The 57,671-nt window shown below is 59.5% G+C and carries 47 protein-coding genes (1 of these 47 only partly in view); 21 read left to right on the top strand and 26 right to left on the bottom strand.

The annotated features are described in order from the left end of the window. Positions 1–2: 2 nt before the first annotated feature. The 5 genes from rpmG to hisG form a co-directional block, all read right to left on the bottom strand. The gene (gene rpmG, locus QEH57_RS00440) at positions 3–170 is read right to left on the bottom strand and encodes a 50S ribosomal protein L33 (protein WP_008102793.1); all 168 of its coding nucleotides are present in this window, start codon (positions 168–170) and stop codon (positions 3–5) included. Positions 171–257: 87 nt separating this feature from the next. Continuing rightward, the gene (locus tag QEH57_RS00435) at positions 258–1,622 is read right to left on the bottom strand and encodes a PTS sugar transporter subunit IIA (protein ID WP_309004688.1); all 1,365 of its coding nucleotides are present in this window, start codon (positions 1,620–1,622) and stop codon (positions 258–260) included. Positions 1,623–1,666: 44 nt separating this feature from the next. Then, complete coding sequence (locus QEH57_RS00430; RefSeq protein WP_309004687.1) at positions 1,667–2,041, bottom strand: NADH-quinone oxidoreductase subunit A; 375 nt, start codon at positions 2,039–2,041, stop codon at positions 1,667–1,669. 207 nt (positions 2,042–2,248) lie between these two features. Then, positions 2,249–3,898 (bottom strand): 30S ribosomal protein S1, encoded by a 1,650-nt coding sequence (gene rpsA, locus QEH57_RS00425; protein WP_309004686.1) that lies wholly within the window; start codon positions 3,896–3,898, stop codon positions 2,249–2,251. Between the two features lie 252 nt (positions 3,899–4,150). Then, positions 4,151–5,011, bottom strand: coding sequence for an ATP phosphoribosyltransferase (gene hisG / locus QEH57_RS00420; protein ID WP_309004685.1), 861 nt, complete (start codon positions 5,009–5,011; stop codon positions 4,151–4,153). Positions 5,012–5,271: 260 nt separating this feature from the next. On the opposite strand from hisG, the gene QEH57_RS00415 reads away from it, so the two are divergent. Further along, entirely contained in the window at positions 5,272–6,021 is a 750-nt protein-coding gene (locus QEH57_RS00415) for a response regulator transcription factor (protein WP_309004684.1), read from the top strand. Positions 6,022–6,109: 88 nt separating this feature from the next. Here QEH57_RS00415 and QEH57_RS00410 read toward each other — a convergent pair whose 3' ends face one another. Further along, positions 6,110–6,277, bottom strand: a complete 168-nt coding sequence (locus tag QEH57_RS00410; protein WP_309004683.1) for a hypothetical protein — start codon at positions 6,275–6,277, stop codon at positions 6,110–6,112. 132 nt (positions 6,278–6,409) lie between these two features. Here QEH57_RS00410 and hemF point away from each other — a divergent pair, with 132 nt between their 5' ends. The 3 genes from hemF to hemG are packed head-to-tail and all read left to right on the top strand — an operon-like array spanning position 6,410 to position 9,785. After that, a complete protein-coding gene (hemF, locus tag QEH57_RS00405) occupies positions 6,410–7,345 on the top strand; it encodes an oxygen-dependent coproporphyrinogen oxidase (RefSeq protein ID WP_309004682.1) in 936 nt (311 codons plus the stop codon). 12 nt (positions 7,346–7,357) lie between these two features. After that, positions 7,358–8,389 carry a uroporphyrinogen decarboxylase gene (gene hemE / locus QEH57_RS00400; RefSeq protein WP_309004681.1) on the top strand — a complete coding sequence of 344 codons (1,032 nt, stop codon included), beginning with the start codon at positions 7,358–7,360 and terminating at the stop codon, positions 8,387–8,389. Between the two features lie 25 nt (positions 8,390–8,414). Then, a complete protein-coding gene (gene hemG, locus QEH57_RS00395; protein WP_309004680.1) occupies positions 8,415–9,785 on the top strand; it encodes a protoporphyrinogen oxidase in 1,371 nt (456 codons plus the stop codon). Here the strand turns inward: hemG and QEH57_RS00390 are convergent. From QEH57_RS00390 to QEH57_RS00380, 3 genes are read right to left on the bottom strand one after another with little or no spacing between them, the layout of a single operon-like run. Beyond that, positions 9,769–10,461 carry a response regulator transcription factor gene (locus QEH57_RS00390; RefSeq protein WP_309004679.1) on the bottom strand — a complete coding sequence of 231 codons (693 nt, stop codon included), beginning with the start codon at positions 10,459–10,461 and terminating at the stop codon, positions 9,769–9,771. The two genes, hemG and QEH57_RS00390, sit on opposite strands and share 17 nt — an antisense overlap. Next, positions 10,454–12,178 carry a HAMP domain-containing sensor histidine kinase gene (locus QEH57_RS00385; protein WP_309004678.1) on the bottom strand — a complete coding sequence of 575 codons (1,725 nt, stop codon included), beginning with the start codon at positions 12,176–12,178 and terminating at the stop codon, positions 10,454–10,456. The genes QEH57_RS00390 and QEH57_RS00385 overlap by 8 nt, the downstream gene beginning before the upstream one ends. 1 nt (position 12,179) lies before the next feature. Then, on the bottom strand, positions 12,180–13,640 hold the full coding sequence (locus tag QEH57_RS00380) for a DUF3108 domain-containing protein (RefSeq protein WP_309004677.1): 1,461 nt from the start codon (positions 13,638–13,640) through the stop codon (positions 12,180–12,182). Positions 13,641–13,788: 148 nt separating this feature from the next. Here QEH57_RS00380 and rsmG point away from each other — a divergent pair, with 148 nt between their 5' ends. The 4 genes from rsmG to QEH57_RS00360 all read left to right on the top strand — a co-directional run bounded on the left by rsmG (position 13,789) and on the right by QEH57_RS00360 (position 17,810). Further along, positions 13,789–14,427: a 16S rRNA (guanine(527)-N(7))-methyltransferase RsmG gene (gene rsmG / locus QEH57_RS00375; RefSeq protein ID WP_309004676.1), complete on the top strand. Its 639-nt coding sequence runs from the start codon at positions 13,789–13,791 to the stop codon at positions 14,425–14,427. 75 nt (positions 14,428–14,502) lie between these two features. Continuing rightward, complete coding sequence (locus tag QEH57_RS00370; RefSeq protein WP_309004675.1) at positions 14,503–16,977, top strand: SNF2-related protein; 2,475 nt, start codon at positions 14,503–14,505, stop codon at positions 16,975–16,977. A gap of 342 nt (positions 16,978–17,319) precedes the next feature. Next, positions 17,320–17,499, top strand: a complete 180-nt coding sequence (locus QEH57_RS00365; RefSeq protein WP_309004674.1) for an addiction module protein — start codon at positions 17,320–17,322, stop codon at positions 17,497–17,499. Further along, entirely contained in the window at positions 17,499–17,810 is a 312-nt protein-coding gene (locus QEH57_RS00360; protein ID WP_309004673.1) for a hypothetical protein, read from the top strand. The genes QEH57_RS00365 and QEH57_RS00360 overlap by 1 nt, the downstream gene beginning before the upstream one ends. Positions 17,811–17,910: 100 nt before the next feature. Here QEH57_RS00360 and QEH57_RS00355 read toward each other — a convergent pair whose 3' ends face one another. From QEH57_RS00355 to QEH57_RS00330, 6 genes are all read right to left on the bottom strand, one after another. Further along, positions 17,911–18,603 (bottom strand): class I SAM-dependent methyltransferase, encoded by a 693-nt coding sequence (locus tag QEH57_RS00355; protein WP_309004672.1) that lies wholly within the window; start codon positions 18,601–18,603, stop codon positions 17,911–17,913. A 160-nt stretch (positions 18,604–18,763) separates the two neighbouring features. Beyond that, positions 18,764–20,452 (bottom strand): acetolactate synthase large subunit, encoded by a 1,689-nt coding sequence (gene ilvB, locus QEH57_RS00350; protein ID WP_309004671.1) that lies wholly within the window; start codon positions 20,450–20,452, stop codon positions 18,764–18,766. 327 nt (positions 20,453–20,779) lie between these two features. Then, positions 20,780–22,120, bottom strand: a complete 1,341-nt coding sequence (locus QEH57_RS00345; RefSeq protein WP_309004670.1) for an AGE family epimerase/isomerase — start codon at positions 22,118–22,120, stop codon at positions 20,780–20,782. A 20-nt stretch (positions 22,121–22,140) separates the two neighbouring features. Beyond that, positions 22,141–23,055 (bottom strand): hypothetical protein, encoded by a 915-nt coding sequence (locus tag QEH57_RS00340; protein WP_309004669.1) that lies wholly within the window; start codon positions 23,053–23,055, stop codon positions 22,141–22,143. Positions 23,056–23,074: 19 nt separating this feature from the next. After that, positions 23,075–24,277: an aminopeptidase gene (locus QEH57_RS00335; RefSeq protein ID WP_309004668.1), complete on the bottom strand. Its 1,203-nt coding sequence runs from the start codon at positions 24,275–24,277 to the stop codon at positions 23,075–23,077. Between the two features lie 60 nt (positions 24,278–24,337). Next, positions 24,338–24,796 carry a RidA family protein gene (locus tag QEH57_RS00330; RefSeq protein WP_309004667.1) on the bottom strand — a complete coding sequence of 153 codons (459 nt, stop codon included), beginning with the start codon at positions 24,794–24,796 and terminating at the stop codon, positions 24,338–24,340. A gap of 87 nt (positions 24,797–24,883) precedes the next feature. Here QEH57_RS00330 and QEH57_RS00325 point away from each other — a divergent pair, with 87 nt between their 5' ends. Further along, on the top strand, positions 24,884–25,660 hold the full coding sequence (locus QEH57_RS00325; RefSeq protein ID WP_309004666.1) for an SAM-dependent chlorinase/fluorinase: 777 nt from the start codon (positions 24,884–24,886) through the stop codon (positions 25,658–25,660). Here the strand turns inward: QEH57_RS00325 and QEH57_RS00320 are convergent. Then, positions 25,657–26,181 carry an NAD(P)H-dependent oxidoreductase gene (locus QEH57_RS00320; protein ID WP_309004665.1) on the bottom strand — a complete coding sequence of 175 codons (525 nt, stop codon included), beginning with the start codon at positions 26,179–26,181 and terminating at the stop codon, positions 25,657–25,659. The genes QEH57_RS00325 and QEH57_RS00320 overlap by 4 nt on opposite strands. Positions 26,182–26,337: 156 nt before the next feature. On the opposite strand from QEH57_RS00320, the gene QEH57_RS00315 reads away from it, so the two are divergent. Beyond that, positions 26,338–27,852, top strand: coding sequence for a hypothetical protein (locus QEH57_RS00315; RefSeq protein WP_309004664.1), 1,515 nt, complete (start codon positions 26,338–26,340; stop codon positions 27,850–27,852). A gap of 147 nt (positions 27,853–27,999) precedes the next feature. Next, the gene (locus QEH57_RS00310) at positions 28,000–31,257 is read left to right on the top strand and encodes a glycosyl hydrolase (protein WP_309004663.1); all 3,258 of its coding nucleotides are present in this window, start codon (positions 28,000–28,002) and stop codon (positions 31,255–31,257) included. Between the two features lie 49 nt (positions 31,258–31,306). Here the strand turns inward: QEH57_RS00310 and QEH57_RS00305 are convergent, their stop codons facing one another. The 3 genes from QEH57_RS00305 to QEH57_RS00295 form a co-directional block, all read right to left on the bottom strand. Next, positions 31,307–34,192, bottom strand: coding sequence for an insulinase family protein (locus QEH57_RS00305; RefSeq protein WP_309004662.1), 2,886 nt, complete (start codon positions 34,190–34,192; stop codon positions 31,307–31,309). Between the two features lie 7 nt (positions 34,193–34,199). Continuing rightward, positions 34,200–35,312 (bottom strand): hypothetical protein, encoded by a 1,113-nt coding sequence (locus QEH57_RS00300; RefSeq protein ID WP_309004661.1) that lies wholly within the window; start codon positions 35,310–35,312, stop codon positions 34,200–34,202. A gap of 184 nt (positions 35,313–35,496) precedes the next feature. Further along, positions 35,497–37,992 (bottom strand): glycogen/starch/alpha-glucan phosphorylase, encoded by a 2,496-nt coding sequence (locus QEH57_RS00295; protein WP_309004660.1) that lies wholly within the window; start codon positions 37,990–37,992, stop codon positions 35,497–35,499. A gap of 295 nt (positions 37,993–38,287) precedes the next feature. On the opposite strand from QEH57_RS00295, the gene QEH57_RS00290 reads away from it, so the two are divergent. Together QEH57_RS00290 and QEH57_RS00285 are read left to right on the top strand one after the other, a co-directional pair. Then, complete coding sequence (locus QEH57_RS00290; RefSeq protein WP_309004659.1) at positions 38,288–39,781, top strand: MFS transporter; 1,494 nt, start codon at positions 38,288–38,290, stop codon at positions 39,779–39,781. A 14-nt stretch (positions 39,782–39,795) separates the two neighbouring features. After that, positions 39,796–41,940, top strand: a complete 2,145-nt coding sequence (locus QEH57_RS00285) for an alpha-glucuronidase family glycosyl hydrolase (RefSeq protein WP_309004658.1) — start codon at positions 39,796–39,798, stop codon at positions 41,938–41,940. A gap of 151 nt (positions 41,941–42,091) precedes the next feature. On the opposite strand, the gene QEH57_RS00280 is transcribed toward QEH57_RS00285, so the two are convergent. Beyond that, on the bottom strand, positions 42,092–42,682 hold the full coding sequence (locus QEH57_RS00280; protein WP_309004657.1) for a VPDSG-CTERM sorting domain-containing protein: 591 nt from the start codon (positions 42,680–42,682) through the stop codon (positions 42,092–42,094). A gap of 221 nt (positions 42,683–42,903) precedes the next feature. Here QEH57_RS00280 and QEH57_RS00275 point away from each other — a divergent pair, with 221 nt between their 5' ends. From QEH57_RS00275 to QEH57_RS00255, 5 genes are read left to right on the top strand one after another with little or no spacing between them, the layout of a single operon-like run. Then, a complete protein-coding gene (locus tag QEH57_RS00275; RefSeq protein WP_309004656.1) occupies positions 42,904–44,436 on the top strand; it encodes a TolC family protein in 1,533 nt (510 codons plus the stop codon). Between the two features lie 36 nt (positions 44,437–44,472). Continuing rightward, complete coding sequence (locus QEH57_RS00270; RefSeq protein WP_309004655.1) at positions 44,473–45,768, top strand: efflux RND transporter periplasmic adaptor subunit; 1,296 nt, start codon at positions 44,473–44,475, stop codon at positions 45,766–45,768. After that, entirely contained in the window at positions 45,765–46,460 is a 696-nt protein-coding gene (locus QEH57_RS00265; protein WP_309004654.1) for an ABC transporter ATP-binding protein, read from the top strand. Before QEH57_RS00270 ends, QEH57_RS00265 begins: the two co-directional genes overlap by 4 nt. A 15-nt stretch (positions 46,461–46,475) precedes the next feature. Beyond that, complete coding sequence (locus QEH57_RS00260) at positions 46,476–47,759, top strand: ABC transporter permease (RefSeq protein WP_309004653.1); 1,284 nt, start codon at positions 46,476–46,478, stop codon at positions 47,757–47,759. Beyond that, complete coding sequence (locus tag QEH57_RS00255) at positions 47,752–49,011, top strand: ABC transporter permease (protein WP_309004652.1); 1,260 nt, start codon at positions 47,752–47,754, stop codon at positions 49,009–49,011. The genes QEH57_RS00260 and QEH57_RS00255 overlap by 8 nt, the downstream gene beginning before the upstream one ends. A gap of 93 nt (positions 49,012–49,104) precedes the next feature. Here QEH57_RS00255 and QEH57_RS00250 read toward each other — a convergent pair whose 3' ends face one another. Both QEH57_RS00250 and rnhC read right to left on the bottom strand, forming a co-directional pair. Beyond that, entirely contained in the window at positions 49,105–49,857 is a 753-nt protein-coding gene (locus tag QEH57_RS00250; protein ID WP_309004651.1) for a ribonuclease HII, read from the bottom strand. Positions 49,858–49,909: 52 nt separating this feature from the next. Beyond that, positions 49,910–50,914: a ribonuclease HIII gene (gene rnhC, locus QEH57_RS00245; RefSeq protein WP_309004650.1), complete on the bottom strand. Its 1,005-nt coding sequence runs from the start codon at positions 50,912–50,914 to the stop codon at positions 49,910–49,912. Positions 50,915–51,025: 111 nt separating this feature from the next. On the opposite strand from rnhC, the gene QEH57_RS00240 reads away from it, so the two are divergent. From QEH57_RS00240 to malQ, 3 genes are all read left to right on the top strand, one after another. Beyond that, entirely contained in the window at positions 51,026–51,604 is a 579-nt protein-coding gene (locus tag QEH57_RS00240) for a lipocalin family protein (protein WP_309004649.1), read from the top strand. Positions 51,605–51,663: 59 nt separating this feature from the next. Next, positions 51,664–52,704, top strand: a complete 1,041-nt coding sequence (locus QEH57_RS00235) for an A/G-specific adenine glycosylase (RefSeq protein ID WP_309004648.1) — start codon at positions 51,664–51,666, stop codon at positions 52,702–52,704. Positions 52,705–53,116: 412 nt separating this feature from the next. Next, the gene (malQ, locus tag QEH57_RS00230; protein WP_309004647.1) at positions 53,117–54,667 is read left to right on the top strand and encodes a 4-alpha-glucanotransferase; all 1,551 of its coding nucleotides are present in this window, start codon (positions 53,117–53,119) and stop codon (positions 54,665–54,667) included. 12 nt (positions 54,668–54,679) lie between these two features. Here the strand turns inward: malQ and QEH57_RS00225 are convergent, their stop codons facing one another. The 4 genes from QEH57_RS00225 to QEH57_RS00210 form a co-directional block, all read right to left on the bottom strand. Continuing rightward, positions 54,680–55,069 carry a hypothetical protein gene (locus QEH57_RS00225; RefSeq protein WP_309004646.1) on the bottom strand — a complete coding sequence of 130 codons (390 nt, stop codon included), beginning with the start codon at positions 55,067–55,069 and terminating at the stop codon, positions 54,680–54,682. Positions 55,070–55,138: 69 nt separating this feature from the next. Beyond that, positions 55,139–56,023, bottom strand: coding sequence for an alpha/beta fold hydrolase (locus tag QEH57_RS00220; protein ID WP_309004645.1), 885 nt, complete (start codon positions 56,021–56,023; stop codon positions 55,139–55,141). 5 nt (positions 56,024–56,028) lie between these two features. Beyond that, positions 56,029–57,063, bottom strand: coding sequence for a 3-oxoacyl-ACP synthase III (locus QEH57_RS00215; protein ID WP_309004644.1), 1,035 nt, complete (start codon positions 57,061–57,063; stop codon positions 56,029–56,031). A gap of 5 nt (positions 57,064–57,068) precedes the next feature. Further along, on the bottom strand, positions 57,069–57,671 hold the 3' portion of the coding sequence (locus tag QEH57_RS00210) for an SDR family oxidoreductase (protein ID WP_309004643.1). It continues 219 nt past the right edge of the window; only the last 603 of its 822 coding nucleotides appear in the window; its start codon lies off the right edge, out of view; its stop codon occupies positions 57,069–57,071.

The raw sequence follows: 57,671 nt of genomic DNA, 5'->3' as shown, positions 1-57,671 counted from the left end.
GCTTACTTGATCTCCTTGTGGATCGTGTGGCGCTTCAGGTGCGGGTTGTACTTCTTCTTTTCGACGCGTTCTGTAACGGTCTTCTTGTTGCGAGAAGAAAGGTAACGTGAAACAGGCTTACCTTCGGCTTTCGCCTCGGTACATTCGAGAGTGATTACTTCGCGTGGCATGGTGTCTAAAAATTAAAGAAGGCGGAACATCTCAGCTCACAGCCAGAATGCAAGGGGAAAATGACTCCGCGTCCGCAGAAGCCCTAGCTAAAGCGACTTGCCCCCGAAAGATCGCTCCACCAACGGCAAGGCGATTCCGTTGCGAAACACCGTCACCTGGCCGGAACTCGACGAAACCACGATCGCCAGGCAGTCCGTCGCCAGCGATATCGCCGCCCCGGCCGCATGGCGAGCCCCCAAGCCGCTCGGCAGCGTCTGGTCGAACTCCGGAGTATGGATCAGGCTACCCGCCGAGGTCAGAACCCCGTCGCCTTTAATAATGAAGGCTCCGTCCAAACCGGAGAATTCCTTCACCGTCTCGTCCATAAAGGGACTGAGGATGTTCCGATCCTCCTCCTTGTAGCCGTAGAACGGATTCAAAACCAGCGGCTTGGTCATGCTCTCAACCTTCTTGGTATCGCCCAAGACGAAGAGCGTGCCCACCGGCCGCCCTTCCCGACCCTCGATCGAAAGCTCCATAGCCACGCCAATCACGCGCTCCAGAACCTCCGGCGAAACGTCGCTCGGCATGAAGTTGTCCCGCTCGGCCAGCAAAGCCTGGAACTCGTTCTTCATGTCGATAACCACCAAGGTATCGAACTGGTCGCTGCCCGGAATTCCACCAACGCAGCAGATCTTGTCCGAAGTCTTGAAGACGCCACGAGTCAGTCCGACCAAAAACGCAGAACGCATCTGGGCCAGGCGACCGTTGGAAAAGGAACGAACCTGGATAACCTCGTTGAAAACCGAATCCTCCACGTCGCCCTCTTTCGCCCGGCGGGAGATGAGCACCGTCTTGAACTCCTTGAACCCCTCCGGCGGCTCCACCGGGCTCGAGACGAGAGTATCGCCAAAGACGGCGATCGAATCGCAATGCACCCCCTTGGCCACGCGCATGGCCTGGCGCAACATCAAGCGATTGATGGAGCTCTGCCGCGTCTTCTTGGGCGACGCCAAAATCCCGCCGAAGGCCGAGGTCAGCTGCTCGTATAGATCGTCGAGGCTCGCCGAAGCCAGCAGCATTTCGACGAACGCCCGATCCTTGACCAGGCGAGCAACCGCCGCCAGCACGTTCAAGTAATCCCGTGCCCCCTCACCTGCCAAGAGAAGCACCACCAAGTGCACTTTCTCCTGATTCTTAGGCCCTTCGTAATCGAAGCCCTCCTTCGAGCGCCCGATGGCGAACACGTACTTGCGCCGCATCTTGACCCGCAAGTGAGGCAAGGCCACCCCGTTGCCGAGGTAGGTCGTCATGGTGCTCTCCCGCTGCATCAACCCTGGCAGCAGCCGCTTGCCCTCCAAGTCCTTGAATCGGGACGTGGACACCTTGAGCAGCTCTTTTAGAGCGCCCTCTAGGTTGTCGCTTTCGAGGTCGAGTGTACGCCTCCGCGAAAAATATCGGTCGAGTCTCATGTCGGGGCAAAGCAGCAGCCCCCTGCGACCTGGTTAGGACAGACTTACTTTTCCCACTCCAACGCGCCCTTCTTCAACTCGTAGAAAAGCCCGACGACGAGCACTCCGAGGAAAAAGAGGATGGGGCCAAGAATCGGAAGGCTGTTGGCCACGAAATCGCGGTACACCAGCACCCAGGGGATCAGAAAGAGAACTTCGATATCGAAGAGGATAAAAAGCATCGCCGTCACGTAAAACTTCACGGAGAAGCGGGTGCTCGTCTTACCATCGGACTTGATGCCGCACTCGTAGGCGTAGTTCTTGATCTTGTTCTTGGAACCGCGTTGGCCAAAAAGCACGCTTCCGGTCAGGATAGCGCCGGCAAGCCCCGCTGCGAGGGCGATCTGGATCAATACAGGTACGAAGTCAGTAACGGTCATGACGCAGGCTAAGATCCCCAATAAATGCCTGATTTCAAGGCAAATGGTGAAAAGACTGCCGGATCTTCCTACAAATGCAGTCGAAAGCGGCCAAATGCCCCCACGCCGCTGCAGATCGCCCCGAACGGATCCAGCTTCCGGATACACAAAAAAAAGCGGACCTCGAAAGAGGTCCGCTTCGAAAGTATCGAAAAACGTGATACAGGACTACTTGTTGGAAGCCTGGTCGAGGATGTCGCCCAAGTTCATCAAGTCGCCGCCGTCGCTCATGTTGTCGTAAGTGGCAGTTTCCTGAGCCAACTGGCTGTCGTCGTAGTTCGCAGCCTTGATGGAGAGGCCGAGACGGCGCTCTTCGCGGTCGATCTTGATAACGCGAGCCGTAACCTCGGAGCCGATGTCTACGACGTCCTTGATCTTCTCTACGCGCTCTTCGCTGATCTGGCTGATGTGAACGAGACCGTCGATGTGATCCTGCAACTCGACGAAAGCGCCGAAGGAAGTGATCTTGGAAACGGTGCCGGAAACCACGTCGCCGATGCGGAAGCGTCCGTCGATGTCTGCCCAAGGATCGTCAGCAAGCTGCTTCATGCCGAGGGAGATACGCTGGTTGCCAGTGTCCACGTCGAGTACCAAGGCATCGATCTCGTCGCCCTTCTTGAGGACTTCGGACGGATGGTTGATCTTGCGCGTCCAGGACATGTCGGACACGTGAACCATGCCGTCGATGCCTTCTTCGAGCTCCACGAACGCACCGTAAGTGGTGATGTTGCGAACCTTGCCGTGAACGTGGGCGCCAACTGGGTAGTTGTGCACGACCATGTCCCATGGGTTTGGATCGAGCTGACGAATGCCGAGGGAGATCTTCTCCTCGTCCTTCTGGATGCCGAGTACCACTGCTTCCACTTCGTCCCCAACCTTGAGGAGCTCGCTTGGCTTGGTGATGCGCTTGGTCCAGGACATTTCGGTAACGTGCACGAGACCTTCCACACCTTCTTCGATTTCGATGAAGGCGCCGTAAGGCACGAGGTTGACGACCTTGCCGGCAACCTTGGCGCCGATTGGGTACTTGGCCTCGATGTCCTGCCATGGGTTGGACTTGGTCTGCTTGAGACCGAGGGAGACACGCTCCTTCTCACGGTTGATCTCGATGATCATCACGTCGATCTCCTCACCCTGCTTGAGCATTTCGCTCGGGTGAGAGATACGGCCCCAACTCATGTCGGTGATGTGCAGGAGACCGTCCATGCCGTCGAGGTCGATGAACGCGCCGAAGTCGGTGATGTTCTTGACCACACCCTTGACGACATCGCCAGGGTTGACGCGCTCGAGGAGGTCGCGACGCTTGGAAGCGCGTTGCTCTTCGATCAGCTCGCGGCGGGAAAGTACGATGTTCTTCCGCTCCAAATTGATTTTGAGAACCTTGTAATCGTAAGTCTGGCCAATGTACTGGTCCAGGTTCTTAGGAGGCTGGATATCGATGTGGGAAGCTGGCAAGAAAGCATCGACGCCCATCGCAACGATGAGACCGCCCTTGACCTTGCCCTTAACGCGGCCCTGTACGATCGAACCTTCTTCACACTTGGTGATGATGTTCTCCCAGTTCTTCTTCTGCTCGGCCTTGTCGAAAGAAAGAAGCGGATTGCCTTCCTTGTTTTCGAGCTTTTCGAGGTAGACTTCGATTTCTTCCCCGATCTGGAGTTCGCCGAGGTCGACGAATTCTTGGCCAGGAACAAGTCCTTCGGACTTACCGCCGATGTCGACTACGACTTCGTTTTGGCGGATTTCGGTGATGGTGCCCTTTACGATAGAACCTTCCTTGAGCTGGTCGAAGGAGGTCTGGGCGAGAAGTTCAGACATTATTGAACTCATGATAAGATTGGCGGTTTCATCTCGGGAGCTTCCATCCTCCTCGACGACCTACCTGAAGGTGAGCCAGCAAGCCGGCTCGGGTTTGATTTTTGAATAGCTCAGCCGGAAGCGGCGCGACAAGGCTGAGCTTGTTTGTATGTCGCAAGCGGGCAGAAATCGCACCCTCGCCTGCCTTGAGCAAGCGAAAATGCGAGAAACTGCCACTATTATAGAGAAAAAGCGGCGTTTTTACGCCCCAGCCTAGTAGACGACCTTGTTCAAGGGGTACTCGATGATGCCCTCGGCTCCGAGCTCCTTGAGCTGCGGAATGATGTCGCGAACGACCTTTTCCTCGAGAATCACCTCCACGGCAGTCCAGTTCTCGTCGGACAAGTGGTTCACCGTCGGATTGCGAAGGGCTGGCAAGATCTCCAGGATCGCGGCCAGCTTGTCCTGCGGGGCGTTGAGCTTAAGGCCCACCTTGTCCTCCGCCGAAAGGGCCGCCTGCAACATCATGGCGATGTTCTCGATCTTGGCCCGCTTCTTCGGATCCTCCCAGCTCTTCTTGTTGGCGATGAGCTTGGTGTTGGTCTTGAGCAAGGTCTCCACGATGCGCAACTTGTTGGCGCGCAGGGAATTTCCCGTTTCCGTCAAGTCGACGATGGCGTCCACCATGTCCGGAACCTTGACCTCCGTCGCGCCCCAGGAAAATTCGATCTCCGCCTCTACGCCATGCTTGGCGAGAAACTTGCGCGTCATGCCGACGACTTCCGTCGCGATGCGCTTCCCCTGCAGATCCTTGATCTGCTTGATGGGCGACGCCTCAGGCACCGCCAGCACCCAGTAGGAAGGGCGATTCGAGGCGCGGCTGTAGACCAAATCGCACACCTCCACCACGTCGGACTCGTTTTCGACCACCCAGTCGTAACCGCAAAGACCGCAATCGAAGAATCCATGATCGACATAGCGGCTGATCTCCTGGCTGCGGACAAAGCGCCCGTCCAACTCAGAATCGTCGATGCTCGGCTTGTAGGAACGCGAGCTCTTGCGTATATTCCAACCGGCTTTTTGGAAAAGGCGGATGGTTGGTTCTTCTAGACTGCCCTTCGGCAGCCCAAACATGATCAGTGACTGTTCTTGTGACACTCGAAACTCAAAAAACAGAGTCGCCCGAAGCCTCAAGCCAAATCGAGCGCAACAAAATTCGCTGTTTTTACATTTTGTGATTTTACATTTGTTAATAATGGGTATTGTTGCCCATATCGCCTAGCACTAAACACCTTGCTTTCCGCTAAGTGGTCTACCTGAGCCGCTCCACCATCCGGGACTGGCCCTAAGTTTCCCCAGTTCGAGAATTAGCCAATACTTAAACAAGACCCGTCATGCCGACTAAACCCAAACCGCTTGTACTCATCGTCGAAGACGAAACCGAACTCGCCAACGTGATTTCGGAACACCTCGAAGCGGCCGGCATGCAAACCCAGGTTTGCAACCGCTGCGCCCTCGCGATGCGCTTCCTGAAGCACAACTTCGCAAACATCCTCCTGCTAGACCTCACCCTGCCCGACCAGAACGGCTTCGCCTTCCTCGAGGAACTCAAGCGAGAGGACATCAACATCCCCACCATCTTCCTCACCGGAAACGATTCGGAAATCTCCAAGGTCAAGGGCCTCGAGCTCGGGGCCGACGACTACGTCACCAAACCCTTCTCCGCGCCGGAACTCGTGGCTCGCATCCACGCGGTGCTGCGCCGCGCCGAAGTCGCCCACGACTTCAACGTCACCAAGAACGTCAAGCTCACCGACGCCCCCTTCGAGTTCAACACCGCCTCCGTCAACCCGACCAGCATGGAAGTCACCTTCCCCGACGGCGAAATCGTCAACATCGGCCGCAAGGAAATCGGCATCCTCTCCTACCTCCACGAAAACCCGGAGACCATCATCACCCGCAAGAACCTCATCCACTCGGTCTGGGGCATCCACGCGGACATCCGCAGCCGCTCCCTCGACCAGTACATCGTGAAGATCCGCGACCTCTTCAAACGCAAGAACGCCCCGCTGGACAACCTCAAGACCATCCACGGCATCGGCTACCAATACGAACCGCTGGTCCGCTCCAACGACGCAAGCTAAGGCGCCGCGAAACGTTCAACACGCAAAAAGCCCTGCTGAAAATTCAACCAGCAGGGCTTTTTCGTATCCGAATCATCAAACGAAGCGCTCAGCGCCCGTCCAGCGATTCGTACCTGTCTTCCTCGACCCGAGCAGGCGCGTAGTGAAACCCGTCCTCGTCCTCGTATCCGAGCGGAGCCTCAGCGACCCCGTTCAACATCAACCAGGAACCGGCGACGATCATGACGCCATAAATAAGGAAAAACGTTTCGAGCATAAAGACTCTAACGGCACTCCTCCCCTCCAACCTTAACGACTTCCTCCACATCGGGCCCGCAATCCGCGCTTTTCCAAGATTCTCAAGCCTAGGAGAACAAATTTCTAGCCCTCACGCCCTTTCCCGCTACACATGGCCCTCGTGGAACGAGACAAACTCGAACAAGCCAAAACCTTCCTCCTCGACTACCAAGAACGCCTCTGCGCTCGCCTCGAACAACTCGAAGCGTCCCCCTCGCGCTTCCTCGCCGATGACTGGAAGCGGGCCGAAGGCGGAGGCGGCGTCTCCAAAGTGCTCGAAGGCGGCCAAACCTTCGAAAAGGCAGGCGTCAACTTTTCCCACGTCATGGGCGACAAGCTCCCCCCGTCCGCCACCGCCAACCGCCCCCAACTCGCGGGCCGCCCCTTCCACGCCACCGGCGTCTCCATCGTCATCCACCCCCGCAACCCCTACGTTCCCACCTCCCACGCCAACGTGCGCGTATTCGTCGCACCCGCCCAAAACGCCGACGAAGAAGACATCTGGTGGGTCGGCGGCGGCTTCGACCTCACTCCCTACTACGGCTTCGAAGAAGACTGCGTCTCATGGCACCAGCACGCCCAGACCGCTTGCCAGCCCTTCGGCGAACACCTGTATCCAAAATTCAAGAAATGGTGCGACGAGTACTTCTTCCTCAAGCACCGCAACGAACCTCGCGGTATCGGAGGCCTCTTCTTCGACGACTTCGACGAAGGTGGATTCGAGCATTCCCTCGGCCTGATCCAAAGCGTCGCCGAACATTTCATGGAGGCCTACTCCGAAATCGTTGTTCGACGGATCGACACCCCCTACGCCGAGCGAGAGAAAAAGTTTCAGCTGTATCGACGTGGCCGATACGTCGAGTTCAACCTCGTTTGGGACCGCGGCACTCACTTCGGCCTACAAAGCAACGGTCGCACCGAATCCATCCTCATGTCCCTGCCTCCCGCGGTAGAGTGGCGCTACAACTACCAACCGGAGCCCGGCTCCCCCGAAGCCGAACTCTACGAAAAGTTCCTCAAACCCACCGACTGGCTCTCGCAAAAGTAATTTCCTATTCCCATGAATTCCAAAGAACGTTTCCTCGCCGCGCTCGACTGTAAACCGCTCGACCGCCCTCCCATCTGGGTCATGCGCCAAGCCGGCCGCTACCTCCCCGAATACCGAGCCCTCAAGGAAAAATACAGCTTCCTCGAGCTCGCCCAAACCCCGGAGCTGGCCCTCGAAGTCACAATGCAGCCCCTGCGACGCTTCCCGCTCGACGCCGCCATCCTCTTTTCCGACATCCTAGTCATCCCTGAGGCCATGGGCCAAGGCTACCATTTCCGCGAACAGGGCGGCATCGGCATGGACTACACCCTCGAAAGCCGCGCCCAGATCGAAAAGCTCACCTCCGACAGCATCGAGGAAAAGCTCAACTACGTTGCCGAAGCCCTTAAGCTCATCGACGCCGAACTCGACGGCTCCAAGATGCTCCTCGGCTTCGGCGGCTCGCCCTGGACCCTTGCCACCTACATGCTCGAAGGCGGCAGCTCCAAGGACTTCGCCAAGGTCAAAGCCCTCTTCTACGAAGATCGCCCGACCTTCGAGCTGCTGATGGAGAAAATTTCCGACTCCCTCATCGCCTACTTCCGCATGCAAAAGAAGGCAGGCGCGGACGCCATCCAGATCTTCGATTCCTGGGGAGGCATCCTCTCCGGCGAAGACTACGAAGCCGCATCCCTAAAATGGATTCGCAAAATCATCGACGCGGTGCGCGAAGAGGTCCCGATGATCATCTACGCCAAAGGCACCACTCCCCAACTCTCTCGCCAGGCCGCTTGCCAGCCGAAAGCGATCGCAGTAGATTGGACCATTCCTATCGAAGAGGCCGCCGCCCAAATTCCCGTCGACATCGCCATCCAAGGCAACCTCGACCCAGTTCTCCTCGATACGAAACCGGAAATCGTCCGATCCAGCGCCACCCGCATCCTCGAAGCCATGAAAAACCGCCCCGGACACATCTTCAACCTCGGCCACGGCATCCACCCGACCGCTCGTATCGAAAACATGGAGACGCTGGTCGACACCGTCGTAAACTGGTCAAACGACTAACCTCGCCCACGCTCGACTCGAAATAATGCAAGACGCGATCATACTCGGAGGCGGCATCAGCGGGCTCACCGCTGCCTACCTCGCCCAGCAAAAGGGCTTGGACGTCTCCGTCATCGAAAAAGCTCCGCAGCCAGGCGGCCCCATCAGCTCTTGCAAGGAAGAGGGATACCTATTCGAACGCGGCCCCAACTCCCTCCTCCTCCCGGATCCCTGGGTCGAATCCTTCATCGAGGAACTCGGCCTCAAAGGACAGCTCCAAGAAACGAACCCCGTCGCCCATAAGCGCTACATCGTCAAGAACGGCTGCCCCGTCGCCGTCCCCGCCTCTCCACTACAGGCCATTTTCACGCCGCTCTTTTCGCTCAAAGGAAAACTGGGATTCCTGCTCGAGCCCTTTCGCAAGCAAATTTCCGAACGCGCCGCCAAGACCGAAACGGTCGCCAGCTTCGTGCAGCGACGCATGGGCAGGGATTTCCTGGACTACGCCATCGATCCTTTCGTTAGCGGAGTCTACGCGGGCGATCCCCATAAGCTCATCCTCGAGCACGCCTTTCCCTTGATGCGCGGCTTCGAGCGAGACGGAGGCTCCATCATACGGGGCGCTATCCAGTACAAAAAGAAGCGAAAGCGCGAAGGCACCGCCTACAAGAAACGCTCCATCAGCTTCGAGGAAGGCCTAGGCGTCCTGCCAAAAACCATCGCTCGCAAGCTCGGAAACCGACTCTGGCTCAACTCCGAGGCCGTCGCTGTCAATCGCGTCGACGAGGCCTGGCAAGTCACTTGGAAACGAGACGGGGAGAACTTCGAAGGGTTCGCAAAAAGCCTGCTCGTCTGCATCCCCTCCCACGCCACCAAGCGCATCGCCTGGAGCAAAGGCATATCGGAGCCGCTCAAGGCATCCCCAAATCTCGAATACCCGCCGGTCCACAGCCTTGCCCTCGGATTCCGCCGCGATCAAATCGAGCACCCCCTCGACGGCTTCGGCGTCCTCGTGCCCAGCAAAGAATCCCCCACCGTCCTCGGAGTCCTCTTCAGCTCCTCGCTCTACGCAGGACGCGCCCCGGACGGACATTGCCTGCTCACCGTCATGATCGGCGGCATCCGCCATCGGGAGCTCGCCGCCCTCGACCCCGACAAGCTCCTGCAAATCGCCCTGCGCGACCTTCGATCCCTGCTCGGCCTCAAAGGCGACCCCGCTTACTACCATTGCAGCTCCTGGCCCAAGGCCATCCCGCAGTACACTCGCGACTTCGGAGCCTGGAAGGATACCCTACGCAGCCTAGAGGACGAATTCTCCGGCCTCCACTTCGGCGGCAACAGCATCGACGGGATAGCCATGGGCGCCTCTATCCTCAGCGGCAAGCGCCTCGCTGCCGCCATCAGCCCTTCGAGCTAGAACCGGACTCGAAGCGATAGCCCACATCGCGGATCGTCAGGATATGCTTCGGGCTCGACGGGTTCTCCTCCACCTTAGCCCGCAAAGTGGTCACGCACCGGTCCACGCTTCGCTGCGTCACCAAAACGCTGCTTCCCCAAACCGTATTCATAATCCCCTGACGCGATAACGCCTTTCCTTCGTTGGTCACAAGGTACTCTAGCAGCTGGTACTCCTTCCGCGTCAGCTTCACCGGATTCCCATTTCGGCTCAAGCTCACCGAATCCCGATCCATCACGAACGCCCCAAACGCGAACACTCGTTCCTCTACAGCCCGATGCCGCCTCAAAAAGGCTTTCACGCGAGCCATCAGCTCCTTCACCGAAAACGGCTTCACCACATAATCGTCCGCCCCCAACTCCAAGCCGCGCACGATATCCCGCTCCTGCCCTTTAGCGGTTAGCATGATAATCGGCATGTCGCAGCCTTCCTTGCGAGCGGCGTCGCAAATGGAAAATCCGTCCAGTCCCGGGAGCATCACATCGAGCAAAGCGATATCCGGCCCCTTCTCCAGCAACAGGTCCAACCCCCCATCTCCGTCCGCTGCATACAAAACCTCATACCCTTCGCAGGAAAAATTATCACGCAAACCTCGGGCCAAAGCCTGGTCATCTTCTACGATCAATATCTTAGGCATATGGAATCCTCACTCTAAATACGCTTCCCTTCCCCAATTCGCTCTCGAGCTCGATCTGTCCCGAGTGCTTGGATACGATAAACTCAACGATGCTTAAGCCCAAACCGACGCTCCCCGTCTGGCCGGAAGCATGGTGATCGACTTGGAAAAACTTTCGAAAGATCCGCTTCTGGTCGCGCTTGCCGATTCCCTTGCCGAAGTCGCGAACCTCAAACTCCACGCCCCCAGCAGCCGCCTTCCCGCTCAACTCGATCCGCTTCGAGCGTCCGCCGTACTTGAAAGCGTTCTCCAATAGATTCCCCAACACCGTCGCCAGCGCATCGGGATCTCCCAGTATATCAGGCAAGCATTCGCCCCCTTCAACCGACAGCTCGTAAGCCTGCCCCTTGAAGCGCTCGCGAAACGCCTGCTCCACAGCACGCAAAACAGCCGCTGGCGAGATTCGCTGAATGTCGAAGCTCCCCTTGGACCGCTCCATGCGTGAGAAGGACAAAAAATTGTCGATCAACCTTCCCAGCCTCTCGTTCTCCCGGGAAATCAACTCGATATATTCCTGCGTATTCACTTTATCCCGACGAGTCTCATCCATCAAGGTATCGATGAGCAGGCGAATCGACGAGACCGGCGTCTTCAGCTCATGGGTCACGGTTGCCACCAGATTATCCTTGAGCTGGGTCACGCTGGCTTGCCTCCGGACCGAGGCCACGATCGCGACTCCCGAGAGGATGGACAAGCCGAGCACGATCCCTCCGATCCACAGGTACAAGACCGCCTTATCGCTCGTCGCTCCTCCGTTCGCGAGTTCCTCATGGTCGAGCTCCAAGGTTAGGAAGCCCAAGGGCGCCGGCAAGGGCCTCGCCCGATTCGCCTCGACCCCACTGTCCACCAGCGAAACGCCAAACTCCCGCCATGCCTCCGAACCCACCAGCTTCTCTCGCCAATCCGCTTGCCGAAAGATCCGCACCGACTCTGCATCGGACTCCCGGTAGTACAGCAGGCCGTCAACGTGGCCCAGACCAAGCTCCGGCGGAAACATCCCCTCCGCTTCGACCGCGGCGATCCAGCGGTCGACCAAACCCTCCCGCTCTAAAATAGCAGCAACCTCCTTCGAACCGCTCAAGGGCGCGTATTGACGCAACAAATACCGATGTTGCCGACTCAGATCGCTCCCCTGCATGTTCGCCACCACGTAACGATCCGCTTCCACGCGAAACGCATCCTCCAAATCCTCCGCGACACGAACCTCCCTCAAGCCTAGCTGCAGCAGCAACGCCCCCAACCGACGCCCTTCGCTCAGGCGCAAGGAGCTCAGATCCGAGTCCCTCAAATACCCCGCGAGCATCAGCTGCCTCGCAGCCCGACCCTCGCCCTTCAAGTCCTCTCGAACGCTTTCCAGCGCGGCCCGAGCTCGCTCCGACTCCCCTTCCGCAACGACCTCTCCCGAACTCCCCCAGGAATAGGCGACAACCCCATTTCCAAGTTCCGGCACAAGCGTCTCGGCAATCTCCAAACAGTAGGCAGCCGCGTCCGCGAGTCGCCTCTCGTTCGCTTCCGACACCAGTCGGCGGACCACCGCGTTTTCGTTCTCCACCGCCGTCCGCACCAACCAAACCACGCACACCACCGGACTGACGATGCCGATCGCCAACAGCAAGTAGGTCACCCAAGCCGAAGCTTGGGTGACAGTTGACTTCGCATTACCAGTACGGCCAAACATGCTACAAATTCGTCTTCAGGCTGCGAACGATCCTCTCGAACGTAGGCAGCATCTCTTCCCTGTTTCCGTCGGATATAACCGCCTGGAACACATGGTGCTTTTCATCCCCTAAGAACACGAAGAGGTACACGGTATCGAGATCTTCACTACTGCTAGGATTCGTGAAGCGGAGAAAACGCCCCTCCATTCCGCTCACCTGCAGATTCTGCCCCCATCCTTCATCGAGCACGTAACCGTTAAAATGCCGGGCCACATTGCCGCCCATTTTTTCCACCAGAGCATCTAGGTTGAGCTCCTTCTCCGACTTCCATTCCGAGTTCAGCTCCGAGAGGGAAAGGTACTTCCCTTGAGCCAAAGGATCGGCCAACCAGATAACCTGCTCGCGCTCGCTGTTGCCTCGGCCTTGCGGGATCGCCTGCCAACTGCCCGGCAGCGATATCTCGTAGTTGTGCACTGGATTCACGTATACCGCATCCTTGCCGACATCCACCGTCTCCAGCTTGGAAAGCACTCCTTCCACTCCGCCGGCCACCATCTTGATCAGGATTCTCCGCTCATCCGCCGTGAAGAAGACGCGCTGCTGCTGCACCTTCATGTCGATCAGCACCTCGTAGCAATCGACCGCGCCCAGAGCCGTATCCATTTCCTCGATTCCAAGGATCTGAAACTCGATATCGAGCGGCATTCCCGAAAAGCTCACGAATATCTTCTTGGACATCGTGTACCCAACTTCCAACGGCAGCTGACGCAGCAGCTCCACCGCTTGCTCGTTGTCGTAGACCCGCGCCGGAAAATCGAAGCTCCGCTCCGCGCCCGACTTCTCGTATTCAACTTTCGCTGACAAGCCATCGTCCCCATACCAAGCCCGCGTGATCCCGGCCTCGCCAAGCTCCATCATGCTGTAGGCCGTGTTAAAGGTTTCCTTGTCGAACTCGACCACCGTGGCCCGATGCCCATTGAGCAAAAAGCGGGACTCCTTGCGCCACAGCGAGCGCCCCTCCCACTCGTAGCTGTAGATCGTCGAAAAGCTGTGCCCGATCACGTTGCCCGTCGGCAACACCCAGTCGTAATGCGTGCGTTCCCCATCCTCCCAGGGTGTGATCTTTGGAACGAAATCCTCCGGCAACAAAGCCTTCGCATCCGCAACCCACCTCGACTCGTTCGGGTACAGCTCGATCAACTCGTTCAGGACCTGCATGCCCAGCCCCCTCTTGCCCTGATCCAAGTACACCAAGGCCAAGCGATACTTCGCTTCCGCCGCGATCGAGTCGACCAGAGCCGTTTCTTCGAGGATCCGCTCCAGCACATGCGCCGCCTCGTCGAGATTCGCTTCACCCTGATGCAGGTAGATCGCCCGCTCCAGGTCGTCCGCCAAACGCTGCGAAGCCGACTCGACTTGCCCCTGGGCCAACACGCTAGCCACCCCAAATACCGCCATTCCAACCCAACCCTTAATTGTCATTCGCTTTTTCATCATGGGGCCATCCTAGCGAGAAAGTGTTACCCGCGTGTTACCAACAAGTAACCGGTTCATCCAAAATCGATCAACCCCAGAGGCACGCTTTTGTTTCGCCACCGCCGCCAAACCCATTTTCTTTGGCCAACTTCCTATGAAATTCGACCTTTCCATCGTCTCAAAGCACTTTCCCGAGTTCACGCCCGAGCAAATCTCGCAGTTCGAAACCTACGCCTCCGCCATCGCGGAGTGGAACGAGAAGATCAACCTCATCTCCCGCTCCGACGTGGAAAACCTCCCAAAGCGCCACATCCTCCACTCCCTCGCCATCGCCAAAGTCATGGCCTTCAAGCCGGACACCACCGTCATCGACGTCGGTACCGGCGGCGGATTCCCCGGCGTCCCCCTCGCCATTGCCTTCCCCGAAACCCGCTTCCTCCTCGTCGACTCCATCGGCAAAAAGATCAAGGTAGTGCAAGACTGCCTCGAACGCCTCGGCCTCGAAAACGCCGTCGCCATCCAATGCCGCGTCGAGGAAGTGGACCGCCAAGTCGACTTCATCGTAGCCCGGGCCGTCACCCAACTCCCCAAGTTCATGGGCTGGATCCGCAAAAAGGTAAAGCGCTCTAGCTTCAACGACCTGCCCAACGGCGTGCTCTACCTAAAAGGCGGCGACCTCGCCGAAGAGCTCTCCTCCATCAAGGAAAAGCCGCAGCCCCACCTTATTCGCGACTATTTCGACTACGACGAGTTCGAGCAAAAGTACGTCATCCACGTCCCCGTAAAACGGTAAGGGCGAGCTTTGCCGCCCCAGCGCCGCCACTTCACTTTCCACCTTCCACACCTCGTCGCCCCCGGCGATGCACCTATGCGACTCCGCATCATCCTTCCGCCCAACATCGAATCCGCCGCTCCCCGCGACGCCATTCCCACCAAGCTCGAAATCGCCCTGCCCGGCGGCAAAAACGTCCGCCCCGAAACGCTTACCCCCGACAAGCTCGGCGAGCTCGACGAAGCCGGCCGCGTCGCCGCCTTCTCCCTCTTCCAATGGTGCGGAGGCAAGCTCTCCTCCTTCCTCCAGCTCGACCGCGAAAAGCTCGCCACCCTCGTCACCACCCTTTCCGGACAAGGCGACTTCTACTGGGCCAACCAGCCCCAGGCCCCCATCGCATGGAACGGCTCCGAGCTCATCGGCGTCACCGAACACATCCAACCAGAGGAGCCCCAAGCCCGCGCCGCCCCAAGCCCGCTCGACCCAGAACCCCAACCCCAGGACTCGGACCCCCACAAGCCCTTCCTCTTCGACGGCAAGCCCCTCACCGTCGACGGCTCCACCCACTACCTCGCCATCTCGCTCCCCTCCCGCGAGCATCCCTACTACGAGGAGATCCGCGAGCTGCTCCAGACCTACCGCTTCAAGCTGGAGCCGGGCAACCGCAAGTGGTGGCTACGCGACCGCCACCTCACCCTCAACTTCCTCGGCGAATACTGGACCGACCTCGAAACCAAGTACCAAGCCGAATTCACCCCAAACTTCGAGCAACGCGTCGGGGCCATGCCCGAAGCCAAGATCAAGACCGAGGTCGTCGAAGAGCGCAACGGCTACAACCTCACCGTATCCATCGCAGCCGGACAAGCCACCCCGCAAGAGATCAGCCAAAGCCTCAACACCGGCAAGCGCTACATCGAGTCCGGCGACAAGGTCTTCCTCGTCAAGCGCTCCCGCCTCGATACCCTCAACTCCGTGCAGAAGCAGCTCACCGGCGACTTCAACGCCCCCCTCCTGCACAACGGCAGCTACAAGATCCCCTACTCCCGCAGCCTCGAGATCGAAGAACCCCTCTCCGAACTCAACCCCAACTTCAAGCCCCCCGCCACCTGGCGCACCCGTAGCGAAGCCCTCAAGCGCCTCGACAAGCTCGTCGCACCGCCCCTCGCACCTGCCCTCGAGTCCACCCTGCGCCCCTACCAAAAGACCGGGGTCGCCTGGCTGCACCACCTCTTCAAGAACAAGCTCGGCGGCATCCTCGCCGACGAAATGGGTCTCGGCAAAACCCTGCAAGCCCTCGCCTTCCTAGACTCCGCCCGCAACACCCAGAACCAAAAACCCAGAACCCAAAACCCACGCGACGTCAGTCTCGTCGTCTGCCCCGCCTCCCTCGTGGAAAACTGGCGCCGGGAAGCCGCCAAGTTCACCCCCGAGCTCAAGGTCTTCGTCAACCAAGGTAGCGACCGCATCAAGTCGCCCGAGCAAGCCCTCGCCTACGACCTCATCATCACCTCCTACGGCACCCTCATCCGCGACAAGAAACGCTTCGCCGACCTCAACTTCCTCTGCGTCATCGCCGACGAAGCCCAGCACATCAAGAACCGACGCACCCAAAACGCCAAGGCCCTCACCGCCCTGCAAACCGACGGCCGTATCCTCCTGACGGGTACGCCCATCGAAAACAGTATCCAGGATCTCATGTCGCTCCTCGACTTCATCATGCCCGGCGGCTGGAAGCCCATCCCCAGCGGGGCCCGCGGAGACGAGCGACGCTGGCACGAGCGCCGCATCCTCGACCAAGCCGCCCCCTACATCCTCCGCCGCACCAAGGACAAGGTCGCCACCGAACTGCCGGAAAAGATCGAGCAGATCCTCTTTATGGAGATGACTCCGGCCCAAAAGAAGACCTACGAAGCCGCCCGCCAGCACGCCGAAAAAGAAATCTCCCAGCTCGAAAAAAGCGGAGCCAGCGAAGGTGCCCTGCGCATGAAGACCCTCACCCAGCTACTGCGCCTGCGCCAAACCTGCTGCGACCCCCGCCTCCTCGACAAGCAGCTCGACGCCTCCGCCTCCTCCAAGCTCAACTCCTTCCTCGAACTCCTCGAAGAATCTATGGACGGCGGCCACCGCATCCTCGTCTTCTCCCAGTTCGTATCCCTGCTCTCGATACTCAAGGAAGAGCTCGATTCGCAAAACATCCCCTACTGCTACATCGACGGCTCCACCCGTAACCGCATGGCCGAAGTCGACCGCTTCAACGACTCCGACGACATCCCCATCTTCCTCATCTCCCTCAAAGCCGGCGGCACCGGACTCAACCTCACCGCCGCCGACACCGTCGTGCACTTCGACCCCTGGTGGAACCCCGCCGCCGAAGCCCAAGCCACCGACCGAGCCCACCGCATCGGCCAAACCAAGGTGGTCACCAGCTACAAGCTCATCGTCAGCGACTCCGTGGAAGAAAAGGTGTTGCAGCTCCAGAACCAGAAGCGCCAGCTGCTCGCCGACGTTTTCGAAGCCAGCGAAGCCGCCAACGCCAAGATCACCCTGCAAGACCTCAAGGAACTCATCTAGCGACCATCCCTGGAGGGACCGCTACCCCGCCGTCCCTTCCGTCCCAAACCCAACTCGCCTCCGTCCCCGCGCAGGGCGCGGGCTTCACTGCCCGCTCACAGGCAACGTACATTCGCTCGATTACAACATGCCCAGGTTGGGCGCACTCAAGGCACTCCAAGCAACAGTGGCAAACGCCCGCCTCTTTCGTTACGACCCCACAAAAATCGACCACCCCAGAAACTTAAACGTTAGCTTAGGCCTTGTCGCCTGAGCTCGGCGTTAGCCAAAGAAAAAGACCACCTTGCCACGGTTAAAAAAAATCCTACCTTAGATTCCATGAGCATCCCGGACATCAAAAAAATGACTATACAAGAACGACTTACGACCATGGAGCACATCTGGGATTCGCTCTGCCACGAGGATAGGGAGCCAGAGTCCCCAGAGTGGCACGAGACGATTCTAGCCGAGAGAAAAAAGATCATGGATTCTCCGGATGCCAAATTCCTGACCATCGAGCAGCTTCGAGAGCGTTATCGCTAATGGAAATCAGGGCTGTCGTCACCCTAGAAGAGGCTGCCAAGGACTTGGACGCCGGAAAGGCGTTCTACGATTTTAATGAAGATGGAATCGGCCTCTACTTTATCGACAGCCTCCTTTCAGACATTGAATCTCTGAAGATCTTAGCTGGGATTCACAGTAAAAAGTTCGGCTTTTATCGGATGCTATCCAAGCGATTCCCATTTGCTCTGTACTACGACATAGACGGTCAGATGGCACGCGTGGCAGCGATTTTGGATATGCGGCGAGATCCGGCTTGGATCCGAAAAGAACTACAACGAAGAAAGGGCTGACAATAAAGGGACCTTCGAACCGTAGGTTCGCATTGACGTGTCTCCAACGGTCTCAAACCTTGCACTTTGACATTGAGATCGGAGATTCTCGCCGAAGGCCTTAGACTTCGCAGAGGTATTCGGACAAGACACCGCTAGACGTTTCTACGGTCCTTATCCGAAATCCGCTGCGCTCAAGCAGTCCGCGCATGACCCAGTCATAAGTAGAGAACTCGTCACGGAAATGCCCGATCGCGTCGTCGCGCAAAAAGTCGCCACCGAGCCTCTCCTGCTCTTCGATGAAACGGGAAACGCTGGCAGCGGCTCCCTGGTCCGGCATAACAACGTCGCGCAGAAAAAACAGCCCACCCGCCTTCAAGCATCTCGAAATGCGGTCCAAGGCCACGCCTTTCCAGTAGTCCGGCAGGTGGTGCAGCGAAAAGCTGCTCGTAACGGCGTCCATGCTGCCCGCTTCGAGCTCGAAATCGAGGTAGCCCGCATGGACAAAGGACAGGTTTGCCAGCCCTGCCTCCGACGCCTTCCCCCTCGCCCGCACCAGCATGGCTGGAGAAACGTCGATCGCGGTGACGCGATGACCTGCCCGAGCGGCCTCCATGGCAAATTCACCCGTTCCACAGCCGATATCCAAAACAGCGGAACCGGCCCTCAGGCCTAGCTTCGCGAGCAAGGCCGCGTTCTCTGTTTCCACGTCGCGAAACTGGGCGTGCGAAGCATCGTAGACCTCCACTTCGGCCGCTTGCGAATAATCCTTCCCTACCTGCCGATACTCATCGTATTTCCATTCCTGATACATTTTCCGTTTCCTCTTATATCGTTTTTCCTAGAGAGCCTAGCCTCGTGCGGCGCACCCCCTCCGATTCGCGCTTCACTCAACAATCCACCCCACCGTCCCGCAAGGATTAAGCAGCGCAGGAGGAAGCCTGCGACTGCGCCAACGGGGAGTCGGCCTGCGACTAAATGGCGACCTCCCGTTCCGCCTGCTCGACCAACGCCTCCGAATTCGCTCCGCCAGGAGGAACCATGGGGAAAACCTTGTGCGTAACATCGATGGGAACGTTGATCAAAACCGTGCCCTTCGCCTTCAAGGCCTCTTCAAGCGCCGCTTGCGGATCCTCGGTCTTGCCCAAGTCGTAGGCGCCTACGCCGAAACCGCGGGCGATCATGCAGAAGTCGAGATGGCTGCTGAAGTTCGACGCGAAGATGTTCTTCCCGTAGAACAGGGTTTGCTGCTGGTGCACCAAGCCCAAGGAGTTGTTGTTGCAAAGAACGACCTTCAAGTTCGCTCCTTCTTCCGCCGCCGTAGCCAATTCCTGGATATTCATCATCAAGCTGCCGTCGCCCGAGAAGCAAACGATCGTTTGCTCGGGCGCCTCCAAGGCAGCTCCGATGGCAGCCGGCAAGCCGAAGCCCATAGTCCCCAATCCACCCGAGGTCAGCCAACGTCGCGGCTGGTCGAAGCTGAAGGCTTGAGCCGCCCGCATCTGGTGCTGCCCAACGTCGGTAGTCACGATCGTATCCTCCGGACAAATACGCTGCGTCTGGCGAATGATGCCGTAGGCGGAAGTCGGCGAATCCGCGTCCGGCATCTCCATTGGAAAATCGCGTTTCAACTCCGCGATCCGCTCCATCCAAGCTTCGCGGCGACGCTCCCGGGTGGCAGGGATCAAGTCCTGCAAGGCCGCGTTCAAGTCGGCCTGGATAGCGATATGGGCAGTCTTGATCTTGTGCAGCTCCGCGGCATCGATGTCGATGTGGACGATCTTCGCGTCGGGACAGAACTGAGCGACCTTTCCCGTAGCGCGATCGTCGAAGCGGGCGCCAAGGGCGATCAAGAGGTCGCACTCCTCCAAGGCTTTGTTGGTATAGCGAGCAGCATGCATCCCGAGCATGCCGATGGATTGCGGGTGACTCGCTGGAAAGGCTCCCAAGCCCATCAAGGTCGTCGTAACCGGAGCGTGGATACGTTCCGCGAACTCGATCATGCGGGAGCTCGCTCCGCTATGGATCGCTCCGCCGCCGAGATAGATTACAGGCCGCTGGGCCTCATCAATCATGCGGGCAGCCGCTTCGATCGCCTTCGCCTCGATCGACGACTCCAATTCCCGCCGCCCCGGCTCGGGCCATTGCTCGACTTGGATACGCTCCATCTGGACGTCCTTGGGGATATCGATCAAAACCGGTCCCGGACGGCCGGAATTGGCTACGCGGAAGGCTTCCGGAATGATCTGGAGCAACTCCTCGGCGGACTGGGCAAAGTAGCTGTGCTTGGTAACGGGAAGGCTGAGCCCGAAGGTGTCGATCTCCTGAAAGGCATCCGTGCCGATCAAGCTCTTGGGAACCTGGCCCGTGATGCAGATAACCGGTATGGAATCGAGCTTCGCGTCGGCCAAGGCCGTTATCGTATTGGTAGCCCCCGGTCCGGAGGTCGCGAAAAAGACCGCAGACTCCCCCGTTACCCGAGCCTGTCCGTGGGCGATGAAGCCGGCCCCCTGCTCGTGACGAGCCAGGACGTGCCGGATCGTTTCGCTTCGCGACAAGGCATCGTACATGGGGAGGTTGGCTCCGCCCGGTATGCCCGCGATTCGTTGGATGCCCTGTCGTTCGAGCAACTTGATGAGGATTTCTGCGCCTGTGTAGTTCATTTTCGGATTCAGTTGATTTCTAAGGTTAGTCGCTGACTGATTCCGACGATGGCGTCCTAAAACGAACAACCCCGCCGGATTGCGCCGGCGGGGTTGTTTCGTCAAAAGCTCTTTGCTTCGTTCAACCTCTCGCTGACGCGGTCCATCCGACCACGACCACCACGACCACGTTCACTAGTACGAGGTTGATAAGCTTGCTTGGCTTGATTGCGGATGGCTTCATCTTGCGAGGTTGATTCGATTTCCATCGGACGGATCCGATGAAGAATGAAATCGAAAAAGCTTTCCCAGGCGCTCCTGTCAAGCTCGTTTAGGAAACGAATGCGCTCAATGCCGCGTCAGCGGAAAGCTTTCCCGCAACATTTCGATGCAGTTCAAGTAAGCTCGCCCGTCATGGTAGCTCGCTTTCCAGCGCGAGGCCTTCGCCTGAGAACCGGCCGCCGGATCGCTGTCCCGCCCCGTCGCCAGCCACCCACCATGCTCCGCATCGATGAGGTATCGCTTGATGTAAGCCCACTGATCCTCAAAGGCTTGGCGATACTTCGGCTCTCCGGGGTACAGCTGGGACATCAGAAGCGTCGCGTTCAAAGACTCGGCCGCAATCCACCAAACCTTCTGCGGCATGATGACCTCCACTTCGCCGCAGTCGCCGAAGTAGTAGCCGCCTTCGAAAAGCGAACCGCGCTCCGCGTCCCAACCGGTCGCCAAAGCGTGGTCGACCAGCGCCTTCGCCACCTCGGAGGTTCGCTCGCCAGGTTCCCCGTACAGCAGCTCCGCCGCTTCCAGCATCAAAAACGCGGTTTCCACATCATGCCCCCAGGAAACGTGGTCGACGAAGCGATGCCGCATCACCGACTCCCGCCCCTCGTCCCGAAAGCTCAGCTTTCGCCACTCGCGATCGAAGATCAAATGCAAGTAAGCTGGCTCCTGCACGAACCGGTCCCTCAAGATCGCGAGCATCTGCTCCAGCCGCGTTCGCAGGCAATCGTCTGGCCAAACCGCATACAAAGCCGTGAAACACTCCAGGAGGTGGATCGAAGAGTTATAGTCCTTCGCCCCGATCGCAATCGTATCCGAGTCGTAGATACGCTTCCGCGACCATTTTCCGCGCAGGTCCAAATCGTCGACATAACCGCCCTCCTGCTCGTCCCGGGCATGCCGATCCAGCCACTCGAAAGCTCGCTTCGCGTAGGCCAAGGCCTCCGCATCCTTCGTCTCCCGGTAGAAGGCCGCTAGAGCGTAAATCGAGAAGGACATCCCGTAGGCCGACTTCCCTTCCTCAAGAATGGGCTCCCCCGCCTGGCTAACGCCCTCAAAGAAACCGCCATTCTCCGCATCCCACATCACGTCGATCAAAAAGCGAACCCCATGCCGGGCCTGCTCCGCGAAGCTCGCGTCGCCTTTGTATCCAGCAAGCTGAGACAGGACCCAAACATGCCGAGCCTGTCCGACTAGAAACTTGTCGGTTTCCTCCGTCGGCTCCCACTTGAAGTCGAAGCCCGTCACGTAGCCGCCCATCTCCCGATCCACCGCTCGCGGGTACCAAGCCTCGATCAGGTCGCGCTCGAAGGATGCCTCCAATTCCGCTAGAATCGCCTCATCTGCCGCGGCAAAGGAAACGCCGAGCAGCCATCGAAGGAACCCGAAACCAAGAATGAAAAACCTCATGCCGCCCCACCGCAACGCGATCACTCCCCGACCGCCTTCTTATCGGATTCCGTCATTTTGACCATTTCGATTTCCCCCATGGAAATCCTGCCGCTGGTATCACCCTTCACTTTAGCGATATCATCCATCTGCAGGCCAATCACGTCCGCGACCGCCGCGTTCATCGACTCGAAGGCCGTCTCGAAGCCGAGCCCGATGGCTCTGGTATTGTAGCGGACCCGCCACACCTGCTTCAGCTCCTTGTTGTGAATCAGGTGCTGGTAGTCGAATGCGTTTAGGATGACGAAGTAGCGTTCCTCCTCCAAGGCATTCCACAACTCCTCGTCCGGATCCGGGCCGAAAAGGTTCCGGCTCCGCAGCTTCCCCTCCAGCCCGAGCAATGCCATGTTCTTGGAGCGCTGCGAACCGCCACCGGATCCCCAGACGAAGCCTTCGCCAGCAGCCGATGCGGCCGATGCGGTTTGAGCCGGCGCTGCGATCGCATCCGCTCCAGCGCTCGCCGTCGCGAGGCTCGCTTCGCTGCCCGTCGAGCCCAGTCCGGACTCGCCTCCGAGGTCGCTGGCGCTCGCGATTCCCTGCAATTCTCCCCAGTTCGGATCCAAGGAAGTCCGGCCCCAGGAGACCATGATCAAGAGGTCGCCCTTATGCCGGTCCGGCTCTGGATACAGGCTTCGCTTCCTCAGCGTCTCCTCGAGGGACTCGAAGAGATCCTCGAAACGGGTCGTCTCCAAACCGCGATCGCGCGTCGAGCCGCCATGGAACTTTCCCTTGACGATGTGGTAGGTCTGGTACTCCAAATCCGCCGTCCGCTCCAGGTAGTCCTCCTCGGCTTCCGCGTTCACCAGAATGTTGAAACGCTTGGCCGACAGCGAGGTCCCCGCTAGCAGGAATCCAAGCAGGACAAGCAATAGATTCCTCAAAAAGCGGGAGAACATGATGCAAAAGGCGCGGCCGCTAGATCGTGAATTGACCGTCCTTGTAGATCACCGTGCTGCTGCCATCCTTCAAGTAGGCAGTAACGGTGCGGTTGGAGGTAGCGACGATATCGGTATGGACCACGGAGTTGTTGTACCCCATCTCCGCCCATTGCCCTTCAGATACCTTCGAAGGATCTCCCGTGAAGGAATCTCGGTACGCGGAGCCGACCGCGATGTGCGTATTGCCGTACTTGCCTCCCACGTTTTCGTCGTAAAGCGTTTCTCCCATGAACTTGGTGATGCGCGAGAAGCGGCGGTCCGTGAGCGAAAACTCACCCGCCTTGTCCGCGTTCTCCACCGCAATCATTTCCTTGAGCAGATCCTCGCCCTTCGATGCGGTCGCCTTGACCACCAATCCGTCCTTGAATTCCAAATACGCGTTTTCGATCAAGGCGCCGTAGCGATAGAGCGGTTCCGTAAACTGGATACGTCCTTCCGTCCCGCGCCAATCCGGCGAGACAAAGAGCTCGAAGCTCGGAATGTTGCGCCCCGAGCCGCCCAGCCACTTGCGATGGTCGCCCAGCTTCACCCAGAGATCGGTATTCTCGGCTTCCACGTGCAGCTTCTCAATCTCGAGGGCGTCGAGCTTGTCCTTGTACGCGTAGAGCTCCTCATAGAGAGCCTTCCACTTTTCCGCGGGCTTTTCCTCGCGGAGATAGCACGCCTCGATGATTTGCTCCCAATACTCCTCCAGGGACATGCCGACCTCGTCGGCCATCTGCTGGGTCCCCCACATGGCGAGCGTCCAGGTATACCGTCCCGCCGATTCCTTGGCGCGGCGCCAGTCCATGTACGGCTTCATGGCCTTCTGGGCCGCCATGATCTTCTTGGAAGGGATGCCATCGAGTTCCTTCTTGTTCGTCTCCGCCAAGATCGCCACCGTGTGATCGATCTGCTCCACCGTCCCCCGGTGGAACTTTTCGGCGAAGAAGTTGAGCTGCTCCTCGTTGGCGAGCTCGAAGAACTCGCGAGCCATGTCGTCCGGAGTGAAAAAGACCAAAGGATGAGCCCCTGCCTTCAAGACCGCGCGGCGCAAGGCGACCAGGAACGGCTTCGCAACCTCCGGCACCCGCAGTTGAACCACCTCGCCCGGCTTCACGCCTTCCCCGCTGTTCAGGGCGAAGTTAATCATAACATCCGCGTACTTTTCTAGGATCTCTTCAGAGGGCTGATAACTCATAGGGGGCAAAGCCTTATAGTTTCAGCAAAAAATGCAAGGTCGCCTCCAAAGATAACGAGCCTATTCCTCCTCGGGGTTCGCGACCGCGACCAGCTCGATCTCGATCAAGGTCGACGGGTCCTCGAAGCCCGCCACCTCCACCATGGTCAAGGCCGGTCCGCCGCCTTCGCCATAGACGAGGAGCCGGGCCGCCTTGGCCGCTTCGTAGCTCGCGCCTTGCTTCAGGTAGACCCGCTCCTGCACGGCATCGGCCATGCGCAGCCCGTAGTTGCCCAGCACCGACTGCAGGCGGATGTAGGCCGTGCGGGCTTGCTGCTGCACCGTCTCGCCGGAGGCCCCCATCGCCGCTACGAAAACCACCCCGCCCACGCGAACCGCCTGCGGCGTCCTCTCATCCCGGTCGATCTCCGAAAAGAAGAGCGGCTCGCGAAAGCCGACCTCTTCCTCCTGCCCCCCCAAGGCCGGAGCGCACAGGGCCAACGCCAAAACCAGCCCGCCAATATTCGCATTGAATCTCATGCCCCACACCCTAGCATAGCCTCCTCCTAACGCCAACTCTCGCAATCGGCTAAACTCAAAAGGTACGCTCGACGATACCTATAGCCCATGGTTCCAACTCCACCCATCGTTGCCTTCCTCTCGGACTTCGGCGAAAGCGACTGGTACGTCGCATCCGTCAAAGCCGTTCTCGCTAGACTTTGCCCCGAAGCAAAAGTCATCGACATTTCCCACCAGGTCGAGCCGGGCAACATCCGCTCCGGCGCCTTCATCCTCTCCCAGTGCTACCACGACTTCCCCCGCGGCACCGTCTTCCTCTGCGTGGTCGATCCCGGCGTCGGCTCCGACCGCAAACCCATCGTACACTTCGACGGCGACTACTACTTCGTAGCTCCCGACAACGGGCTGCTGGGGCTGCTCGATTCCGGCATGTGCCGCACCTACGAGATCGAGCCGCACCGCTTCGACGCCCAAGTTCGCGAGAGCAACACCTTCCACGGCCGCGACATCTTCGCTCCCGCCGCCGCCTTCCTTGCGAGCAAGATCCCGCCCAGCGACTTCTGCACCGCCCTGCCCAAGTTCGCCCACGACGGCATCGACTTCCCCGAAGTCCACGACCTCCCCATGGACGGGCAAGTCATCTACTTCGACCAATTCGGCAACGCCATCACCAATCTCCGCATCACGCGGAGCAGCCCCGCCCCCCAATCCGTCGTATTGAAAAATGGAGACAAGATCCCCTTCGGCCTATCCTTCCACAGCGTGGAAAAAGGCAAGCCCATCGCCTACCTCGGCTCCGGCGGCTTCCTGGAAATCGCCGTCAACCTCGGCAGCGCCCGCGTCTCCCTCAACCTGGAAGCCGAGTCCGAGTTCAAGCTGGTCTAGCGGGCGAGCTTTTCCCCCAACGTCGCCAGCGCCTCGCAAAACTGGCTGATTCGGTCGCTCACCACCGGGCTCATCGTATCCCCTGTCCAATCCTCCGGAACGGAATAAACGAACCGCGGCAAAACGATGACCCGAAAGTCCAGCATCAAGCTATTGGCCAATGGCATCACCGACATGTAGCTCATGGCTCCGCCCGCCGCGCAGAGAAAGCCGACCAGCTTGTTTTCCATGTTCCGCCCCGCCAACTCGATAGCGTTCTTCAAAGCCGCATTGACGTCGTAGTTGTAAATTGGTGACGCAAGCACATAGGCGTCGGCCGCCTCCAGGCGCTTGTTGAGGTCGAGAGCGTACGGGTCGCCATAGGCGGCTCCGCCATCGCAGAGCGGCAGCTCCATCTCGCGCAAATCGATAAAGTCGACCTCCACCTCCGCTCGAGCCAGCAAACGAGTCCGGACCTCCAAGGCCATCATGCGGCTACGGCTGCCGGGATTCAAACTGGAGCTAACGATCGCGATCTTCATGCGAAAGCTTTCCTTGGCAAAGCTAAGATTGTCAACCGCCCAGGCTCCAGCCCACACCGGGACCGCGAGATTATTGTGTAAGAGTATTGCCCGCGCAGGCGTTTCCCGCGCCGAGCTGTTATAACGGGCACCATCACCCCAGAACCCTATACCCTTATGACGACACGTACCCTCATCAATGCCGCGCTCGGCTTCGCAGCCCTCAGCCCCCTCTCCCTCCCAAGCTACGCCGACGCCGTCGGCGACTTCACCCACGCCGCCGATGTCGGCCAGCCCCGACTGGCCGGTTCCGCAAGCTACGACCCCAGCCGGCAAGCCTACACCCTGAGCGGGGCCGGCATCAACATGTGGGCCGAGCAGGACCAATTCCAATTCGCCTACCGAGAGATCGAGGGCGATTTCATCATCCGCGCCACCGTGCGCTTCGAGGGCGACGGCGTCGATCCGCACCGCAAGATCGGTATCATCGCCCGCAATACGCTCGACGACGCCTCGCCCTACGCCGACGCCTGCGTGCACGGCGACGGATTGACTTCGCTCCAGTTTCGCCGCAACCAAGGAGGGATCACCGAGCAGGTCGAAATGGACCTTTCGGCGCCCACCGAAATCGAACTGCAGCGCGAAGGCGACCGCTTCACCTTTTCAGCCGCCCGCTTCGGCGACGTCTTCCAATCCGTCAGCCAGCAGCTCGACCTCAACGACACGGTCCTAGCCGGTCTCTTCATCTGCTCGCACAATCCCGAAGTCGTCGAAACCGCCCACTTCACCAACGTGCGCATCGTGCTGCCCGCCCCGGCAGACTTCCGCCCCTACCAGGACTACATCGGCAGCCACCTCGAAATCATGGAGGTCGCCAGCGGAGAGCGAAAGGTATTGGCGAGCTTTCCAAATTCCATCCAAGCCCCCAACTGGACTCCCGACGGCAAGACCCTGATCTACAACTCCGAGGGCAAGCTCTACAACTACCGGATCAGCGACGGTCGTATCACTGAGCTGAATACAGGGTTCGCTAACCAGAACAACAACGACCACGTACTCTCCTTCGACGGCAAGCAGATCGGCATCAGCCACCACGTCGGCGAGGAGCGCATCTCCACCATCTACACCTTGACCGTTTCCGGAAGCGAAGCGCCCACGCGAATCACCGACCCAGAGAACGGACATTCCTTCCTGCACGGCTGGTCTCCGGACAACCGCCAACTCATCTTCACCGGCCACCGCAACGGCCAGTACGACATCTGGGCCATCGATATCGAAAGCAAAGAGGAGACCCCTCTCACCCAGCTCACTACCTTGGACGACGGATCGGAATTTTCGCCGGACGGCTCCTTCATCTACTTCAATTCCGTGCGCAGCGGAAACATGCAGATCTGGCGCATGAAGGCGGACGGGAGCGAGCAAACCCAGCTCACCTTCGATTCCTTCAACAACTGGTTTCCCCACCTCTCCCCCGACGGCCAAAGCTTCGTCTACCTCGCCTTCCCCGCCGACATCGATCCCAACGACCACCCCTTCTACAAGAAGGTCTACCTGCGCCAAATGCCAGCCGAGGGAGGCCAAGCCAAAACCATCGCCTACCTCTACGGCGGACAAGGCTCGATAAACGTTCCCAGCTGGTCGCCGGACGGCACCCATATCGCCTTCGTGAGCAACAGCCGCGAGCTGGACTGAGCCCCACCTCAAGGCCGCTGCCTGCAGGGAGGGCCGCGGCAACCATACAATTACTATTTGCAAACAAGAGCCATTCGCTCCCTGGCGGAATAGCGTCGCTACTCTCATTTTAACCCCCTCGAAGAAGTAGCCCTTTCCGCCAAGCAAATGTACACCTTCCCGAAACGCCTCCTCGCCAGCTGCTGCCTGCTCTCGTCACTAAGCGTAGCCGCCCCCGATCCCGAAGCCTTCAAAAATCCGCCGCACGCCTACCTGCCGCGCACCTGGATGCATGCCATGAACGGAAATCTCAGCAAGGAAGGTTTCACCAAAGACTTCGAAGCCCTAGCGGACGCCGGCATCGGCGGGGCCCTCGTTTTCCACATCGCTCGCGGGATTCCGGACGGACCGACCGCCTTCGGCAGCGATGCGTTCAACGACGTGCTCGCCCATGCCGCGGTGGAAGCGGAACGAGTCGGCATCGAAATGGGGGTGCACAATTGCGACGGCTGGTCTTCGAGCGGCGGGCCCTGGGTCACCCCCGAGCTCTCCATGAAAAAGGTGGTCTTCGCCGAAGCCGTAACCACTGGCGGAGCGACGCAGCTCACCCTTCCCCCAGCCGACGCAAGCCAAGGCTACTACCGGGACATCGCCCTACTCGCATGGCCAGCGAACGAGGACGTAGATAAGCTCGCAAAGCAAAAGGAAACCTTGAGCGCCTCGTCCCCGCTAGCCGACGCCTCGCTGCTGCGTGATGGAAATCTCGATACAGAATTTACGCCACGCCCCGATGCCAAGGGCGAGGTCTGGATCCAGTCAACCTACTCCGCGCCTGTCACGATCCGCTCCCTGCACACCGAGCAACGGTCGCGTCACGGAACCGGAAGCCTTTGGATTTCCAAGGACGGATCCCACTTCGAAAAAATCGGACCGCTCACGCAATCGCGCACCGGCAAGCACCATTGGAGTTTCACCGGAGACTACCGCGACGGACTCACCGCCAAAGCGTTTCGCATCGTCTTCAACGACAGTTTCCCGATCCGCCAGTTTCAACTCTCCGCCTACCCGCGGCTAAGCGACTGGCAAACCCGAAACGCCATCGTCGAAGGCTCGACCAAGCTCGATAAAAGCTTCCCTCAAAGTTCCGCGATCGATCGCAAAGCCATCCGCATCCTGCACAAAGGTTCCCTCCCGAACGACGAAATCGCCATCGACCTTCCTCCCGGCTCCTGGATCGTCACACGTTTTGGATACACCACAACCGACGCCCGCAACCACCCAGCATCCGACGCAGGACGGGGCCTCGAAATCGACAAGCTCAACGCCGAGGCGATAGACTTCCACTTCGAGCAATACGTGGCAAAGGTCGTGAAGGAAGCCCAAGCTCGCGGTTCGAACGCCTTGCTCTACTCCGAGATCGATAGCTTCGAGATGGGCGGAAACAACTGGACCCAAAACTTCGACCAAACCTTCTACGACCGTTGGGGCTACGACCTAATCGAATGGCTCCCCGCTTTCGCGGGACACGTCGTCGAATCGGTCGAATCCACCGACGCCGTCCTGACCGACATGAGAGGTCTCGTATCCAATCTCATGACACAAAACTACTTCCAACGGTTCACCGACTTATGCCGCGAGCACGGCATGAAGTCCTACATCGAGCCCTACGGCTTCGGCACCTTGGACGAACTGGCCGTGGGCGGCGCCTCCGATATGACCATGGGAGAATTCTGGGTCGTCGACGAAGGCTTCAAGGGTACCTTCGACGCCGCTGTTTCCTCCGCCCGCACCTACGGAAAGAAAGTCATATCCGCCGAGTCCTTCACCGCCTGGTCCGAGGTCAACTGGCGCGGACACCCCTACTCCATGAAGATTTTCGGCGACCACGCTTGGGCCTCCGGAGTCAACGAAACCATGTTTCACCGCTTCGCCCACCAACCGAACACCCACGTCATTCCTGGTATGACCATGGGCTCCGTGGGATCCCATATCGACCGGACCCAGACCTGGTGGCACAACGCCGGCAAGGCTTGGTTCAAGTACCTGGCCCGCGGCTCCTACCTGCTTCAGCAAGGAATGCCCGCCTCCGACTTTCTCGTGTTCGTAGGAGATACAACTCCCAACAAAGTGCCTGGCTGGAACTCCGTCAAGCTGCCCGCTGGAACGCTTGGTGACTTCGTAAATGCGGACGTGCTTATCAATCGAGTTCGCGTAGAGGACGGCAAGCTCGTCCTGCCAGAGGGCACGCGGTACAACGCCCTCTACCTGCACAACTCCCAATCCCTTCGCCTAGCTACGCTCAAGCGCATCGAGACCCTAGCCCGGCAAGGAGCCGTCGTCGTGGGCCTTCCTCCGTCGCAGCCAATTGGATACATCGAACTGAAAAACAAGCGCCACGAGTTCGACAAGATCGTAACTCAAGTCTGGGGCGACGGTTCCGAGGCGCGAGCCTACGGCAAGGGTTACCTAATCCCCCAAGCCTCCCCGCAATCCGCCCTCGACTACCTCCAGCTCGGCCCGGACCTGTTGATCGATGGAAGCGGCGCGGAACACTTCACCCACCGCCGCATCGGAGAGGGAGAGCTCTACTTCTTCTTCAACGAAACCGACGAGTACCGCGAACTGAGCTTGGACTTTCGCGTTCAAGGGCTTGCTCCCGAAGTCTGGGACGCGGACAGCGGAAAGATCGAACGGGTCGAATCCTACCACGCAGCAGACGGGCGAACCCGCTTTCCCCTGCTCGTCGAGCCAGGCGGTTCGCGCTTCATCTACTTCCGCAGCCCAAGTTCGCCGACCCCGCAAACCAGCCCGGCAAAGCTCGCTCTCCTGCAAGCGTATTCGTCCAGCCAAACGCCCGCTAGCGCAGCAAGCCTCCTACTCGACCAGCCTTGGACCGTGAGCTTCGATCCGAAATGGGGCGGTCCCGGAAAGGTGGTCATGCAAGAGCTGCAGGACTGGACGGAGAGTGCCCTTCCGGGAATCCGTCACTACTCCGGCACCGCCGTCTACGAAACGGAGGTCGAGCTTCCCAGCGATTGGCGCTCGAGTGGAGAAACGATCGTGCTCGATCTCGGACACGTTTCGATCGCCGCCGATGTCACCATCAACGGCCACTCCTACGAAACGCTTTGGAAACCACCCTTCGCCTTGGACGCGACCCAATCCCTAAAACCTGGAAGGAACCGTATTAAAATCGAGGTTACAAACGTCTGGACGAACCGGCTTATCGGCGACGAGGCTTTCCCCAGAAACGACGGCTACGAAATGGGCAAACCCATGCCGGAATGGTTCAGCGCCAACCAACCGCCTCCGCCAAGCGATCGCGTCACTTGGACCGCTTGGAACTTCTACGATAAAGAGGAACTGCAAAGGCTCGAACCCTCAGGCTTGAAAGGCCCCGTCCGGCTTCTCAAGAGCAGCGACTGAAGCTGCTGAGCACGACCCAGCCGCGAAGCCCCCCTGCCAAAGCGAAACCTTACTTAATCGCTCCGGCCCGCTTCGTTTCCTCCCACTTGGGGGCCTCCGCGATCTTCGAAGGTTCGGAGGGTACGATGGCCACCGCAAGCGCCGCGTCTTTCTTCAAGTACTTGCGAGCAACCGCGAGCATCTCATCGGCTGTGATCGTCGACAAAAGCCCATCCTTGTAAGCCAAGGCTCGCTCGACCACGCGGGGGTACTCCTGCACGCCGTACAGGATGTGCTCGAGCAAGTAGCCGTTGTCCTGCCACGCCTGCTTCAAGCCTTCCTCCAAAGGCGCCACCGCAGCCTGGATTTCGTCCGCCTCCACCAGCTCAGAACTCAGCGTCTCGGAAATTTCCAAGACTACATCCAACAAGCTTTCCGCGTCGCCCTTGAGGCAATCCACGTCTGCGCGAATGTGCCGCAAGGTATCGTAGGCGGAAAAGGTGACGTAGCGAACCGATGGCGAGTAGCTCGCTCCCATACCTTCGCGAACCCGCTTTCGTATCCTCGATTCAAATACATTGCTCAAGAGATACAGCGCGGCGCTTTCGCGGGTGGTAATCTCTTCCTGGATGGTCCAGACGATCACCGATGCGGCGCTGTCACCCATGCCGTTCTTGTACTCGATCCTTTGCTTCCCGGCGCTGGGACGCGTACGCAAGGCCCGCGCTGCGGCAAAGTCGGCCTTCGATTCCCGGCGCGTCGGCAAGGCCCCGATCGTTTCGCTGAACAGCTTGAGCAGCAGCTCTTCCTCCACGTCGCCCACCACCGCGACTTCCAGGTAACCTGCCTTCAGCGGCTCTCCCAACCAAGTCTGTACCGCATCGCGCTGCACGCTGACGATGTCCGCAAGCGAGGGAGCGTGGAAGCGAGGCTCGTTTGGATACAGCATCCGGTACAGGTCGCGATACCCTTCGTTCATCCCGTCCGGTTCAAGTTCGCGGCTTTGCTTGAACTTGGATTGGGCAACCACGAAGGCTTCTTCGTCAACGGTCGGATCCAGCAGGAATTCCGCTACGATCTTGAGAAACTCGTCGAGCCCATCCACCTGAGTCACTCCCCGATAGGTAAAGGCGTCGTGATCCTCCACTCCAAACATGAAGGAGGACACGTTGGAACGCAGCTCCTTATAGACTTCCTCGATGTCGTGCCCGCCGAAGCCGCTACGAAACAGGGCTCCCATCGCCAAGGCATGGGTGGCGGGGTTCGTATCCTTGAAGCCCAGCATGCCGCCGCCGACCCGCACGACAGCCCGCACCGTGCCCTTCTCGTTTTCGGAGGGCAGGAAGGTCAGCCGGGAATTGTTGGAGAATCGGTAGGTTTTCGCTCCGATCGCGTCGATCGTTCCGGAGTCCACCACCGTGCCGGGATTCCCTAGCTCGCTGTATTCAAAAACCTCTGGCAACTTCGGCACGTAGGGCAGAATGGCATATTTGCGGTCCTCGTTGAAACGACGCTTCAAGGCCAAGCTGCTCAAGGATTCCTGCAGGTCTCCCGCCACGAAGTAAGACATCCGCTTGAGCTCCCAAACATCGCGAAAGGCCTTGTTGAGCTCCTCCAGGGTAAGCGACTCGATATAACGGTCCATTGCCTTGGCAAAGGATTCGCTCGCCAAGTAAACGCGGCCCATGGCAATGCTGTCCACCAGGTCGTCGACCAGCATGCGCGGCTCCGCTGTCTCGTAGCGGGCCGCCGCCGAGCGGCTGGACTGCAGCCAGGTTTTGCGCACGTAATCGAGCTCCTGCTGGGTGAAGCCATAGATCAAGGCCTGCCTTAGCAGCTGGTCCATCCACACGAAGGCATCCCACCAAAACTCTCCGCCCGAGCTGATGCTCAGCTGGCAGTACGGGATGCCGAAGACTCGGTTGTAGTTGGCGAAGTCGTCGCTCATGCCGTCGATCAGTTCGCGGCAACGCTCATTGAAGATCGCAGTCGCGAAGGAGCGCTTGGCATCTTCCTTGCGTCGCTCCCAGCTGTCGCCGCCGTCGCGCTCCATCCACGCTCGGGATATTTCCAAGGTATAGCGTTCGACTCCCTCCACCGAAAGGTGTCCGGTGCGGAAGGGCTTGCTCCGCTCCAGGCGGCCGATCTTGCGCTTGGGAGCTCGGCCGCGCGGCGTTTCCAGGTCCGCAAAGGTCTCCGCGATCTGCGACTCGAAGCGAGCGGGATCGATATCGCCCACCACCACGAGGGTCATCAAGTCGGGACGGTACCACTTCCGGTAAAAGGCTTTCAGCTTCTCGATCGAGGTTTCCTTGATCACCGACTCCAGGCCGATCGGGTTGCGCTTCGCCAGCTCGGTGCCGGCAAAGGAAAAGCGAAAGGACGCCTCGGAGATCCGCGAGCTCGGCGTATCGCGGGCCTGCTTTTCCCGCAGGATCACTTCCCGCTCGTTCTCCACCCGCTCCTCCTCGAAAAGGATTCCGTCCGCATAATCTCGATACAGCCGCAAGCCTTGCTCGATCAACTCCGCATCGTTCTGCGGAAGCTCCAGATGGTAAACCGTCTTGTCATGGTAAGTGAACGCGTTCACGTCCACCCCGTAGCTCATACCCAACTTCTGGAAAAAGGCGATCAGCTCGCCGGGCTTGAAGTTTCGAGTCCCCTCGAAGGCCATGTGCTCGATAAAGTGGGACAAGCCGAGCTCGTCCTCCTCCTCGTCCAACGCCCCGACCTTTACCATCAGCCGCATGCTTACCAAGCCGGGCTTGGCGTAGTGCGGCTTCAGGGCGTAGCGAAAGCCGTTGTCGAGGTGACCCCAGACGATGCTTTCGTCCGCTTGCAGCGAACTCGCCTCGTGAGGCCACTTCTCCCGCTTCGCCTCGACAACGCAAGGCAGCAGCAGTATTGAAAAGACAAATACCGCTACGCTACGCCAAGATCCCCATCCCTCGCGCATTGCAATTCTACTCCGCAGGAAGCTTCACGATACTGACCCGCTGGCCACGACCGCCCGCTTCCTCGCTGCTTTGCTCCGGCACCGCGATCAGGATGCTCCCGTTCTTAAGCTCCAGCAGGGCGATCTTGCCGGGAGAGGAAAACTCGTGCCGCGGGCGGAAGCGCAAGGGACGCGTATCCTTCCTGCCTTTTGGGAACATCAGCTCGCCGGAGTTGCCGGCCAGGAGCACCCGCCCCTTCGGCATAACCTGGATCCCCGTCAAGGCGCTCAAGTCCCGCACGATCGTCTGCATCGAGGAAATGCCTTGGTACTGGCCGGAACTGATGCGGAAAACGGATCCGCTGGGGCGTCCTTGCGTGTGGTTTGTCACAAAGTAGAGCATGTTCTCCCGATTGCGGAAGGTCATGTCGGTCGGCAGGCTGGTGGTGCGGATCAGCTCCGCCTTCTTGGGCGAACGCTCCATGAGCAAGGCTTCCACCTCCTCCGCGTCGATGCGCCAGATCCCTGGACGGCCGACCTGCTTCTTGTCGAACATATGGCCGCCGACGCCGGATTCGCCGATGTAGAGGTTCCCCTTGTCGTCGAAGCAAATGCTGGAAGGCGACAGGAGCGAAAGCTCGTCCTTCAAGTTGAGCCGGCTGTTCGGCCCGATATCGATGGACTTGATCTCGCGGCCGGTGTTGGGGTCGAGGACCACGATCCCTACCATGACCCTACCCAAATCGCGCATGGCGCGCCCCGCCTCGTCCTGCACCAGCGGAGTGCCTACCGCCAAGAAAATCGCCCCCTTGGGGATGTTTCCGAAACGCACCGGCGAAAAGTCGAGGTCGATCGGCGCGGTCAAGTTCTTGATGAAACGCATGTTGTTCACGCTGACCTCCCCTTCCCCGTCGACGGCCAGCTTGCTGATGTAGCTCTGACTCCTCAGGGTACCGGACTCGCCCTGGGCATGGTTTACCACGAACAGGTAACGGCCATCCGGACTGAAAACCGCGGCGGTCGGCGTCTTAAAGCCGTCGAGCTGCTGGGCGATGACCGGCCGGTCCTGCCCGTGCAGGGCGCTAGCGATGAAAAGCGAGGCGAGGCCAATGCTGGCCAAAATGCGTTTTTGTAAGTTCATACAGTCAATTATGGGGCGGTCCGCGACGCGAGGTCGGCTTACGTAACTAAAGGAGGGAACGATGCGAAGATCCCCTTGCATGCCAAGCCTCCTTTTACAAGGCCCGGAGCCGCAGCCGCAGCGTATCGACAAAAAAGCCGCCCCGGGAAATGGGGCGGCTCGAAAGTCTAACGCGCAATCTGGACTACTTCACTTCGACCGGCGGCAGATTCCAGATTTCGGAAGCGTACTGGCCGATGGTGCGGTCGGTGGAGAACTTGCCCACGCGAGCGGTATTCAAGATCGCCATACGCGCCCAACGCTTCTTGTCCTTGAAGGCCTCGTCCACTCGCTCCTGGCAATCGACATAGGAGCGGTAGTCGGCCAGCGCCTTGAAGGGATCCCCTCCATCGAGCATGCTGTCCCGCACGGCTCGCAGCACCTCCGGCTCGTCCGGCGTGAAGTAGCTGGATCCGACCCAGTCCACGACCGCCTTGAGCTCCTCGTCCGCATGGTAGAATGAGTACGGGTCGTAGCCCTTTACATCGAGGGCCTGCACCTCGTCGACGTTCATGCCGAAGATGAAGATGTTGTCGTCTCCGACTTCCTCGCCGATCTCGATGTTGGCCCCGTCGAGGGTGCCGATGGTCAGCGCTCCGTTGAGGGCCAGCTTCATGTTGCCGGTACCGGAGGCTTCCTTGCCCGCCGTGGAAATCTGCTCGGACAGGTCGGCGGCGGGGATGATCTTGGCGGCGAGGGAAACGCGGTAGTTCGGCAGGAACACCACCTTGAGCTTACCCTTGATGCGCTCGTCGGAGTTGATGACCTTCCCGACCGAGTTGATCGCCTTGATGATAGTCTTGGCGAGGTAGTAGCCGGGAGCCGCCTTGGCGCCGAAGATGAAGACGCGTGGAGCGATGTCCAAGTCCGGGTTGTGCAGCAAGCGGCGGTAGAGCGTAAGGATGTGCAGCAGGTTGAGGTGCTGGCGCTTGTACTCGTGCAGACGCTTGATCTGCACGTCGAACAAGGCGTTGGGATCGACCTCCACGTCGCAAAGCTCCTTGATCGTCTTCGCGAGCTCGACCTTGTTCTCGTATTTGATTTTCATATACGAGTCCTGGAAGTCCGCATCGTCGGCGTACTTCTCGAGTCCGCGCAGGGCGTCCAAGTTCTTGGGCCAGTCCGACGGGATCTTCTTGCTGTCGATCAGCTTGGAAAGCTTGGGATTGCAAGCCAGCAACCAACGACGCGGCGTGATGCCGTTCGTCATGTTGGTGAATTTATTTGGATACAAAGCGCTGAAGCTCGGGAAAAGCACTGTTTTGAGCAATTCTGAGTGAATTGCAGCAACACCGTTGACCGTATGGCTTCCCACCACGGCCAGGTGAGCCATGCGCACCATCTTGGGATGGCCTTCCTCGATGAGGGAAAGGTCGCGCTTCATCCAGTTGTCGCCCGGCCAACGGTCCTCGATAGTCAGCATCAGGCGGCGATTGATCTCGAAGATGATCTCGAGGTGACGCGGCAGGACCTTTTCGAACAACGGGACGCTCCACTTCTCCAGCGCTTCGGGAAGCAAGGTGTGGTTGGTATAGGCGAAGGTCTTGGTGCTGATCTCCCAAGCCTTTTCCCAAGTGAGCTGGTGCTCGTCGACGAGGATTCGCATGAGCTCCGCCACCCCGATCGCCGGGTGCGTGTCGTTGAGCTGGATCGCTACCTTGTCGGCGAACTTGTCCCAGCTCTCGTTGTTCTTGAAATAGCGGCGGATGATGTCGTGCAAGGAACAGGAAACGAAGAAGTACTGCTGCACCAGGCGCAGCTCCTTGCCGTTCTCTGTCTTGTCGTTTGGATACAAGACCTTCGAAATCGTTTCGCCGATCGCCTTTTCGCGAATGGCTTCCACGTAGTCGCCCTTGTTGAACTCGTCCAAGTCGAATTCCTCCGAGGAACGCGAAGACCAGAGGCGCAGGAAGTTCACGGTTTTGGTATCGTAACCCGCGATCGGAATGTCGTACGGAACACCCTGGATCGTTTTTGTATCCACCCAGACAGGACGCGGATCGCCCTTCTCGTCGAACTGCGTCTCTACCCGGCCGTAGACCTTAAGCGTCTGCGTATACTCCGGACGGACGATATCCCAAGGAGTGCCGAACATCTTCCAGCTGTCGGGCTTCTCGATCTGGTGACCGTTCTGGAAGGCCTGCTTGAAGAGTCCGAACTCGTAGTAGATCCCGTAACCTACCGCCGGCAGGTCCAAGGTCGCGAGCGAGTCGAGGAAACAGGCAGCCAAGCGACCGAGACCGCCGTTGCCCAGTCCCATGTCGAGCTCCTCCTCCACGATCGCATCCCATTCGATTCCGAGCTCCCCTACCGCAGTTCGAGCTTCGTCGTAAACGCCGGCGCTGTACATGTTGTTCACCAGCATGCGGCCCATCAGGTACTCCATGGAGAGGTAGTAGCAGCGACGGACGTTTTGCTCGAAATGGGTTTGCTGCGTCTGGATCATGTTGTCCACGATCCGGTCGCGCACGGCCAGGGAAATACAAGTCCACCAGTCGCGTTTCGTCGCTGCGGACGGATTGTGTCCAAGCGTGTACTTGAGGTGGTCGAGGATCGCTTGCTTCATGTCGCCTGAGGCGGAAGCTGCGGATTTTTTTGCGGCCTTCTTGGAAGCCGTCTTCTTTTTTGCAACAGTACTCATTTTCAATTCAAAAGTGGTTGATAATGAAAGCGTCCTTCTAGGACCGTTCTCGGGAATTACACAAAGGCAAAATAGGAAATATTGCCACCCAGAGGGGCAGATCCGCCGTAGCAAACGCCGCGCCGATTCTTTTGTCACCAGATTGCCATATAGAAAGACCGCCCTTAGCTAGGAGGGCAGCGAGTTTCAGCTTTCACCGGCTAAGGGCTAACAACAATGTTCCTCACAAAGCCTAGAAAGCTAGGACTGTTCATACGTCGACCCCGACCGCACCCTTCACCACCCCTGTAAGCCCATGAGTAGCAACGCCTCAACTAAGCTCAGCTTTCGCGAGAAAGCTGGCTACAGCCTTGGAGACGCCTCCGCGAACTTCGTATTCCAGATGTTCATCGTCTTCCCGACCGCCTTCTACGTCGACGTGATGGGCATCAGCGCCGCGGCCATGGGAACCATGCTCCTGCTGGTCCGCTTCAGCGACGCCATCACCGACCCCATCATGGGCTACATCGCGGACCGAACCAACACCCGCTGGGGCAAGTTCCGCCCTTGGCTGCTCTGGTCCGCCATCCCCTTCGCCCTGCTCTTCTGGGTCGCCTTCACCGTGCCCGAGGGCATGAGCGACAGCGGCCGGCTCTGGTACGCCGCCATCACCTACACCGTGCTGATGATGGCCTACACCATGAACAACGTGCCCTACTCCGCCCTCAACGGCGTCATGACCAGCGACGGCATCGAGCGCACCAGCGTCTCCAGCTACCGCTTCTTCGCCGCCATGGTCGCCGCCTTCTTCGTGCAAGGCTTCACCCTGCCGCTGGTAGACAAGTTCGGCGACGGCGACGCCGCCAAAGGCTGGTCCATGACCATCGGCATCATGGCCCTCACCTCCATCGTCTTCTTCGTCATCTCCTTCTTCAGCGTCAAGGAACGCGTACAGCCTCCCAAAGGCCAAAAGCCCGACCTCAAGCAAGACTTCCGCGACATCCTCAAGAACCGCCCCTGGCTCGCCATGTTCGGCATGACGCTCTTCGTGTTCATCACCCTCGCCCTGCGCGGCAACGCCGGCTACGTGCACGCCAAATACTATCTCTCCCCCGACGCTCTGCGGGCTTTCATCGACAGCCTAGGCCTCGTCGCCACTCCGGAGATCCTGCAAAACCAAGGTATTGGATTTTGGATACTCGACCTCTTCGGTCTCATCATCAAGCCCGACGGCGACCCCACTTCCGTCGGCTTCAGCCTCTTCAACATGATCGGCAGCCTGGTCAGCATCCTAGGAGTGCTCGCTGCTAAGCCGCTGGCCCGCGTCTTCGGCAAGAAGCTCGTCTTCACCGTTGGCCTCAGCCTCGCCGCCCTCTTCCAGTCGCTCTACTTCTTCGTCGGTCCCGAGGACATCTCCATGATCCTCCTCCTGACCCTGCTGACCAGCATGTCCTACGGTCCCACCATCCCGCTGCTTTGGGCCATGATCGCCGACACCGCCGACTACGGGGAATGGAAACAAGGCCGCCGCTCGACCGGATTCGTCTTCGCCGGAATGGTCTTCGCTCTCAAAGCCGGACTCGGCATCGGCGGAGCGCTCGCAGGCTGGCTGCTGGCGATGTACGGATACTCGCCCGAAACCGCGAGCGACCCGGAAGTACAGCTCGGGATGCGCAAGCTTCTCGGCTTCTACTCTGGCGGATTCTTCGGAGTTGGAGTACTTTTCATGCTCTTCTACCCAATCACCAAAAAAGTGGCCCTCACCATGGAGGACGAACTCAAGCAACGCCACAGCAGCCTCGACGCCTAACCCCCGCTCGTACCATGCGTATTCCACGCCCTTTACTCGCTCTCTCCCTCGCCGTAGCCCTCGCCGGCTCCGCCGCAAACCTGCTCGCGGAAGACGGCTACCGTCTCTGGCTCCGCTACGAGCCGGTGGCAAACGAAGCCCTCGCCAAGGCCTACCGAAACGCCATCGGCCCCATCGTGGCCGACGCCACCAGCGACACCGCCCAAATCGCCCTCGACGAGCTCGAGCGCGGACTCTCGGGCTTGCTCGGAAACAAGCGCTCCCGCTCCGCCCCCAAGCTTCTTGTCGGCACCCCTCAGTCCGCCCATATCGCCAAGCTAGGTCTCGATCTTTCCGAACTTGGCAGCGAAGGCTTCCAGCTCGCCCAAAGCGGCAAGAACCTCGTAATCGCCGCCAACACCGACCAAGGCCTTCTCTACGGCGTATTCGCTTTTCTAAGACACCTGCAATCGGCAGGCTCCCTCGATAACGTCCCGCTCACGTCGACGCCCAAGATCGACCATCGCCTGCTCAACCATTGGGACAACCTCACTCGCACCGTCGAGCGCTCCATGGCAGGGGCCTCCATCTTCAACTGGTTCGACCTCCCCTACTACGTCGAGCCCTACTACCACGACTACGCCCGCGCCTGCGCTTCCATTGGGATCAACGGGACCGTACTCACCAACGTCAACTCCAACGCCACCGTACTGCGTCCCCAGTTCCTGGAGAAAGTCGCCGCCCTCGCCGACACCTTCCGCCCCTACGGTATCCAAGTTTACCTGACAGCTCGCTTCAGCGCCCCGGTCGAGATCGGAGGCCTCGAGACCGCTGACCCGCTCGATCCAGCCGTCATCAAATGGTGGAGCGACAAGATCGACGAGATCTACACCTACGTGCCCGACTTCGGAGGCTTCTTGGTCAAGGCCAACTCCGAAGGACAGCCCGGCCCCCAAGCCTACGGCCGCGACCATGCCGACGGCGCCAACCTCCTCGCCCGGGCCCTCGCGCCGCACGACGGCATCGTCATGTGGCGGGCCTTCGTCTACGACTTCGAGGTCAAGGAGGATCGCCACAAGCAAGCCTACACCGAGTTCACCGCCCTGGACGGCCGCTTCGAGCCAAACGTTTCCATCCAGACCAAAAACGGAGCCATCGACTTCATGCCCCGCGAGCCCTTCCACCCGCTCTTCGGAGCCACTCCGGAAACGCCGCACACCCTCGAGCTGCAGATCACCCAGGAATACCTGGGCGGCGACATCCATCTGGCCTACCTCGCCCCCATGTGGGAAGAAACCCTCGAGTCCGATACCTTCGCAACAGGCCCCGGCTCCACCGTCGCCAAGATCGTGGACGGCTCCGTCTTCGGCCACAACCTCACCGCCATCGCCGGAGTCGCCAACATCGGCAACGAACGCAACTGGACCGGGCACCCCATGGGAGCTGCCAATTGGTACGCCTTCGGACGCCTCGCCTGGGATCACGAGCTGAGCTCCGAGGATATCGCCGACGAGTGGACCCGTCTAAGCTTCGGCAACGACCCGAACACGGTCGCCACCATTACGAAAATCCTACTCGGCTCCCACCAAACGGTGGTCGACTACTCCATGCCGCTGGGATTGCACCACATCATGTATCCAGGCCATCATTACGGCCCCGGCCCTTGGCACGACCAAGGCCGCCCGGACTGGACCTCCACCTACTACCACAACGCCTCCGAGCGCGGCATCGGCTTCGACCGCACCGTTAGCGGATCGAACGCCCTCGGCCAATACGCCCCGGAAGTCGTAGAAAAATGGGGATCCCCGCAGTCCATCGAAGACAAGTACCTGCTCTGGTTCCACCACCTCGACTGGGACTTCCAGATGAAGTCCGGCAACACCCTCTGGAACGAGCTCTGCCTCACCTACCAAAGCGGCGTGGACCGCGTCGACGAGATGCTGGATCAATGGAGCAGCCTCCAAGGAGCCGTCGACGCCCAACGCCACGCCCGAGTCACCGCCTTGCTCAGGCGCCAGCTCGAAGACGCGAAGTTCTACAAGGACGCCTGCCTCGCCTACTTCCACACCTTCGCCCAGCGTCCCTTTCCGGAAGGCGTCGAAGCGCCCGAGTATTCGCTCGACTACTACAAAAACTTCGAGCTCTACCACGTGCCGGGCCATCCCGGCGAACAATGGTAAACAAAGCCGCATCCCGCCGATCGACGCAAAGCCACGAAAGGTAGCGCTTCGCCACCTCGCCGATGAACTTTGCACCCTTCCGCGCCTCCAACGCAAAAAGCCGCTCCTCCCTCGAGGAACGGCTTTTGAAAAGTTTAGGGGATCGCGGAGCCTAGTCCTTCCGCATGCGCCTCTTTAAATAGAAGATCCCCGCCAAGCCCATCGCCAGGAGGGCGAGCGCGGAGCCAGAATCGGGAACCTTCAGGTAATCGTCCCCCGGTTCGCCGTCGACCGTGATATGCGAGATGCCGAGATAGTTGTTGGCATTGTTCTTGTGCACGATTCCGTCCTGGTAGATCCGGAGCGCGTCGTAACTGCTCGAATTGTTGAAAGCGAGCAAATCGCTGGCATCCCAAAGCATCGCAAACAAACCGCCAGCCGCCGATCCACGACCGCCCGCCTTGAGCCCCACCGATGTCAGAAACGGCTTGGGATTGCCCGCCCAAGTCAATTGCACGTATTCCCTCAAGTTGTCATCGACCCCAATAAAGAAGTCGAAGAGGCCGGTCGCCGAACCGCTTTCCGTGCTCGGCTCGTCTAACTTATAGAAGTCGCTCTGCGGATTGACGTCGTCGAGGGTTGCGGTGGCGTTGTCCAGGACGAAGGCCATGCTGATCGCGTTGGCGATGCTCGCGAGCGAAGCGAAAGCGGCGAGCGCCAGCCAAGCACGAACGCGGGAGGAACAAAAGGAGGTGCAGTTCATGCCTGAGGAATCGACCGCAGCGAAACAAGGTTGAGAGCTGGCCCCTATAAATACCTCCAAATCCACCCTATCCCTCAAAAAATTTGACTGTCCGACCAGAAAATTTTGCCATCCCCGCCCAATAGCTAGAGATCCGCCATTAACCAGTAGACTTTAGGCAACCAAGCAGAAATCGTCGTGTATCGTTACTCGTTCGCCCTTCGTACCCTTTCGATCCTTCCGTGAAACCCAACCTTGCCATCCTCGGGCTAGCCTTCGCGCTAGCCGCTCCCTTGTCCTTTTCCCAATCCGCCGACCGGGCGCCTAGCTCGGAGCTCTCTCTCCGCTCGGCCATCGACGTGGCCCTCGAGAAAAACCTAGGCCTGCGCATCCAGACCCTCGCCCCCGAGATCGCCGCGGAAGCCGTCACCGCCCAGGAAGCCGGCTTCGATCCCTCCGTCTTTTCCCGAGCCAACCTCAGCCAGAGCGACCTCGACTGGGAAGACTCCAACGGAGCCACCCGCCAAACCACCTCCGACTCCCGCTCCTACGAAGTCGGCGTCACCAAAAAAGTCAAAACCGGCGCCCAAATCACCGCCAGCGCCAGCCAATCCCGCAGCAACGGATCCAGCTTCAACTCCGAGCTCGGCCAGCTCGTCGGAGGCTCCCTCAGCGAACGCGCCTCCCTCTCCCTCGAACTCACCCAACCCCTGCTCCGCGACTTCGGCCGCGACGTGAACCTCGCCCCCATCCGCCGCGCCGCTTCCCAAGCCCGCGTCGCCGACCTGCGCACCCGCAACACCGTGCTCGACCTGCTCCAGCAAATCGAGACCGCCTACTGGCGCCTCTCCGACGCCTACCAGCGACGCGATCTGCGCCAATCCAACTTGGAGCTCTCCCATAAGCTGCTGGAAGAAGCCCGCGAACGCGAAAACCTCGGACTCGCCACCCAGCTCGAAACCCTGCAAGCCGAGGCCAACCTCGCCCAACGCCAGGAGCAAATCATCCGGGCTGAGCAAGCCATCCGCGAAGCGACCGACACCCTCTTCGCCACCATGGGCATCCTCGACGAAACCATCGAGCTTAGCCCCCAACTCGCCGTTTCCCAGCTTCCCGTCTCCCAAGGAACGCTCCCCCCTTTCCAAGCCACCCTCGACCGCGCCATCGAGCGAAACTTCGACTCCGACATCCAAGAGGAAGTGCTCGAGCAACTGGAACAAGACCGCATCCTCGCCCGAAACAACGAGCGCCCCCAGGTCGACCTCAGCCTCTCTAGCTCCTACAACGGACTTTCGCCCGAAAGCGGGCGCGACGCCTTCAGCGAAGCCTTCGACCGCCGCGGCGACGACTGGGGACTCCGCCTCAGCTTCAACCTCCCTTGGGGCTCCCGAGCCGCCAAATCAAACCTCCGCCAAACCCTCTACCGCATCGACCAGGAGGAACTCCGCCTCGCCACCATCAAGCAAGACCTGCTGCGCTCCGTCCGCTCCGCCTGGCGAGACCTCGAAGCCTCCCGCCAGCAACTCTCCGCCGCCGAACTCGTCGTCGCCCTCCAAGAAGCCACCTACGAACAGGAGACCAGCAAGTACGAAGAAGGCCTCTCGACCTTCCGCACCCTTCTCGAAATCCAACGCGACCTCGACCAAGCGAAGCTCGCCCTCCTCGACGCCCAACTCGCCAGCATCGAAGCCGAAATCACGCTCGCCCGCGTCGAAGGCAGTCTCCTCGACCGCCACGGTATCGAGTGGAACGACACTCTACCCAACTCGCAGTAACCGTATCCCATTTCCCACTACCCAATCCTCTTTCCCATGAAAAAACGTTATTGGATAACAGCCCTCGTCATCATCGGCCTCGGTTTCGCCGGAGCCAGCAAGTTCAAGAAGGGCGACCAAACCACTGAAGTGACCGTCGAAAAGGCAAAACGGGGCGACATCACCAGCCTCGTAACCGCTACCGGAAAAGTGTATCCGGAAACCGAAGTCACCATTTCCTCGGAAGTCGCCGGAGAAATAGTCGAACTCCCCGTAAAGGACGGCCAACTCGTGGAAAAGGGCGACGTGCTCGTAAGCGTCAACCCAGACCGCCTCGAAGCCCAAGTGCTCCAGCAAGAGGCCGCCCTGCGAGCCAACAAGTCCAACTCTCTCGAGTCGAAGGCTCGCATGCTGCAAGCCGAGCTCGACCTCAAACGCCAGCGCAACCTCTTCGAAAAAGGCTTCGCCACCCGCGAACAACTCGACGAAGCCGAGACCAACCTCGAAATCAGCCAAGCCTCCTACCAAGCCACCCTCTCCCGCATCGAGCAACAGGAGATGCAGCTCAAGGAAGCCCGCGACTCCCTCGCCAAGGCGACCACCTTCTCCCCCATCAGCGGCACCATCACCTCGCTCAGTTCCGAACTCGGCGACCGCGTCGTCGGCACCGGACAGTTCGAGGGCACCGAGATCATGCGGGTGGCCGACCTCTCCCAAATGGAAATCCGCGTCGACGTGAGCGAGTCCGATATCGTGCAAGTCAAAATCGGGGATCCCGCTACCATCGAAATCGAAGCCCTCCCCAACGAAGAGTACAACGGCGAGGTCACCGAGATCGCCAACTCCGCCTCCGGAGGCGAAAACTCAAGCGACCAGCTCACCACCTTCCAAGTCAAGGTCCGCCTCCTAGATCCCAGCGCCAAAATTCGTCCCGGCATGACCGCCACTGCCGACATCAAGACCCAAACCGTAAAGGACGTCGTCAAAATCCCACTACAAGCCGTCACCGTCCGCTCCAAGGACGAAGTCGCAAGGCAACTCGGCGAAAAGACCGATGGCGAAGGCGACTCCGACAAACGCAAGGCCTCCGAGGCCGCGAACGGCAACTCTCGCAACCGCGACAACCTCGAGCGCGTGGTCTTCCTCTACAACGACGACAACACCGTCTCCCTCGTCCGCGTCAAAACCGGCCTCGCCGACAACCGCTCCATCGAGATAAAATCCGGCATCGAGGAAGGACAGCAAATCGTCACCGGCGGCTACCGCGTGCTCACCCGCGAGCTCGAGCACGGCAAGATCGTCAAGATCGCCGAAAAGAAAAAGGACGACAAATCCAAGAAGCCTTCCAAGTGAGCGAAACAATCATCCAGATCACCGGGGTCAAAAAGATCTACGATCTCGGCAAGGCCAAGGTCCACGCCCTCGACGGCGTCGACCTGAAAATCTACGAGAACGACTACGTCGCCATCATGGGCCCCTCCGGCAGCGGCAAGTCCACTCTCATGAATATGCTCGGCTGCCTGGATACACCCTCGGAAGGCCAGTACTACTTCGGCGGAGAAGACGTTGCCAAGATGGGCGACGACGACCTGGCCGACATCCGCAACCGCCGCATCGGCTTCGTCTTCCAATCCTTCAACCTCCTCCCCCGCGCCACCATCCTGCGCAACGTCGAGCTCCCGCTCGTCTACGCCGGCATCCCCAAGAAGGATCGAGCCGAGCGCGCCCGCCACGCCCTCGACCAAGTCGGCCTCGGCAACCGCGTCGAGCACCGCCCCAACGAACTCTCCGGCGGACAACGCCAGCGCGTCGCCATCGCCCGCGCCCTCGTCACCGAGCCCTCCATCATCCTCGCCGACGAGCCAACCGGAAACCTCGACTCGAAAACCGGCGACGAGATTATGGAGCTCTTCGAAGGCCTGTATTCAAAAGGCAATACCATCATCCTCGTAACGCACGAGGAAGACATCGCCCAACACGCCCGCCGCCTCGTTCGCCTGCGCGACGGGGTCGTTGAAAGCGACGCCGCCATAACTCGCCCCTAACCTTTTCGCCCTCACTTGAAACGTTCACGCGCAAGACGACTGGTCAACGACCTCGAAGAGTCCGCCCGCATCGCTGGCGAACAGCTTTCGCAGCATAAGATGCGTTCCCTGCTCACCGCCCTTGGCGTCATCATCGGAGTCTGGGCCGTCATCCTAATCGGCGTCGGTATGAACGGGCTGGATACGGGATTCAAGAACAGTCTCAGCATGCTGGGCGACGACCATTTCTACATCGAAAAATTCCCTTGGAAAGATGTAGGCGACGATTGGCGCACCTATATTCGCCGCCCGAACTTCGAAACTCGATACGCGGACGAGCTTAACGCAATCATCGACAACACACCCAATTCCGGACTCCTGATGGCCGTGCCGACATTGGGCTTTCGACGCAGCATTTCCCACGAGGATCGCTCTGCCTCCAACATACAGTTCACCGCCACCACCGCAGATTTTGGATACATCAGCACAGCCGACCTTTCCGAAGGGCGCTTCTTTACCCCGACCGAGGAATCCAGCGGGCAGAACGTTGCGATTCTCGGCTCCGGCGTCGTGAAGGCCCTTTTCCCGGATGAGACCGGAAGCGTGCTCGGCAAACGAGTAAAAATCGCGAACATCCAATTTACCGTAATCGGCACCCTCGAAGAACAAGGAGCCTTCCTTGGCCTGCAAAGCTTCGACAACCAAGCCATCATCCCGCTGCCGACTGCTCAAAAGTTCTTCGTCGGCGGACGACGGTGGAACGGTACCTCCATTCGCATCGTAAAGCGCCCGGAGACCGACCGAGACGAAGCGCGCGACGAAATCATTGGCGCCATGCGGCGCGTGCGCGGGCTGCTTCCCGGCGAAGAAAACGATTTCGAAGTCAATGCCTCCGACGCCGTGGAGGACACCATCGGCCCCGTCAAAGCCGGCATCGCCATCGCCGGTTTCGTCATTACCGGCCTCGCCCTTTTCGTTGGCGCCATCGGCATCATGAACATCACCTTCGTCAGCGTAAAGGAACGCACCAAGGAGATCGGCACCCGCCGCGCCATCGGCGCCCGCCGTAGCTCCATCCTCACCCAATTCCTCATGGAAGCCGTCTCGATCTGCCTTCTCGGCGGACTCGTGGGCCTCTTGCTCGCCTTCATATCCAAAGCGATCCTCGACCACTACTTCCCCAACTTTCCGGCCAGCTTCTCGATCGAGCTGATGATCCTAGCCGTTTCCCTTTCCGTCACTACCGGCATCCTCTCCGGCTTCGTCCCGGCTCTGATGGCTTCTCGCTTGGAACCTGCCAACGCACTGCGCCATGAGTAAGAAACCGAAGAGAAAGTCGATGCTGCTCTCCGACCTGATCGAACAGTCGTTCGCATCGCTCGGAGCCAACAAGCTACGCTCTTTCCTCACCATCATGGGCGTAGCCATCGGAGTATTTTCCGTGGTCGGCGTCATGACCGCCCTCTCAGCAGTCCGCCACAGCATCGATACCAGCCTGAACGTCTTCGGCGCCAACGTGCTGCAAATAACCAAGGATCCCGCTATCCAGCTCACCCCCGGACCGCGCCGCCGCACCCGTGGCCGCGACCCGATCACCCCGCGCCAAGCCGAGCAGTTCAAGCAGGAGATGGACCTGCTCGGAATCCCCACCACCCTTTCGGCGAGCGACGGCAACGAGAGAGCCAGCTACAAGGACGCCCGTACCCAGCCGCGTATCCGTATCATCGGTACAAACGAGAACTTTCTCATCACCAACAAGTACGAGCTCGCCTTCGGCCGCAACATCACGCCCGCCGATATCGAGTTCAACCGCCCTGTCGTCGTCATCGGACGTGAGATCCTCGACGAGCTCTTCATCCACGAAGACCCCATCGAAAAGCAGATCAATCTCGATGGCGAACGCTACATCGTGATCGGCGTGCTCGAAGAGCGCGGAGAAATCTTCGGCCAATCCATGGACGGTATCGCCCTCATTCCCCACTCCAAGTTCGTGGAAAACAATTGGCATCGACGCCGCAGCATGGAGATCGCCATCCAGGCCGACTCCGTCGACAAGCTGGAGGACGTCGAGGACCTGGTCATCGGAAAAATGCGCATGGCTCGCGGCCTGCAACCCGAGCAGGAGAACGATTTCGAGATCACTTCCAACGAGGCCCTGCAAGCCGCCTTCGCTGAAATCGCCGTCATCGTAGGAATCGGAGGACTCATGATCAGCGGCATCGCCCTCGTCTGTGCCGGTATTGGAATTATGAATATCATGCTGGTTTCCGTAACGGAACGCACCCGCGAGATCGGCGTGCGCAAATCCCTCGGCGCTCGCAAGAAAAGCATCCTCGCCCAATTCCTGTTGGAAGCGGTTTTCCTGTCCGAGGTCGGCGCCGCCATCGGCATCGGCGTCGGCATCCTCGTCGGCAACATCATCGCCACCCAATTCAACGCGACCATGATCATCCCCTGGTTCTGGATCGGAGCCGCCGTCGGCGTTTGCTCCCTCATCGGAATCGGCTTCGGTTTCGTGCCCGCCCTGCGCGCCGCCAACCTCCACCCCGTGGAGTCGCTAAGGCACGAGTAGATTCGCCAAAACGTAGCGCTGAGCTTTAGCCAGCGTCAGCAGTGCAGGATCCATTCGCCGGGGACGCGGGCTGAAGCACCGCGCTACGCTTCCTCAAAAGCCAAACTCTTCCTGGCACTCTTCGCTGGGCTCCTCGAGCAGCTTGCGCAAGAAGAGCGGACGGTGGATCTTCGTCGGTCCGTTGTCCAGGATCGCGGTGCGGTGCAGCACCGTGGCGTAGCCCTTGGAGGAAGCCAAGTCGTAGTGCGGGTACTCGCAATCCAAGGCCATCATGATCCGGTCCCGGGTCACCTTGGCGATGATGGAGGCCATCGCGATACAGAGCGCCGTGGAGTCGCCCTTCACCACCGCTTGATGCGGATAGCCAAGGTTCTTCATCGGCTTGCCGTCCACTAGGATCTTCCACCTCGAAAGGGTCTCCGGCTGGGCCTCGTCCGAAAGTTGATCGAAGAGCGGATCCGGTTCGTGCGGAGAGATGTTCCCCGCTTCCAAGGTTTCCTCCACCGCTCGCTTCATGGCGATCTGGGTGGCTCCTAGGATATTGTGGTCCTCGATCTCGCTCACGCTGCCGCGCCCCACCCCGATGTAGATGCGGCCTTCCCGCTCCAGCCAGCGAAGCTTGGCATACAAGTCCTCGCGTTGCTCCAAGCTAAGCAGCTTGGAGTCGTTGATGCTCGACGCGTTGCGCTTGCACCACTCGCTGTCGTAAAACTCCGAGCGAGCCGCCACCGCGGCCGCTACTACCGGACCTGCCAAGGCTCCGCGTCCCGCTTCGTCCACGCCGATCAAGCCGGCCTTCTTCTTCAGCAAGCGGCGATCGTAGGCTCTCAGGCGGTGCGACTTCATCCTCGCGCCTCCCCGACTTTTCCCACGAAGCTAGACTGTACCCAAACTGCCACTACCGCTTAAAAACTGTCTCCTTCGGCTTCTTCAACGGCAAGCGATCGAGCATGCCCGCCGCTTCCACCACCTGGTAGGAAGTCTTGAAGTGCAGCTTCGCAAACTCGCCCAAACGCTCCGGCCCAAACTTGTGCAAAATCTCCGTGGCCTGAGCCTTCACCTTGGCGCTGGCGCCCTTGGCAAGCGTGTCGCCAAATTTCTTGGACAAGCCATCCATGTAGCGAACGTACTCGGCGCGGGCCACCACCGAGGCTGCCGCCACCACCGGGTCCGCTTCCGCCTTGGTCTGCATGCGCAGGTCGAACTTCGGATCCTTGAAATAGCGGCCCACCAAGTTCTGCTTGCTGAACTGGTCCAACATTCCCCAAGGCACCCGCTTCTTCGCCAAAGCCGCCGTCAAGGACTTGGCATGCTGCCAGGCGAGCAGGAGATTGAGGTTCGCCCGAGGCTTGCCCATCAGCTCGTTGTACTTGGTCATCCCGCAAAAGCAGGTTTCCACCGAGACCCCCTTGGTCTCGCGAATGATCTTATCCAACTTTAGGATACGCCCATCGGTGATGGTCTTGGAATCGCGAATGCCAGCTTTGACCCATTGGTCGATGTGAACCTTGTCCGCGATGACGCAGGCCGTCACGACTGGGCCGAACAAGTCCCCCTTGCCGCTTTCGTCCATGCCCGCGTGCGACTCGAACCACTCCGGATGGTACACTTCGTCGTAGCCGAAGCGGGCCTCGCCCAGCACCTCCGGCTCCAAGGTGTTGATGATGAAATCCTCGGTATCCTTGCCCTGCACCACCAGCTTGCCACTCTTGTAGCCGACCACGTTGACCTTGTTCCCCTTGAATCCGAACTGGGCGTACTCGACCTCGTAAGGCTCCCACATCTTCATCTCGAGGATATGCTGGAGCTTGTCCAGCTGCTCCTGAGAGAGCTTGTGGGTGTACATCGTTTTCTTCTTGGGCTCGTCGGGATCGACGACTGCTTTCTTTTTGCCTCTGGCCATCAATAATTTACTTCGCAACAGCAAGGCAGAGCAGGCGAGCTTTGAAAATCAAAAAACACCCTAGATTCGCCGTCGCGAAATCGACGCCCCGCGCCGCCCGTCTCTTCCATAATGCCCAACGACCCCACAGCGAAGACACCCATCGGCCTCCTCCTCTTGTTCGCCTGCCTCCTGGGCTCTCCCTCCCTCGCGGCGAAGACGCCCCCGGAAGGAGTCGAGCCCGTCGAAAACTTCGACCTGCAGCGCTACCTAGGCCTCTGGTACGAAATCGCCCGCACCGACAACCGCTTCGAGCGCGGGCTGGAAAGCGTCACCGCCGAGTACACCCTCAAGGACGACGGCAATATCCGCGTCTACAATCGCGGCTGGGACGCCAAGAACCAGGAATGGGACGAGGTCGACGGCACCGGCAAGAAAATCGGCGACCCCGAGGTGGGCAGCCTCAAGGTCACCTTCTTTTGGCCCTTCTACGCAGGCTACCACGTCTTCGCCCTCGACCACGAAGGCTACCAGTACGCCCTCGTGAGCGGCGACAACCATAGCTACCTCTGGATCCTCGCCCGCACGCCCCAACTCCCCCCAAGCACCATCGACGCCCTGCTCCGCAAAGCGGAAGCGGCAGGCTTCGATACCGACTCGCTGATTTGGGTCGAGCACGAGACCGTGCACCCAAGCCTCCAGCAGCGCTGAAGCCCGTTTTCCCAAAAAAGCTAGCCGAAGCGAATCGCCTCGCCCAGAGTGCGACCTCCATGCCTTCCGAGCCCCTTTCCAGAAACGCCGCAGCCTTCCGCGAAGCCTTGATCGCCTGGTACGACGCGAACGCCCGCGACCTGCCTTGGCGCCGCGAACCGTCCACCTACAAGACCGTAGTATCCGAATTCATGCTACAGCAGACCCAGGTGAAAACCGTTCTGCCCTACTTCGCCGCCTGGCTGGAGGCCTATCCTGATTTCGCCAGCCTCGCCGCCGCCAGCGAAGAGCAGGTCCTCAAAAGCTGGGAAGGCCTCGGCTACTACTCCCGGGCCCGCAACCTGCACAAGCTGGCCCGCGAAGTCGCCGCCATCCCCCCAGGCCAGCTCCCCACCGACGCCAAAAGCTGGCTCAAGTTCCCCGGCGTCGGCCCCTACGCGGCCGCCGCCATCTGCAGCATCTCTTTCTCCGATCCCTCCGCCGTGGTCGACGGTAACGTTGTACGCATCCTGGCCCGCCTCACCGCCGACGAATCCGACTACAAGACCTCCACCGACGCAGCCAAGTCCTACCGCGGACTCGTGCAGGAGCTGCTCAATCTCGAGCGCCCGGGCGACCACAACCAAGCCATGATGGAGCTGGGCGCCACCGTTTGCCACAAGCAGTCGCCCACCTGCCTGCTCTGCCCCGTGCAAAGCCATTGCCAAGCCCAAGCCCTCGGAATCGCCGAAACCCTGCCGCGCCTCGCTAAAACGAAGTTCAAGGAAGTCACCGTCAACCGAGCATGGATCCAAAGCGAGCACGGCATCCTGCTGCACAAGATTCCCGCCGACGCCAAGCGCATGAAAGGCCTGCACGAACTGCCGGACCTCGCCCAACTCGGCATCCCCGTCCCCAAAGGCAAACCCACCCTGACCCGCAAGCGCGGCATCACCAAGTACCGCATCACGGAACGCATCCACGCCCTGCCGCCCGGCAAGCTTCCCTCCAAACTGCCCGAGCACCACGTCTGGGTCGCCCCCGCAGCATTGCAAAGACTCCCCTTCTCCGGCCCCCACCGCCGCTGGGTCACCGAACTGGTCGAAGCTAGCGGTCATTAGGCTGAGACAAGCTCTCCATTTTCTGCCACGGACCCCCTCGTAACACGCGCCTTCCCTCCCCCAAAAACGCGACAAACCGGCATCTCGCGATGAGAGCGCCGGCTTGCTGAATCGACTCGTGGAAATTCCGTTTTATTAAGTATCGGTATTCCGTTTTTTACTTCGTTAACTCCTTGAGTCTGATCACCTCCTTAATCGGATCCGCCGCGAACGGGCTGAAGAAAATTTGCCTCCTTTGAACACCTAGGGGGCATGGTATAAGCTACGGTCTCCACATTCAGCGCCCTGGCTCATGCAACTCGCCTCCACAAGGTTACGCCGCCGAAAAATCTTCGAACGGCCTTCCTAGGAAGCTTGTGATTCCGCTAGGGCGGGCGCTTACTTCCCGCTCACCAACTAACCATCACCTATCGTGAAAGACCCGCTTTTCAACTGGCTCGACCACCGCGCAGCTGGAGTTCTCCTCCACCCAACTTCCCTTCCCGGCGAATACGGCATCGGCACCCTCAACGAACATTGCTACCGCTTCCTGGACTTCCTCGAAGAAGCCGGCTTCAAGTACTGGCAAATCTGCCCGCTCGGCCCCACCGGCTTCGGCGACTCCCCCTACCAGTCCTTCTCCTCCTTCGCGGGCAACCCCTACCTCATTTCGCTCAACGCCCTCGAGGCCAAGAACCTGATCGACCGCGAAATCCTCGAAGAGCTCAAGTCCCTCCCCAACGGCTTCGTCGACTACGGAGGACTCTTCAACGCCAAGTGGCCTGTGCTCGACGCCGTCTACGAGACTTTCGTGCAAGGCGACAAGAAGATCCGTCCCTACGGAGCCTTCACCGCCTTCAAGAAAAAGCACGCCGACTGGCTGGAGCCCTACGCCTACTTCCAAGCCCTCAAGGCCCACTTCAACGGCCAGCCTTGGTACGATTGGCCCGCCGAGCTGCGTTCCTTCGCCGACGCCCAGAGCAATCCGCTGCGCAAGGAACTCGCCCGCAAGATCGACGCCGAAATGTTCTTCCAGTACCTCTTCGAAGGCCAGTGGCAAGCCGTTCGCGCCCACGCCAACGAACGCGGCGTGGAAGTCATTGGCGACATTCCCATCTTCGTGGCCCTCGACAGCGCCGACGTCTGGCAAAACCCAGAGTACTTCCAGCTCGATCCGCAAACCTACCGCCCCATCGCCGTGGCCGGTTGCCCGCCCGACTACTTCTCCGCCGACGGACAGCTCTGGGGCAATCCGCTCTACGACTGGGACGCCCTCGCCAAGGACGGAAACTCCTGGTGGATCAAGCGCCTCAGGCGCTGCTTCGAGCTCTACGACGTCGTGCGCATCGACCATTTCCGCGGCTTCGACTCCTACTGGAGCATCCCCGCCGGCTCCGAAACGGCCCGCACCGGCCAGTGGAAAAAAGGCCCCGGCCTCGAGTTCTTCAAGTCCATCAAGAAGAAGATCAAGAACTGCAAGCTCATCGCCGAGGACCTTGGCGACCTTACCGACGACGTCCGTATCCTCCGCCGCGATACAGGCCTTCCCGGCATGGCCATCCTCCAATTCGCTTTCGGCGGCGAAGCCGACAACTTCTACCTCCCGCACAACCTTCAATCCAACTCGGTCCTGTATCCGGGAACGCACGACAACAACACCTCCCTCGGCTGGTACGCGGAAGCCACCGAACTGGAGCGCGACCACGTGCGCCGCTACCTCCGCGTCGACGGGAGCGAGATCGGCTGGGACCTCCTGCGAACCGCCTACAAGAGCGTATCCAAATTGGTCATCGTTCCCCTGCAGGACCTCATGAGCCTCGGCTCCGAAGCCCGCTTCAACACTCCGGGCGAAGCCGTGGGCAACTGGACCTGGCGCTACCGTCCCGAGCAACTGCAAGCGCTGCGCGGCGACACCGCCGCCTACCTGCGCGAGGAAGCCAAGGACAGCTTCCGCGAAGGCGACAAAGCCGTGAACACCATCTAGGCGGTACCCCGGCTAGATGGCCTTATCCTCGCTCATCAACCACGAAAGGGCAGCCCCTTCCGTGGAAAACTGGCGCAGATGGGATTTCTTCGAATCGAAGAACTCGCTGAAGTAGTTTAGGTAGGCCGAAGGGACTGGCTTCAAATTGTAGATCGCGCTGCGGATCGATCGGTACTCAACCAGTGCCTCCTCCCGCCATTCCTTGATCTTAAGCATGTTTTCCCGAGTGAGCGGAATCGCGATTTCTTCCACATCCGTCGAGGAAATCACCCGCAAGTCCCGGTCATAGCGCGTGTTGGCCTTCAACAACTCGAAATGCATGCGCAGGGCTTCGATATCCAAACGGTCCCCCCAACTCACCCGCAGCAAGCGTTTCTCGGAATAATAAGTGTGCAAAGCCATGCAAGTGAAAGCGTAGATGATAATACTAACTCCAAACCAATCGATACGCAAATTGAGCGGACTCTTCGCTCAATTCTCGTCGTAGTCGGCCATCTGGTAGATCGCCTCGCAACACGACTCCGTCTCGTCCTCGAGGATGTAGTGCCCCGCCTCCTGGTACCGAAACGCGGTCGCATCCGGCAGGAAGCGACGCCAACGGTCGTAGAAATGCACGTTGAAACAGAAGTCCTTGCCGCCCCAAAGAATGGATACATCGCGCTGGCGCAGCTTCAGCAGCTCGTTCTCCACCGCTAGCAAATCGTTGAAGCTCGGATGCGATACGTGCATCGGGATGTCCTTCACGAATTCGTAGACCGCGCGGCGATTCGACCAAGTTCGGTACGGCAGCAGCATGCCTTCCTTTACCGTCGGGCTAAGCGGCTTCTTCTTGACCGACATCCAAGCTGCCGGTCCCGCGAAGCCATTGAGGCCTTGCACCAAAAACTTGCCGAAGAGCGGATTGCGACACAGGGAAATACGAGCCGGAATACGCGAATCGACAAAAGCCGCCGTATTCAAAATCGTGACACGACGCAACTTCTCGAAACGCTTCAAGGCTGCACCCAGCCCGATCACGCCGCCCCAATCGTGCACCACGATATCGAAACGCTCCAAACCGAGATGGTCGATCAGTTCACCCAAATCCTGGATACGCTGCTTGATGCGGTAGGAATACTTCGAGCCAGGCTTGTCGCTTAGCCCGCAACCGATGTGGTCCACTGCGATGCAGCGAAACTTGCCGCGCAGCTTCTTGATCACGTTGCGATAGTAGAAAGACCAAGTGGGATTTCCATGCACCATGAGGACCGGAAAGCCTTCGCCCTCGTCCACGTAGCTCATCTCGAAACCGCAACTCAGCTTCAAGCGCTTCGGTTCGAAAGGATACTCTTCCTTCAAGCTGTCTGGAATCGTCACTACGCTCACCACTCCACTCCCATCATCAAGCAATTCAGTCCGCTGCCAATACCTAGCAACGCCACCTTGTCCCCCGCCTTCACGGCGCCTTCTTCCGCCGCCTTGGCCAAAGTGATCGGCAAGGCAGCCGATCCGGTATTTCCAAAAGTCTGGTAGCTGGAGAAATCCTTCGCGTGATCCAAGCCGAGCGTATCGAAGAGCAAGCGCTGGTGGGCCGCTCCGACCTGATGGCAAACGATACGATCCGCCGTGCTCTCGTCCCAACCGAGCTCGCCCTTGAAAGCGTCCCAGGTACGCTTAGCCAAGCCCACGCCCGCCTGCAGCATTTCCTCGGAGTCGGTCTGCATCTCCAGACCTCCGCCCGCGGCACTGGAGTCGCCTTTGCACAGGTCGTTAGCCGACGTATCCGCCATAACACTACCGCCCAGGATCCGATGTCCATTGGGGGAAAGCGATTCGTGGCATACCACTGCCGCAACGGCTCCGGCCCCGATGGTCAAGTTCGCGAAAAACGGTTTGATCGACTTCCGGTTGAGGTCCCGCTCCAGCAGGATCTGGATGGTACGCTCGAGCAGCGGCTTGCCGTTTTCGCCGGAAACCACCACGCCTGCCTTGATCTGTCCCGAGTCGATCATCGAACTGAGCAGGCTGATCGAATTCAAGAATCCAAGGCACGCATTGGAAACGTCAAAAACCTGCACTGTCGGGCTCAGGCCCATCAATCGGTGGGCGAACGACGCCGTGGCTGGCTCCAGCATGTCGCGGCAAACCGAAGAGTGGATACACACTTCCATCTGCTCGGGAGCGAGCCCGGATGCGGCGATCGCCTTGCGGCCCGCATCCGCTGCGATTTCGGAAGGACGTACCTCGTGATCCCAGAAGCGGCGTTCCTTGATGCCGGTCATCAACTCCAGGCGCCCTTCGGGCAGCCTCAAGCGTTGATAGAGCGGAGCCAACTTCTCTTCGATCAATTCGCTCGACCAAGCCGTCGGCGGCGAGACGTAGGAAAGGGAATCGATAACTGCGGAGCGAACCTTCATCGGCACTAGGCGTTCCCGCCCTTCTCCTCCGGTCGCATCGCGAGCTTAATCACTTCCGCGTCGAAATAGTTGATCCCCATGCCCGCATCCAAAGTCAGGCCGGTCCCATTCATTCCGCTAGAGCGCTCGCTGAGCAGGAAAACTGCCGCATTGGCAACTTCCTGCGTATTCAAAGCTTGCTTACGGAAGGTCAGCTTTTCGCTGAAGAGGTAGCTTTCCGCGTAACCAGGTATCCCCGCCGAAGCGCTGGTCTTGAGCGTACCGGGATTCACCGTGTTGAAACGAACTTGCGTATCCTTGCTGAAGGACTTGGCCAAGAAGCGAATCGAGGAATCGAGGGCCGCCTTCACTGGCGACATGTATCCATAATTCTCTGCCGTAATGGTGAGCGACGAAATGCTGATCGCGACCACGGACGCCTTGTTGTCGAGGTAAGGCTTAAACGCGTTGGAAACCTCGACCACCGAAAAGGCAGAGATTGCCGTCGCCTGCAGGAAGTCTTCGCGCTTGGTTTCGTGGAAAGGCTTGAACCCCTCGCTGTAGTTGGCGAAGGCGATCGAGTGCACGATGCCATGCAAAGTCCCAAAATCGCGTCCCACCTCTTCGGC

The organism is Pelagicoccus sp. SDUM812005, assembly GCF_031127875.1.
In the GTDB taxonomy this organism is placed as follows: domain Bacteria; phylum Verrucomicrobiota; class Verrucomicrobiia; order Opitutales; family Opitutaceae; genus Pelagicoccus.
The sequence above is the reverse complement of the archived record's forward strand: the minus strand, read 5'-3'. Positions and strand labels throughout refer to the sequence as shown.

What these genes read in the sequence shown, in the direction of transcription:
- rpmG (WP_008102793.1), bottom strand. Translation starts at nt 170, where the DNA reads ATGCCACGCGAAGTAATCACTCTCGAATGTACCGAGGCGAAAGCCGAA.
- QEH57_RS00435 (WP_309004688.1), bottom strand. Translation starts at nt 1,622, where the DNA reads ATGAGACTCGACCGATATTTTTCGCGGAGGCGTACACTCGACCTCGAA.
- QEH57_RS00430 (WP_309004687.1), bottom strand. Translation starts at nt 2,041, where the DNA reads ATGACCGTTACTGACTTCGTACCTGTATTGATCCAGATCGCCCTCGCA.
- rpsA (WP_309004686.1), bottom strand. Translation starts at nt 3,898, where the DNA reads ATGTCTGAACTTCTCGCCCAGACCTCCTTCGACCAGCTCAAGGAAGGT.
- hisG (WP_309004685.1), bottom strand. Translation starts at nt 5,011, where the DNA reads ATGTTTGGGCTGCCGAAGGGCAGTCTAGAAGAACCAACCATCCGCCTT.
- QEH57_RS00415 (WP_309004684.1), top strand. Translation starts at nt 5,272, where the DNA reads ATGCCGACTAAACCCAAACCGCTTGTACTCATCGTCGAAGACGAAACC.
- QEH57_RS00410 (WP_309004683.1), bottom strand. Translation starts at nt 6,277, where the DNA reads ATGCTCGAAACGTTTTTCCTTATTTATGGCGTCATGATCGTCGCCGGT.
- hemF (WP_309004682.1), top strand. Translation starts at nt 6,410, where the DNA reads ATGGCCCTCGTGGAACGAGACAAACTCGAACAAGCCAAAACCTTCCTC.
- hemE (WP_309004681.1), top strand. Translation starts at nt 7,358, where the DNA reads ATGAATTCCAAAGAACGTTTCCTCGCCGCGCTCGACTGTAAACCGCTC.
- hemG (WP_309004680.1), top strand. Translation starts at nt 8,415, where the DNA reads ATGCAAGACGCGATCATACTCGGAGGCGGCATCAGCGGGCTCACCGCT.
- QEH57_RS00390 (WP_309004679.1), bottom strand. Translation starts at nt 10,461, where the DNA reads ATGCCTAAGATATTGATCGTAGAAGATGACCAGGCTTTGGCCCGAGGT.
- QEH57_RS00385 (WP_309004678.1), bottom strand. Translation starts at nt 12,178, where the DNA reads ATGTTTGGCCGTACTGGTAATGCGAAGTCAACTGTCACCCAAGCTTCG.
- QEH57_RS00380 (WP_309004677.1), bottom strand. Translation starts at nt 13,640, where the DNA reads ATGACAATTAAGGGTTGGGTTGGAATGGCGGTATTTGGGGTGGCTAGC.
- rsmG (WP_309004676.1), top strand. Translation starts at nt 13,789, where the DNA reads ATGAAATTCGACCTTTCCATCGTCTCAAAGCACTTTCCCGAGTTCACG.
- QEH57_RS00370 (WP_309004675.1), top strand. Translation starts at nt 14,503, where the DNA reads ATGCGACTCCGCATCATCCTTCCGCCCAACATCGAATCCGCCGCTCCC.
- QEH57_RS00365 (WP_309004674.1), top strand. Translation starts at nt 17,320, where the DNA reads ATGACTATACAAGAACGACTTACGACCATGGAGCACATCTGGGATTCG.
- QEH57_RS00360 (WP_309004673.1), top strand. Translation starts at nt 17,499, where the DNA reads ATGGAAATCAGGGCTGTCGTCACCCTAGAAGAGGCTGCCAAGGACTTG.
- QEH57_RS00355 (WP_309004672.1), bottom strand. Translation starts at nt 18,603, where the DNA reads ATGTATCAGGAATGGAAATACGATGAGTATCGGCAGGTAGGGAAGGAT.
- ilvB (WP_309004671.1), bottom strand. Translation starts at nt 20,452, where the DNA reads ATGAACTACACAGGCGCAGAAATCCTCATCAAGTTGCTCGAACGACAG.
- QEH57_RS00345 (WP_309004670.1), bottom strand. Translation starts at nt 22,120, where the DNA reads ATGAGGTTTTTCATTCTTGGTTTCGGGTTCCTTCGATGGCTGCTCGGC.
- QEH57_RS00340 (WP_309004669.1), bottom strand. Translation starts at nt 23,055, where the DNA reads ATGTTCTCCCGCTTTTTGAGGAATCTATTGCTTGTCCTGCTTGGATTC.
- QEH57_RS00335 (WP_309004668.1), bottom strand. Translation starts at nt 24,277, where the DNA reads ATGAGTTATCAGCCCTCTGAAGAGATCCTAGAAAAGTACGCGGATGTT.
- QEH57_RS00330 (WP_309004667.1), bottom strand. Translation starts at nt 24,796, where the DNA reads ATGAGATTCAATGCGAATATTGGCGGGCTGGTTTTGGCGTTGGCCCTG.
- QEH57_RS00325 (WP_309004666.1), top strand. Translation starts at nt 24,884, where the DNA reads ATGGTTCCAACTCCACCCATCGTTGCCTTCCTCTCGGACTTCGGCGAA.
- QEH57_RS00320 (WP_309004665.1), bottom strand. Translation starts at nt 26,181, where the DNA reads ATGAAGATCGCGATCGTTAGCTCCAGTTTGAATCCCGGCAGCCGTAGC.
- QEH57_RS00315 (WP_309004664.1), top strand. Translation starts at nt 26,338, where the DNA reads ATGACGACACGTACCCTCATCAATGCCGCGCTCGGCTTCGCAGCCCTC.
- QEH57_RS00310 (WP_309004663.1), top strand. Translation starts at nt 28,000, where the DNA reads ATGTACACCTTCCCGAAACGCCTCCTCGCCAGCTGCTGCCTGCTCTCG.
- QEH57_RS00305 (WP_309004662.1), bottom strand. Translation starts at nt 34,192, where the DNA reads ATGCGCGAGGGATGGGGATCTTGGCGTAGCGTAGCGGTATTTGTCTTT.
- QEH57_RS00300 (WP_309004661.1), bottom strand. Translation starts at nt 35,312, where the DNA reads ATGAACTTACAAAAACGCATTTTGGCCAGCATTGGCCTCGCCTCGCTT.
- QEH57_RS00295 (WP_309004660.1), bottom strand. Translation starts at nt 37,992, where the DNA reads ATGAGTACTGTTGCAAAAAAGAAGACGGCTTCCAAGAAGGCCGCAAAA.
- QEH57_RS00290 (WP_309004659.1), top strand. Translation starts at nt 38,288, where the DNA reads ATGAGTAGCAACGCCTCAACTAAGCTCAGCTTTCGCGAGAAAGCTGGC.
- QEH57_RS00285 (WP_309004658.1), top strand. Translation starts at nt 39,796, where the DNA reads ATGCGTATTCCACGCCCTTTACTCGCTCTCTCCCTCGCCGTAGCCCTC.
- QEH57_RS00280 (WP_309004657.1), bottom strand. Translation starts at nt 42,682, where the DNA reads ATGAACTGCACCTCCTTTTGTTCCTCCCGCGTTCGTGCTTGGCTGGCG.
- QEH57_RS00270 (WP_309004655.1), top strand. Translation starts at nt 44,473, where the DNA reads ATGAAAAAACGTTATTGGATAACAGCCCTCGTCATCATCGGCCTCGGT.
- QEH57_RS00255 (WP_309004652.1), top strand. Translation starts at nt 47,752, where the DNA reads ATGAGTAAGAAACCGAAGAGAAAGTCGATGCTGCTCTCCGACCTGATC.
- QEH57_RS00250 (WP_309004651.1), bottom strand. Translation starts at nt 49,857, where the DNA reads ATGAAGTCGCACCGCCTGAGAGCCTACGATCGCCGCTTGCTGAAGAAG.
- rnhC (WP_309004650.1), bottom strand. Translation starts at nt 50,914, where the DNA reads ATGGCCAGAGGCAAAAAGAAAGCAGTCGTCGATCCCGACGAGCCCAAG.
- QEH57_RS00240 (WP_309004649.1), top strand. Translation starts at nt 51,026, where the DNA reads ATGCCCAACGACCCCACAGCGAAGACACCCATCGGCCTCCTCCTCTTG.
- QEH57_RS00235 (WP_309004648.1), top strand. Translation starts at nt 51,664, where the DNA reads ATGCCTTCCGAGCCCCTTTCCAGAAACGCCGCAGCCTTCCGCGAAGCC.
- QEH57_RS00225 (WP_309004646.1), bottom strand. Translation starts at nt 55,069, where the DNA reads ATGGCTTTGCACACTTATTATTCCGAGAAACGCTTGCTGCGGGTGAGT.
- QEH57_RS00215 (WP_309004644.1), bottom strand. Translation starts at nt 57,063, where the DNA reads ATGAAGGTTCGCTCCGCAGTTATCGATTCCCTTTCCTACGTCTCGCCG.